Origin of the sequence: Micromonospora profundi (assembly GCF_011927785.1) — a bacterium.
Lineage (GTDB): Bacteria > Actinomycetota > Actinomycetes > Mycobacteriales > Micromonosporaceae > Micromonospora > Micromonospora profundi.
In genome coordinates this window covers 6,374,302-6,431,816 of the sequence record NZ_JAATJK010000001.1, presented here as the reverse complement: position 1 = coordinate 6,431,816, position 57,515 = coordinate 6,374,302, and the positions used below count along the sequence as shown (strand labels likewise).

Here is a 57,515-nt window from a genome sequence, read left to right as displayed (position 1 = left end):
CGGCGCCGGGCTGCTGCCCGCACTGCTGCTTGCCGGGTTCATCGCCTACTGCAACGCGACGAGTTCGGCCCGGCTGGCGGCCCGCTACCCGGAGTCCGGCGGCACCTACGTCTACGGCCGGGAACGCCTCGGGCCGCTCGCGGGCTTCGTGGCCGGCTGGGGGTTCGTGGTCGGCAAGACGGCGAGCTGCGCGGCGATGGCGTTGACAATCGGGGCGTACCTGTGGCCGGGGCAGGCCCGTCTCGTCGCCGTCGGCGCGGTGCTCGCGGTGACCGCCGTGAACCTGCGCGGCATCGGCAAGACGGCCACCGCCACGAAGGTGCTGGTCGCTGTGGTGCTCGCGGTGCTGGCACTGGTGGCTGTCGTCGGCGTCAGTGGAGGCGGTCTGGATCTGGACCGGCTCGGTGACTCCGGCGGGTCGAGTCGGGGCGTGCTCACCGCCGCCGGGCTGCTGTTCTTCGGGTTCGCCGGGTACGCACGGATCGCCACGCTCGGCGAGGAGGTCCGCGACCCGCGGCGGACCATTCCCCGCGCGGTGCCGCTGGCGCTCGGCGCGGTGCTCGCTATCTACCTTGTGCTGGCAGTGGTCACGCTCGGCGTGCTCGGCGCCGACCGGCTTGCCGACTCCGCAGCGCCCCTTGTCGACGTCGTGACGGCCGCCGGACTGCCCGGACTTGCCTGGGTGGTCCGCGCCGGGGCGACCATCGCGGTCGTCGGCGTGCTGCTGTCCCTGGTCGCCGGTGTCGGACGGACCACCCTCGCGATGGCCCGCCGCCGCGACCTGCCCGGGGCGCTTGCCGCCGTGCACCAGGTGCACCAGGTGCCGCACCGCGCCGAACTGGCAGTGGCCGCCGTGGTGATCGTGGTGGTGCTGCTCGGCGACGTACGCGACGCGATCGGCTTCTCCAGTTGCACGGTGCTGGTCTACTACGCGATCACCAACGCCGCGGCGCTGACCCTGGGCCGGGACGCGGACCGGCGACTGCCAGTCCGCGTCCTCGCCGGCCTGGGGCTTGTCGGCTGCCTGCTGCTCGCGGTCAACTTGCCGTTTGGCAGCGTCGTGGCGGGCTTCGGGGTGCTCGCCGCCGGTGTCGTCGGGTACCTGGCGCTTGGTGCCCGCCGCCGACCGGAGTAGGGCCCACTGTCAGCGGCTCAGCCGCCGGTAGCGGCGCACCGCCAGCGGCGCGAACACCGCGATCAGGACCACCGGCCACAGCACCGCCAGCATGATGGCGTTCTCCGCAGGCCAGGAATCGCCGCCCAGACCCGGATTGCCGAACAGGTGGCGGATCGCCGCCACCGTCGCCGACAGGGGGTTCCACTCCGCTACCGCACCGATCCACCGCGGCATCAACTCGGGCGCCACGAAGACGTTGGAGAGGGCGGTCAGCGGAAACGCCGCAGGGAAGACGATGACGCCTACCGTGTCCGGGTTGCGGACCAGCAGCGCGAGATAAATGCCGGCCCAGGTGATCGCGACACGCAGCAGCAGGAGCAGCCCGACCGCGAGCAGCGCCCGCCCCACGCCGTCGCGCCACTGCCAGCCGACGAGCAGGCCGCAGACCAACAGTGTGGACATCTCCAGCAGGGCACGGATGAGGTCGGCGGCGCTACGACCGGCCAGCAGGGCGGAACGCGCCATCGGCATCGACCGGAACCGGTCGACGACGCCCCGGTTGAGGTCCAGCGCCACACCGGTAGCGGTGGCGCCGAGGCCGTACAACATCGTCATCACGAAGACCCCCGGGAGCAGGAACTCGCGGTAGTTGCCGCCACCTGGCACCTGCATGCCGCTGCCGAACACGTACCCGAACACCAGCACGAACATGATCGGCAACGAGAAGTAGAGGATCAGCTCCTCCGGCGCGCGGACCACGTGGGTCATGTTCCGCCTGGTCATCGTCCAGCCGTCGGTCACCGCCGTCGTCATGCCACCGCCGCCTCTCGTGCGGCCGGCCCGCGCACCCCGTCGGGCCGGTGCCCGGTCAGGTACAGGAACGCCTCGTCAAGCGTCGCGCGGCGCAGACCGATGTCCTCGACAGCGATGCCTGCGTCGTCCAACGCCCGCACCACGTCGATCAGGCCGGCGACCCGGTCGGCGACAGGCGCGCTCACCCGGCGGATCTCCGTATCCCGCTCGGGCTGCACGCCGCACACCCGGGCCACGATCTGCTCCGCCCCGGCCAACTGCGCCGCGTCCCGCACCACCACCTCGATCCGGTCACCGCCGGTCATCGACTTGAGCTCGTCCGGCGAGCCCTCGGCGACCACCCGCCCGGCGTCGATCACCGAGATCCGGTTGGCGAGCTGATCGGCCTCCTCCAGGTACTGCGTGGTCAGCAGCACAGTGGTTCCCTCCGCCACCAGGGCGCGGACCAGGTCCCACACCTGGTTGCGGCTACGCGGATCCAGGCCCGTCGTCGGTTCGTCGAGGAAGAGCACACGCGGCGTACGGATCAGGCTGGCGGCAAGATCCAGCCGACGGCGCATCCCGCCCGAATACTCACCGGCGGACCGGCCCGCCGCCTCGTCGAGCCCGAACCGTTCCAGCAGTTCGGTGGCGCGCCTGCGGGCTGCCTTCGGGCCGAGCCGGAACAGTCGACCGAACAACTCCAGGTTCTGCCGGCCGGTGAGGATCTCGTCGACCGCCGCGTACTGCCCGGTCAGCCCGATCCGGGCACGCACCTCGTCGGGTCGACGCACCACGTCGAAGCCGGCCACTGTCGCCCGGCCGGTGTCGAACCGCAGCAGCGTGGCGAGGATACGTACCGCAGTCGTCTTCCCCGCGCCGTTCGGACCGAGCAGCCCGTGGACCGTACCGGTCGGCACGGCCAGGTCGAACGTGTCGAGCGCGAGGGTCGGGCCGTACCGCTTGCCCAGCCCCTCGGCGACCACTTCGAATGTCGTCATGCCACGACGGTGCCTGGCGGCGCTGACCGTTCACGCACCGTCCGCTGACGGCGGCTGGCCAGGCACTGTCGCGGCCGTCTGCTCTGCCTCGGCGATCTGCGCGAGCACCAGCATGATCTCCGTACGGGTGGCCTCCCCGACGTACCAGCCGGTGAGCCCGCCGACCAGCGCCGCCTCGCAGAGCCGCCGGGCCTCGGCGAGGTCCCCGCGCAGCTGTGCCACCCGGGCGAGGCCGAGCCGGGAGGCGGACACGAACTCCGGCGCGCCGCTGCGCTGGGCGAGGTGCAGCGCTTCCGCGAAGTCGTTGTGCGCCGCCACGAGGTCACCGGCGCGCAGCCGTATCTCGCCCCGCGTACGCATCATGTCGGCCCGGTCGACGACCGATCCCAGTTGCTCGGCCAGGTCCATTGCCTCGTCAAGCAGGTCGCTCGCCGTGTCCGGGTCGCCCTGCCAGGCGGCGACTTCGCCGAGCGCGCCGAGTGTGATCATGGCCCCCCACCGGTCTCCGGCGCTCCGGAAACCGTCGAGCGCGACGACGAGCGAGGCCCTGGCCTGCTCCCACTGGCCTGTCGACATCTGCGCCGAGCCGAGCCCCATCGTGCCGAGCGCGTTGATCCAGACGTCCGGCCCGGCCAGCCGCCGTAGGTGCCGCATGAGGTCGTCGACGTCCTCGACACCGCCGGCCGGCGGTCCGTTCGAGATCCCCGACAGATACAGCAGGAAGGGCTGTCGGGGCAGTCGGTCGAGGCCGTAGAGCAGCGGTTGCTCCGACCCGAGGGACGACAGCTGGCCGAACCCTCCGAGCGAGGCGTTGTAGACGCAGAGGGCGTACTCCTCGCCCAGCTCTTGCGGCTCCTCGGTGCCGAGCAGGTCGAGGACGGCGGCGGCCAGCCGGGCACCCTCCCCGCGCATGCCGCGCAGCCACCAGTAGAACGACAGGGCCGCGACCAGCCCGGCCGCCTCGGCCGTGTCACCGGCAGCTGTGGCACGACGCAGCGCCGTGTGCAGGTTGTCCCGTTCGGCGTCGAGCCGTCGCAGCCAGCGCACCTGGTCCGGCCCACGCAGGTGGTCACTGGCGGTCCAGGCGAACTCCAGGAAGTACGCGGTGTGCGCGCGCCGCAGCTGATCGGCCTCACCGGCCTCGGCGAGCCGTTCGGCGCAGAACGCGCGCACGGTTTCGAGCATCCGGTAGCGGCCGCCGGTCAGCTCCACGAAGGACTTGTCGGCAAGACCGGTCAGCGCGTCGACAAGCTCGGCGGTGGGCAGGCCGGAGACCCGCCCGGCCGCCTCCAGCGTGGCACCGCCGGCGAAGACAGCCAGCCGGCGGGCCAGCCTCCGTTCGTCGTCGTCGAGCAGGTCCCAGCTCCACTCGACAACCGCGCGCAGCGTCCGGTGTCGCGGCGGGGCGGCCCGGCTGCCCACCGACAGCAGCCGGAACCGGTCGTCGAGGCGGACGGCCACCTCGGCGACGGGCAGCGCCCGCAGCCGCGCGGCGGCCAGCTCGATGGCCAACGGCAGGCCGTCGAGGGTGCGGCAGATGCACAGCACCGCCTCGGCGTTTGCCGAGGTGACGGCGAAGCCGGGTACGACGTCGGCGGCCCGCTGGGCGAACAGCCGCACCGCCGCGTAGTCGTCGACGGCCAGCGCCGGGACGTCGGGCGGCGGCACTGTGAGCCCGGACAGCGGGCACAACGCCTCGCCGGCCAGCCCGAGCGGTTCACGGCTGGTGGCCAGGACGCGCAGCGACGGGCTGGCGCTCAGCATCCGTGCGGCAAGCCGGGCCACGTCGGCGACGACGTGCTCGCAGTTGTCGAGTACGAGCAGCAGCCGCCGCTGCGCCAGCGCCTCGACCAGCCGATCGGTCGGATGTCGGCCGTGCTCGGCCGGGGCGCGCAGGCCCGCGTCGCGCAGGCCGAGCGCACTCAACACCGCCTGCGGTACGTCCGACCCGTCGGTCAGCCCGGCCAGCTCGACGAAACGGACCTCCCCGCCGGCCCGGCCCGCCGCCTCGATCGCCAACCGCGTCTTGCCGGCTCCCCCGGGGCCGGTGAGGGTGACAAGTCTCCGCTCGCTGAGCAGGTCACCAACGCGCTTCAGCTCCTCTTCCCGCCCGACGAAGGTGGTGAGCTGGCTCGGGAGCGCCTGCTCGGTCGCCGGGCGTTCCTCACCGCGCAGCACCGCCAGATGGATCGCGGCAAGCTCCACCGAAGGATCGACGCCGAGCTGCTCGGCGAGCGTGCGCCGCGCGTCCTCGAACTCGGCGAGCGCCTCGGCCGGCCTGCCCAGCCCGGACAGGACGCGCATGAGCTGACCTCGCGCCCGTTCCCGCAGCGGATGCGCGACGACGAGCTCCCGCAGCTCCGCGACCAGCGCGCTGTGCCCGCCCAACGCCAGCTCCGCCTCGATCCGATCCTCGACGGCGGCCAGCCGCAGCTCGTCCAGCCGTGCCGCCTGCGCTGGCGCGTTCAGCACATCGGCCAGAGCAGGGCCGTGCCACAACTCCGACGCCTCGCGCAACACAGCCGCCGCGTGGGACCAGTCACCAGCGGCGAGCGCGCGGCGCCCCGACTCGGCGAGGCGCTCGAACCGGTACGCGTCGACGTCCTCGGGATCCACCGCCAGGCGGTAGCCGGCCTGGTGAAACTCAACCAGGGCGTCCTCTGCGGGCAGGGCCTGACGCAGCCGCGACACCTGGGATTGGAGCGCGTTGGCCGGTCCATGGGGTGGGTGCTCGCCGTACAGGCCGTCGATCAGCCGCTCGGCGGGAACGATGCGGCCCGCATTGAGCAGGAGGAGCGCCAGGAGCGCGCGCAACCGAGGACCGCCCACGGGAAGCTCTCGCCCGTCGGCAAGCAGCACCCTGGTCGGCCCGAGGACGCGGAAACGCATGCCATGGATTGTCGCTCAGTGTCGGCCGGTTCCTGCGGATCGGTCAGCCGCTCAGCGCCCGGCGGAGATCCTTCATCAGCAGCAGCAGGTGCATGGGGTCGGTGGGGCTGGCCTCGAACTTGGCCAGCCGCTGGTAGAAGTCGCGGGCAGCGTCTGTCTCACAGTGAATGAGCACGGCGCGTACGCCGATGACCTCGGCGGCGGAGGCGATACGCCGCAGGGCGTCGACCACAAGCGCTCGACCAAGACCGACGCCCTGGGCGCTGCGGTCGACTCCGAGCCGAGTCAGGATCACCACCGGTTGGTGGTAGCGGCCGGCCCCCTGCTGTAGGCGAGGCGAGGCATCGGCGGGAGCGACACTACCGGCAGCCAGCGCGTAGTAGCCGGCCACTCGCTGATCCGGGTGCTCGTTGTCACGCACCACGTACACCCGGGACAAGCCCGCTCGGTGGCTTTGTAGGGCATGCTCGACCAGCCACACCGACTGTGCGCGGGAGCCGCAGTCGAACCCGGTCACTGCGGACTCGGCCGACAGCGGCTCGACGGCCGAGAAGCGGGATCTCACCGCGACGCACCATCTGCCGGCGGGTCGAGCACCGTTGGACCGGTCAACAGCTCCCGCAGCCCGGCGACGTCCTGCGCCGGCTCCTGCAACGCCTCATCGAAGACGCGCCAGGCGTCCTCGTCCAGCACGAACACCCGCCGGTCGGCGAGCACATCCGCCGCGGCTTCGGTCGCCGCCTTCAACACGAACGTCGACACGCTGTCCCCGGACGCCTGACTCGCCGCCTCCAGCAACGCCTTCTGCTGCTGGTCGACCCGCAGGTGCAGTCGCTCTGCCTTAGCACTCACAGCCCGAGTGTACGCACAATGTACGCCATCGCAAGTCGAGTAGCTGGACAACGTCGGCCCGGGCTCACCGGGCGCCGTCAGTTCACCTCGCCGGTCCCGTCATGTCGACGGGCCACCTCGGGTTCGTCAGGTAGACCGCCGTTGGTCGTCGAGGGCAGATCTCCGGCCGGATGAACGGGGTGCGTCGTGTCGACCCCCGCACCTGCCTGGCCCGGCACCACGGGGGCCGTCGCCGCTGGGCTGTGCACTCCGCCATGGACCGACTCAGTCGGCCGGGAGACCGGGGCCGGCGGGGCGCACTGACCGGTCAGCCAGTCCAGGCCGCGTCGGCGGGCGACCACTGTGAGCCGGTCACCCGCGAAGATCACCTGTCGGGGGTCGAGGTCCTTCCACCAGATCGTCCTGCCCCCACCGGCCGGAGTCCGGGCGATGAGGCGGACCTGCCCGTCCCGGCTGACCGAGCTCAGGGGGCGGCCGTCCAACTCGGAGCCTGCGGCGACAGGCACCTCGGCGACCGGCAGCGCGTGCCGGTCGACAGGGATCGTGGTGATGACAGCGCGTTCGGTGAGGGCACCGATGAAGGCCGGCGCGGCCAGGTAGGAGACCGATCGGGACACGCCGAGGGCAAGGGTCTCCTCGACCCGCGCGGCGAAGTCGCCGTCGAGGAGGCGCAGCACCACCCGCAGGTCGTCGCGGAGGTCCCGGGCGGTCAGTGCCGCCTCCAGGTTCGCCACATCGTCTGTGGACGCCACCACAAGCGCCTGGCAGTCGGCCACCGACGCGGAGATGAGCGTCTCGGGCAGGGCGGCGTCGCCGACGATCAGCGGCACCTCCAGTTGCCGGGCGAGGGCACCGCCGCGCGGCTCCGGGTCCTTGTCGATGGCGACCACCTCGACGTCGTACTCGCGCAGGCGTGCCATCACCCGGGTACCGACGTTGCCCAGGCCGATCACCACCACGTGCCCCGCCCGGGCCGGCTGCTGCCGGCCGGTGTGCAGGGCCAGCCGTGCGTTGACGATGCCGTCGACCACCACGGCGGTGATCAGCGGGATCAGCGCCAGGCCGGCCAGGTTGAGCACCACCTGCATGATCTGCGCGTCGGGTGGCTTGCCGGTGTCCGGGTCGGCGCCGCTGAGCGTTGTGACAAGCGTCAGGTACAGCGCCTCCGCCGGGGAGACGCCCTCGGCGCGGGAGATCAGTGCCCCCAGTACCGCGATCACAGCGAGCACCAGCATCACGGCCACGCCGATCTTGCGGGTGGCGAAGCCGCGTACCGCACGCATCAGCACCGCCACCGGGCGACGCCGCCGCCGGGCGCGGACCAGCCGCCGGGCGGCGACCTCCGTGCCCGGCGGCTGACCGGTGGCCTCGGCCAACACCAGGTCCGCGCCGGCCTGCTCGGCAGGCAGCAGCTCGACACCCTGCTCCTCACTGACGTGGGCCAGCGCGCACACCACGTCCTGCGGGCGGACGTCGGCCCGCCGGGCCACCCGCAGCGTCTTGTCCCGATGCTGGAAGGAGCTGGGGTCGACCTCGCCGAGCGCGGCGGCCACGAAGGCCGGCGCGGCCATCTCGGCGTCGGAGAGCACCTCGACGGGCGCCTTGAGCAGTTTGCGTACGCCGTCGGCGAGGGTGCCGTTGAACATGCGCAGCACCTGGCGGACCCGCTGGTCGACGGCCTGTGCGCACAGCGCGGCATGCAGGTTGCCCACGTCGTCCTGGTGCAGCAGGGCCAGCCCGGTGGCACCGGCAAGCCCGGCGGTCTCGAAGGTGGCCACGTCCAGCCGGTCGGAACGGACCACCCGGACCCCGCGCAACGCTGCCACGTCAGCTGCGTTGCGGGGATAACGCTCCGGCACCACGACTGTCACCCGGGCTCCGCCGACGGGCAGCTCGGATTCGAGGATCGCGCGGGCGACGTAGTAGGCGAGCGCGTCCCGGCCGCAGATCACGTAGTGCGGGCGGGGATCCCCGGCGGCCCGTAGTCGCCAGTTCCACTCGACCGCCCGTCGCGCCCGGTCCCGCCACGGCTCAGCCATGCCCGGATCGTAGTCAGCACTACCACGCTGGGCGACCCCGTCCGGATCATCCCTGGCCAGGCATGCCAGCCCCCCGTGCCGGGTAGAGCCCTGCCATGCAGACCTTCCTCCCGTATCCGGACTTTCTGGCCAGCGCCCGCACGCTGGACCAGAGGCGGCTGGGCAAGCAGCGGGTGGAGGCCATCCAGGTGCTGCGCGGGCTGACCCGCCCCGGGTACGGCTGGCGCAACCACCCCGCTGTGAAGATGTGGGCCGGGTACGAGGAGGCGCTAACCCGCTACGGACTGGACATGTGCGCGGTCTGGACCGAGCCGGGCCGGGCCGACACGTGTGCCGCCACGCTGGCCGTGGACCTCGCCGCCGCCTGCGGCCCCGGGGTGATCCGTACCCAGGATGAGTTGACCCGGGCCGGTGAGCTGCCGCCCTGGCTGGGCCGCGACGACCTGCACCTCAGCCACCGCTCGTCGCTGCTGCGCAAGGACCCGGAGCACTACGGCCCGATCTTCGGCCCGGACGTGCCGACGGACCTGGAGTACGTCTGGCCGGCCTCCGACAGAGCGCGCCACTGCCTGCCTTAGGGGAGACTGGCGGGAGAGGGAGGTGCCCGTGGCACTGTCGCGAGTGGTGGGTCGGCTCATCGGCGTACGTCAGCACGTGGTGGACCCGGGCGGCGATGGCGCGGACCGCGTACCGCGACAGGTGTCGGCGGTGGTGGTGGGTGGCGGGATCGCCGGCATGTCGGCGGCGGTCGTGCTGGCCGAGCGGGGTGTGGCGGTGACGGTGCTGGAGGCCGCGCCGACAGTGGGTGGCCGGCTCGGCGCGTGGCCGGAGGCGCTCGCCGACGGCAGCCAGCAGAACGAGCACGGCTTCCACGCGTTCTTCCGGCAGTACTACAACTGGCGGTCCATCCTCCGCCGCATCGACACGGACCTGAGGTTTCTCAAGCCCATTCCGGGCTATCCGATCCTCAGTGCAGAGTGGCCGACGGAGGAGTTCGGCAAGCTGCCGCCGGCACCGCCGGCCAACCTTCTGGCGTTGCTGCTGCGCAGCCCAAGCCTGCGCCTGTCCGACCTGCGGTCGATGGACCGCGACGCCGCGCTGCCGCTGCTCAGCTACGACCCGGTACGCACCTACGCCGAACTGGACGACCGCACCGCCGACGAGTTGCTGGCGTCACTGCGGCTGCCGGACCGGGCGCGGGCCATGCTGTTCGAGGTCTTCTCGCACTCGTTCTTCAACCACGAGGCGGAGATGTCGGCAGCCGAGATGGTCGCCCAGTTCCACTTCTATCTGCTCGGCAACCCGGAAGGGCTGGCGTTCGACTGCCCCGACGAGGATTACGCCACGGCGATCTGGGAGCCGCTGACCCGGCACGTGGAGAAGCACGGCGGCCAGGTGCGCGTCAGCTCCGGCGCGACAGGTGTGCACCGTGACGCCGACGGCTGGCGGGTGAACACCACCGACGGCGGCAGTCACTCGGCCGCCCACGTGGTGCTCGCGGTGGACCCGCCGGCCCTGGCCGCGCTGGTGGCGGCCTCTCCCGACCTGGTCGAGCAGGCACCGGAGCTGGCGGAGCGGATGCCCGCGTTCGGCACGCCCGGCCCGCCGTACGCGGTGGCACGGTACTGGTGCGACGGGGACGTGTCCGACGAGCGGGCGGTCTTCAGCGGTGTGTCCCGTCAGCCCACACTGAACTCGGTGACGCTCTACCACCGGCTGGAGAACGAGTCGCGCCGCTGGGCGCGGCAGACCGGCGGGTCGGTCGTCGAGCTGCACGCGTACGCCTGCGAACCCGACGTACCTGCCGACGAGCTGGCCGAACGGATGCGCCGCGAGCTGGTGACGCTCTGGCCGGAGGCCGCCGATCTGCGGGTCCGCGAGCTGCGCGCCCGGGTGGAGGCGCAGGCGCCGGCATTCACGCCGGGCAGCCACGCATGGCGTCCAGGGGTACGCACCGAGGCCACAGGCGTCTACCTGGCCGGCGACGGCATCGCCACGGACTTCCCGAGCGCTCTCATGGAACGCTCCGCGGCCACCGGGATCATCGCGGCGAACCACATCCTGCGCGCCGAGGGCGCTGCTGCCGAGCCGGTGCGGTCGATCCGGCCCCGAGGGCTGCTCGCCGGGCGGCCCACTCCAAACCGACAAAAACCAATATAAGCGACAGAGTGCTGCCGTACGCTCGAATGATCATCCGTCGATCGGTCGGGCGGGAGGGCAGCGGCGATGTCACCACTGCACCGCGCCGGCGACCTCCCGCTGGCCGAGGACACCGGCCGGGACGACGCGTACCCGCTGCTCCGCGACGAGCGCGCCTGCGTCGTCACCGCCCTGCGGCTGGGCTGGTGGATGGCCGACGCGTACCACCACGGCCAGCACGCCGAGCCCTCCCCTGCCGTCGCCACCCACCCGCCGGCCAAGCTCTCCAACCTGACCGAGATGTCGACACCGCGCCGAATGCGGATGTACCTGGACGGGGTCGACGTCGCGCTGGCCCAGATCGCCGCGCTCACCCGGCACGCCGGGCAACTGCCCGACACGTCCGCCGCCCGCGCCCGGCTCCCCGAGCTGGACCGGCTGCCCGACCTGGACCAACCCGGACTTCTCGACCTCGAATCGCTACTGCTCGCCCTGGACGACCTCAACGTGGAGGTGCTGCGGTGGGCGATGGCCACCAACCTCCGGATCGGGCTGGCCTACCGTCTCGGCCGGTCGCTGGCCGACACCGTCCGGCCCGGCGACGCCACCCAGTTGCTGCGCCGCTTCAACGGCCGCCAGATCCAGCTCAGCCGCTGGCTGGACGAGCTGGCCAGCGTCCTGCCGCCGTACTCGGCCGCAGTGGTACGCCGTTCGCTGTCCGCGTGGGCGGTCGTGGTGGAGCGGGCCGGGCGGGGTGACCCGACCGAGCCCGACGCCGCCGAGCTGAGTCGCGAGCTGCGCAACCAGGGTGACCTGTGGCGCGGCGTACTCACCGGTGGCCTGCATCCCCGCGACCTGCTCGACGAGGAGGACTACGCGGTGGTCGCCCGCAACCTGATCATCCGCGACCGGCGGCTGGTGGCCCAGGCCGCCCGGGGCATCTTCTGGCCGGTGCTGGTGCCCCTGCTTGTGGTCCTCTTCGCCGTGGTCGGGGTGAGCGCCGCCGCGGCGGCCGGTTCGCCCACCACCAGGGCCGCCGTCGCCCTGCTCGGCCTCGGCGCCGGCCTGGCCGCGATCTGGCGTTCCGTCTCCGGCCCGGCCCTGGCTGTCGCCGCCGAGGTCAACCGGCCCCTGCTGGACAGCGAACTCACCGCGCGGATGGCACTCCGGCTGGACCGGCCGCTGGCCATCGCCCGCCGCTCGGTGGGAACCGCTCCCCGGACCCGTCGTCAGCGACGTCCCGAGTCGCCGGAGGGCCGATCGAAATACGTTGCCCCTCTGTCCCCCGCCGACCTACCGTGATCGCGCAAGGTCAACCACCACCGCGGGAGCAGATCATGACGATGTGGCACGTCACCACCGTGTCGTCGTCGGTGCTGCCCGTCGGCGGTTGCCGAGCGGAAGGTCCCCGGGCAGGCCGGCCCGACTGACGCGTACCCGAACGCGCTGAGCCGCCCCGTCCGACAGCAGGACCGGGCGGCTCTTCGCTGTCCGGATCAGTACGCCTCTGAAAGGAGATCCCGGTGGACGCCGTCCTCGTCATCAACGCCGACCTCGGCCCGCTGCACCGGGTCACCGTTCAACACGCCGTACGGATGCTCTGCCGCCGGGTGGCCGAGATCCACGAGGCCGAGCCGGACCAGGTCATCGGTGTCTTCCCGATGCCCCGGGTGGTGCGGCTGGTCCGCTACGTGGTCACCCGGTGGCGGTTCGGCGCCGGGCCAGCCTGGTCCCGCGCCGGGGTGCTGCGCCGCGACAACCGCTGCTGCGCGTACTGCGGCGGTCCCGCGTCGACCATCGACCACATCCTGCCCCGCTCGCGCGGCGGCCGGAACACCTGGCGCAACACGACCGCCGCCTGCTACGCCTGCAACCAGCGCAAGGGCGACCGGACTCCGGCGGAGGCGGCCATGCCGCTGCGCCGGGAGCCGGTGAACCCGGGCTGGTCGGCGCTGGCCGCGCGGTGACCGACCGGGCCGGCGGGAACGGGGGGCCGCATCGAGGTACGTCCTCGGCGCGGCACCCGCCGGCCCCTGGTCCAGGGGCGTGCCGTCGCTGCAAACGCCCGCGAGGGATGCGATCTCGTCTAGGAGGCGCGTTCCTTGACCGTCGGTTTCGGACGGCCGTTGGGGCAGCGCGCCCGGACTTCGCTGCGGTTCCCGGCGGACTCCAACTCGATCCGGACCTGCCTGGCCGGTCCCGGGTCGTACGTCTCCGCCCGGTAGCCGGATGCTGGCGTCACCGCGAGCACCTCGACCAGCTTTCCGACACAGCGAACGGTTACCGTCCCGCCACGCGCCTCCACCGGTACGCCAGAGGACGAGGTGGGCGGGGAGGCGGCCCCTGTCGGTGCGGGCCCTGGGATGGTGACGGACGGGCTCGGTGCGGCGGTCGGGCTCGGGGCGGCCGTCCGTCCCGGTCTGCTCGGAGGGCCGGGCCGGGGGACGGGCGAGGTGCTACTGGCCGACGGAACGGCGGACGGTCGTGGGTCTGTGGCAACGGCCGATTCGGCGGTGCCTGGAAACCCCACCGATGTGGTGCCCGGGCCGGCGCCTGTCGGCGGCGCGCCCCGCCCCTGTCGACGATTGTGCGAGTCGCCAAGGGACCCGGCCATCGCCACGGCCGCGATCAGCGCGCCGCCGACAGCCACGATGGCCCGCCGCCGACGCCACAGCCCCTGCCGCCCGCTCGCCCCGGCAAGCCCGCTCGGCTCGGCCTGCTCGGTCGGATCGGCTGCCGCAACTCGCTTCGGCTCGGCGGGCTCGCCGCCCTGGGCGACAGTGGCCGACGCCGGCTCGGCGGCGCTGACAGCCGTCCCGACCTCACCGCTGACGGCATCCGCCGCTCGGGAGGCGACAAGCAGGATGCGGGCCGCCTCGGCGGCCGGCGGCCGGTCGGTCGGGTCGTGGGCCAGGCACCAGCGGTACAGCCGCTGGACCTCGGCCGGCACCGCATCGATATCGGGCAGCGGGTCCGGCTCGACGTGCTCGGACGCGCGCAGCATCCCGACCTGCGCTTCGTCGGCCCAGGGCAGCCGACCGGTGAGCACCCGGTGCAGGAGCAGGCCGAGGGCGTACACGTCGGAGGCCGGCAGCACCTCGCCTGCGGCCAACCGCTCCGGGGCGAGGTAGGCCGGCGTACCGAGCAGCCGCCCTTCGAAGTCGATCTCCGGGTCGCCGACGGCGGCCGCGATGCCGAAATCGAGCATTTTCGCCCCGGCGGGGGTGAGCATCACGTTGCCCGGCTTGATGTCGCGGTGCACCAGCCCTTGGGCGTGCGCGGCCGCGAGCGCCGACGCCACCTCGGCGCAGACCCGCAATCCGGCGCGGGGCGGGAGCGGCCCGGCATCCAGCCGTTGTTCGAGGGTGTGGCCGTCGAGCAGCTCAAGCACCACGAACGGGACCAGGGCACCGTCGAGCGACGACTCCCCGTAGTCGTAGACGTTTGTGACGTGCGGATGCGACAGCCGGGCCGCCGCCTTGGCCTCGGCCCGGATCCGACGCCTGCCGTCGGTGCCCGAGACGACCAGTACCTTGACCGCCACGTCGCGTTCGAGCACCTCGTCGTACGCCCGGTGCACCGCGGACATGCCGCCACTGCCGAGACGCTCCAGGAGCCGGTAGCGGCCCGCAAGCAACCGATCACGCTGCACGACCGACAGCCTGCCGCACAGGCCCGAGCCGACACCACCCAGGATCGAGGTTTCGCAATACGTGAAATCGACGGCGGCCGTCGGGCGGTCAGGTCTGGCAGAACTCGCGGAAAGGCTCCGGCGGCCCGGCAGGTGCCCACTCCGTCCAGCACCCGCCGCCGCAGCCGAGACGCTCAGTTGTCGGTCGGGGCATGCCAGGCGAAGCGGGGCGTCCGGCGTTCGGCGACCGCCGCCACGCCCTCCCGGGCCTCGCCGGTGGTCACGACCTTCCGGTGCCACCAGGCGATCCGCGCCGGTCCGGCCCGGTCGTCGACGATCTCCTTGGCTGCTGCGACGCTCAGCGGCGAGCGCTGGGCGATCGTGGCCGTGAGTTCGTCCACCCGCGCGGCGAGCTGGCCGGCGGGCAGTACCTCGTCGACCAGGCCGATCCGCAGGGCACGTTCGGCGTCGACGAGGTCGGCGGTGAACAGGAGGTGCTTGGCGGCGGATGGGCCGACCAGCCGGGCCAGCCGGCGGGTGGTGGGGGCCGGATAGACCAGGCCGAGCCGGGCCGGCGGTACGCCGAACCGGGCGTCGTCCGCCGCTATCCGCAGGTCGCAGGCCACCGCGAGCTGGGCGCCACCTCCGACGCAGGCACCCCGGATGGCCGCCACCGTCGGCTTGGCGAAACTGGCCAGGCGTTCCTCGGCTGTCACCGCGATGCTAGCGTCGCCCGCGTCCAGCAGTTCGGCCAGGTCACCGAGGTCGGCGCCGGCGCAGAAGGCGTCGCCCGCGCCGGTGAGCACCAGCGTGCGTACGTCGGGGTCGGGCTCCAACCGGTCGAGCAGCTCGGGCAACTGCCGCCACATGGCCGCCGTCATCGCGTTACGGCGAGCCGGGTTGTGGATCACCACGGTCGCCACCGGACCGGTCACCTCGACTGTCAACTCCGCGTCCGACACGTCCACCCCTTCCGCGTCAGCCGTCCGGGGGCGTACGCCGCCGATCCGACCCGCCGGCACACGGCGGTGCGGCGACCATAACGGCGCGGACCCGGCGACCACCCGTGAGGGGTGGCCGCCGGGCCCTTGCGTGTCAGCTCAGGTCAGGAGACGTTGAGCGCCGTGTCGTCGACCACGAAGGACGTCTGCAGCGAGGAGTCCTCGATGCCGGTGAACTTCAGGCTGACGGTCTGGCCGGCGTACGCGGCCAGGGAGAAGGACTTCTGGCTGTAACTGGTGCCCTTGTTCAGGTTCGAGTAGGTCGCCAGGGTGGCCAGAACGGTTCCGCTCGAGTTGAGCACCTGCACGTTGAGCTTGTCGTAAGCCACGCTGGTGGTGGTCTCGGCGGAGCTGATGCGCAGCCAGAAGCTGAACGCGTACGACGAGCAACCGGCCGGCAGGCTCACCGACTGGGCGAGCGTCTCGGTGCGGGTGCTGCCGTACCCGTTCAGCCACGCCTTGTACGACCCGGTGCGGGCCGCCTGACTGCTGGAGTTGGTGATGACGCCGGAGCTGGCCGTCCAGCCGGTCGCGCCGGACTCGAAGCCCGGGTTGGCCAGCTTCTGGCCCGGCGCGGTGCAGCCGCCACCGGTGCCGTTCACTGTCAGCGAGTACGTGGCGCTGCGGGTGACAGCCCCGGCACCGTTGACGGTGATCGAGTAGGTGCCGGGTGAGGTGCTCGCCGAGGTGCTGATGGTGAGGGTGGACGAGGCGCCCGAGGTCACCGAGGCGGGGCTGAACGCGGCGGTCGCCCCGCTGGGCAGGCCCGACGCGGAGAACGTCACGGTCTGCGCCGTACCGCTGGTGGTGGCGGTCGCCACGGTGGTGGAGACCGAGCTGCCCGGGTTGACCGAGCCGGCGGTCGGCGAGAGCGACACCGAGAAGTCGTTTCCGGTCGAGCAGTTCGAGTCGCTGCCGGCCACGTTCACCGCGGTCCAGGCGGCCTGCACGGCCTTGTACTCGGTGGAGCAGCTGCCGTACAGGTCGGTGGCCGCCCGCAGGCTGTAGGCGCGGGCGGTGTTCGCCGGGTTGCTGGTGTTGACGTACGACGTGTTGGAGGTGAAGTAGACGTCCAGCGCCCGGTACCAGATCTTCTCGGCCTTGACCCGGCCGATGCCTGTCACCGCGGGAGCGGAGCCGCAGACGGGAGAGGTGCCGTACGACGTGGCGCCCGTGCCCTCTGCGAGGTTGAAGAAGAAGTGGTTGGCGACGCCGGAGGAGTAGTGCACGTCCTTGTTCTTCGTGCTGGTGGACCAGCAGCTGTCGGACGAGCCGTCCAGCGACGGGTTGTACATGTAGCGCAGCGGCGTACCGTTGCCATTGATGTTGATCTTCTCACCGACCTGGTAGTCGCCCGGGTCGCTCGGCGCGGCGGCGTAGAACTCCACCATGTTGCCGAAGATGTCGCTTGTGGCCTCGTTGAGGCCACCGGACTCGCCGGAGTAGACCAGGCCGGCCAGCGCCTCGGTGACGCCGTGGCTCATCTCGTGCCCGGCCACGTCCAGCGAGACGAGCGGCCGGGAGTTGCCCGAGCCGTCGCCGTAGGTCATCTGGGCGCCGTCCCAGAAGGCGTTGACGTAGTTGTTGCCGTAGTGCACCCGGCTCGGCACGCCGTTGCCGTTGCCGAAGATGCCGTTGCGGCCGTGCACGTTCTTGAAGTAGTCGAACGTCTTGGCTGCGCCGAAGTGCGCGTCAACAGCGGCAGACTGCCGGTTGGAGGCGGCACCGGTGCCCCACGCGTTGTCGGCGTCGGTAAGTGTGGTGCAGGAGGACGTGCCGTTGTTCATGTCGCAGGTACGGCCGTTGCCGTGCGACGGGTCGATCATCTGGTACGTGCTGCCGGAGAGCGTCGTGTCGATGCTGACCGAGCCGCTGTAGATGCCCTGGCCACTGCCGACCACCGACTCGATCTCGTCGTACGACCCCACTGCCGCGCCGGTGACGGCGTCGGTGATGACGTGCAGCCGGGACGGGGTCTGCCCGTCGGGCTGCCAGCCGCTGACCACAGTCTCCCAGGCGAGTCGACCCTTGCCGGAGCTGGCGTCGACGAACAGCTCGGGTGCGCCTACCGCTTCCGCCTTGCCGGTGAATTCGGCGCGGGCGGCCTTCTTTGCCGCGTCGGCGGTGACCTTGGCCGTGGTGGCGACGGTCAGCGGTGCGGCGAGTCCGACGGAACTGCCGGCGTAGGTGCCGTTGGGTGCGGTGTGGATGACGAAGTCACCGCCGTACACCCGAAGGCCCTGGTAGGTCCGGGTGTAACGGGTGTGCGCCGCGCCGGAGGCGTCCACCTTGGTGCTCTGCACCTGGTAGGACTCGGCGCTCGAACCCTGGACTGCGCCGGGGTTCGTTCGCAGGACGCTCGCCGCCTGGGCCGCGGCGGAGGCGCCCGGCGCGGGGGCGGTGGGTGGAGCCGCTTGTGCCGCGGTGGCGACACAGGTCAGCAGGCCGCTGGTGAGCAGCGCTGCGCTGACGGCGGCGACGGATCTTTTCACGTGCCCTCCTGGAAGGAGAAAGAGTGTGACGGGGGTAGTCACGCATGTAGATATAGCCATGTGTCGACGAAAAGAGAAGAGCTGAACCGTTCTCAGACATCGACACTGGCCGAACGGATGAGTGCCTTGACAAGGGAACCAACGACCCACCTCGCGCGTCCGACGGACATGAGACCCGCCTCGACAGCCGGTGCCACGATCGCGCTCCTGGCCGCTTTCCTGGTCGGCTGCACCAGCACCGACCAGGCCGACACCCCCCAGGCTCAGCCGTCGACCACCGCCGACGGCACCACGGCCACGGCCGTTCCGCCGTCCGCTGTCCCCGCCACCGCGGCACCCACACCGACCGCCTCCGGTGCCACCGACAGCTCGCCCGCGCGCGTGCTGCTGTTCCGCTCCGGCGGCTTCGCCGGTCGCGGCGACCAGGTGACAGTCGAGCCGGACGGCCGGTGGACGGCTGTGGACCGGGCCGGCAGCCGGCGTACCGGCCAACTCGCCCCCGCCGACCTCGGTCGCCTACGCGGGCTCGCCGCCGACCCCCGGCTCACCACCGAGGCCCGCCAGGGCACGAGCACGACAAGCTGCGCCGACGCCTTCAGCTACCGGTTGACCGTCGGCACCATCGAGACCGGGTACGTCGACTGCCCCGCCGACCCCGCACCACCGCCGGCAACCCGCGCGCTCGTCGAACTGCTGCTGCGCGCCACCGACACTCAGACCAGGTAGTCCGCCGGCAGGCCGGTGCCCCGCAACTCCAGAGGCAGGTGCGCCACGTCGTTGACGGCGACCAGGCTCGGCGGCCCCGCAGGGCCGTACCGGATCACTGTCAGACCCGCGTTGTGCAGGTTCAAACCCAGCCACCGGCGCTCCGGCGCGTCGAGGGCGTGCCGCACCAGCCAGGCGATCAGGAAGTTGTGCGTCACGACCAGCTCACGAACCGGCTCGTCCCCGGCGGCCTGCGCGCTGACCGGGCCGGCGAACCGCCGCACCGCCGCCGCCGTCACCCGCGGCCCGTCGGCCCTCTCGGCCGCCGAGAACCCGGCAAGGAATTCGGCGTACGCCTGCGGCAGGCCAGCCGGATCCGTGTCGTGCGGCAGGTGGTCACCGGCCAGCTCCGTGGCGTACACCGGGACCTCGGGCAGCGACTGCGCGACCAGCTCGGCGGTCTGGGCGGCCCGGAGCAGCGGCCCGTGGTGGACGGCGGCGAACGAGCGGCCCCGCAGCCGCTCGCCGAGCAACGCGGCCTGCCGCCGACCGCGCTCCGACAGGCCGGTGTCCGGCTCGCCCGGCCCGGTCAGATCCTGCTCGCCGTGTCGGGTCAGGTACAGCAGCCGTGTCCGCATACCCCACACCCCAACACAGCGGAGGGCGCGGGATCGCCCCGCGCCCTCCGCTGTGGCTCGCCCCTACGACCGGGGGAACATCTGGCCGATGCGGATCCGGTTGCCGAACGGATCCCGGATACCGAAGTCGATCCCGTACGGACGCTCGGTCGGCTCGTCGGTGATCTCGACACCCTTCGCCACGAGATCCTCGTGCGTCTTGCGGGCGTCGTCAGTGGTCATGAAGAGGTATCCGCCCAGGGCGCCCTTGGTGAGCAGCTCCCGGACCTGCTCGGCGGTGGCCGGGTCCAGTGCCGGCGGGCCCGGCTTCTCCAGCAGGATCTCCCGCTCGGGGTCGCCGGGCAGGTTGACGGTCAACCACCGCATGAACCCGAGGTCCTGGTCGGTGTTGACCTCCATGCCGAGCTTGTTCACGTAGAAGTCGAGTGCCTCGTCCTGGTCCAGGACGTAGATCTGGGAGCGGCTGATCGCGTTCATCGTCATGCCCATGACGTTAGAGGTCGCCCCTGAGCTGCTGCTTATCCAAAACTGACAGGTCTGGTCCACGCCTTGGTGAAGCAGGACGGCACATTGGTCGGTGTCGCCCGTTGACGGAAGCTCGTGGGTGACTCCCCGACGATCTGCCGGAACGTGCGGCTGAACGTGCCCAGGCTGCTGAAGCCGACCGCGTAACAGATGTCGGTGACGTCCCGGTCGGTCTCCACGAGCAGCGACATCGCCCGCTCCACCCGACGACGTTGCAGATAGCGGTGCGGCGTCTCGCCGAAGGTGGTCCGGAACGTACGGATGAAGTGGGCCTCGGAGACGTGCGCGATCCGGGCCAACGCCGGGATGTCCAACGGCTGGGCGTACGCCCGGTCCATCGCGTCCCGGGCACGCAGCATCGCCCGGTTCGACTGCTCCACCGCGCGACTCATCGGACCCCCGTCCCGCTCGGCTCGTTGCCCGACCCCAGGCTACCGGCAGGACTGCACAACTCGGTCAGCTGAACTGGGACTGCGGCGGTCGGCGCTGCTGCGCGTACGCGCCGGCGGCGACCCAGTCCGGTGAAGCCAGCGGCGATGACCATCAGAGCGACGACGCCTAGCAGGGCGCCGAGCAGCACCGTGTTGTGCACGCCGTGGCTCGGCAGCGCGAGGCCTGCGACCAGGGCGCCACCGGTGATGCCGACGTTCACAGCGGCAGAGACGGTGGCGGCCGCGAGGTCGGAGCGCCCGGGCGCCACCTGGAGGACGACGCCACCGAGCACAGCTGTGAACGCCGCGAACGCCAGTCCGGCCAGAGCGAGCAGGCCCACGGCAGCCGTTGGGCGGTGGCCGATCGCGTACAGCCCGAGCAGTGCCACCGACTGAAGCGCGACGGTCGCGACCAGGGCGAGCCACGGGCTGCGGTCCACCACCGCTCCGACAGCGAGGATCCCGAGCACGCTGGCGACACCGCGCGCCAGCAGGATGACCCCGACCGCCGAGGCGGGGAACCCGCTGACCTCGGTGACGAAGAGGGCGACATAGGTGTAGGCCGCGATGGCACCTGCGGTCGTCAGGATCGCCACAGCGACCAGCAGCCAGAAGCGGTGGACGTCGGGTGTAGCGCCCCGGGCGGCGTGCCCCTGATCGGGCGGCGCGGAGGGCAGGAGCGACGCCACCGCGACGAGCACGACCGCGCCGAGCCCGGCGACCGACAGGAACGACACCCGCCAGCCCGCGCGTTCACCAAGCCAGGTGCCCGCAGGCACCCCCATGACCAGAGCGACGCTGCCGCCGGCGAACACGATCGCCACCACCCGACCGCGTAGCCCGGGTCGGAACAACTCGGCCGCGGCCGGCACCACAACGGCCCAGAACAACGCATGCGTCGCCGCTGTTGCCATCCTGGCCGCCAGCAGCAGCGCGAACGTACTCGCGAACACAGTGATCGCGGTGCTGACGACGAAGCCGGCCAGGAGCGCCGACAGAAGTCGTCGACGCGGAATCCTCCTGGCCAGGGCCGTCAACGGAATCGAGGCGACAACCACCACCGCGCCGTACGCGGTGACGAGCATGCCCACTTGCGACGGTGCGACAGCGAGGTCCGCGGCCATCGGGAGCAGCAGGCCGATCGGCAGCGCCTCGGCGGTGGTGTAGAGGAACGTCCCGCCGGACAAGCCGATCAGCGCTCCGACTGCTCGCCAGTGGACCATCCACCCCTCCAACTGTTACCGGCTAAATTGCTTACGCGAGAAACAAGCTAGCGAGGCCTTCGATGAGGGTCAACTGGTAAAGTTGGTTTTGATGGAAACAGCCGAGGACGTGACGCGGATGCACCTGGTGGGCGGCAACCTCGCCCTGGACTTCGTCAACACCCGCACCGGCCCACCCGTCGGCCCCTCGGACGACGACGTACTCACGGGCTATCCGGAGCTGGTCGCCTGGGGCGTGCACGGGGGCACCCTCACCGAAACCGAGGCGACGGCGCTACGCCGACTGTCGCGAAACGACCCAGACGGTGCCCACGCCGCCTTTTCACGAGCGCTGAGCACCCGCGACTACCTCGACGAGATATTCCGGCCGCTGGCCGCCGGAGGCGCGCCGAGCACGGCCGCGCTGGCGCGGCTGCGAGACGACGAAGCGGACGCTCTCGGCCACGCGCAGCTCGAAGGCGGGAGCACGTTCGCGTGGGTATGGCGAGATGACCAGACGCTTGCCCGGCCCCTACGGCCAGTGGTGCACGCGGCGGTCCAACTCCTCACCGCGGGAGCACTGGACCGGATCAAGGGATGCGGAGGCTGTCGCTTCCTCTTCCACGATGAGAGCAAGAACCGCAGTCGCCGCTGGTGCAGCATGGACGACTGCGGCACTGCCGAGAAGATGCGCCGCTACGTCGCCGCGCGGCGACGTAGGTCGGAAAAAGCCTGATGGAATTGGAGCCCCGGCCGGGATCGAACCGGCGACATCTCGCTTACAAGTTCTGGGCGCTTTGTGCGGTTGGGTAGGCGTCCGTCTTCGAACGCGGGCGTCAGCAGCCGCGGACCCCTCGTCATCGCCGACGTCCGCGCGGATCGCGGCATGTCAGTGCGTTCAGCCGAGGGTGGGCCCGCCCTCGGCGATCTGTTCTTCCACCGGACGACCGGACCAGGACAGCCATGGGGCCGCGCCGGACTTGGGCACAACCGCAGGCCCGTTGCCGACCAGCGCGTCGGAGATGCGGCCTGACTCGATGAAGGCGCGGGACTGGTAGCTCACGGACCATGCGGTCTCGTGCTCCTCCGCGCCGCTGATCACCCACTCACCAGTGCGGAACTCTTCAATGCGGTCAGCGAGGAAGCCAGACGCGATCCCGCGAGCCTCTTCATCGGTCGTGCTCGCGACCCTAACGCCGGGACGACAGTTGGCGGCACACCCCGACAGTCCGGCCGCTGCCTTCGCTGCGGTGGCTGCGCGGTTGCGTCAACCCGGTTGCTGTCAGCGTTGCTGTCGATCACCGCGCTCCCGGTCCTGCGGTCCGGGAAGCGCCTGGTGGATATGGAGCCCCCGGCCGGGATCGAACCGGCGACATCTCGCTTACAAGGCGAGTGCTCTGGCCAGCTGAGCTACAGGGGCGCGTGCGTCGAGGTCAGCATAGCGACTGGCGTCCGGATATCCCGCTCGCGAGGGCTCCCGAGCACGGGAAACGTCAACAACCCGACGTCCGTACGTCTCCAGTGGGCCGATCGGACGTGTCGATTGATGTCCTACCGTGCCCGAGTGACCGGAATGCCTGATCGCTGACTCACTTCCGACGACCCCTCACCTTGGCAGCGGGATGAAACACGTTTACGGTGCAGTGACACGGATGACGATCAGCCGCCCTCGTGGCGACCCGACGTCCGCTGACCGGTACGGCTTCGTACCGGTCGCTCCTTCACTCGGATCGTCCGGCACGTTCCTGCCGGTGAAAGGAAGCGCTTCACCATGGCTACGGTCACCTATTCCAAGGCGTCCCGGATTTACCCGGGCACCGAGCGTCCCGCCGTCAACGAGCTGGACCTCGAAATCGGCGACGGCGAGTTCCTCGTCCTCGTCGGCCCGTCCGGTTGTGGCAAGTCCACCAGCCTGCGCATGCTCGCCGGTCTTGAGGACGTCGACGCCGGCTCGATCTACATCGACCAGCGCGACGTCACCCACCTCCCCCCGAAGGCCCGCGACATCGCGATGGTCTTCCAGAACTACGCTCTCTACCCGCACATGACGGTGTACGAGAACATGGCGTTCGCCCTGAAGCTGCGCAAGACCTCCAAGTCGGAGATCGACCGTCGGGTCAAGGAGGCCGCCGGGCTGCTCCAGCTGGAGGAGTACCTGAGCCGTAAGCCGAAGGCGCTCTCCGGTGGTCAGCGTCAGCGTGTCGCGATGGGCCGGGCGATCGTCCGCGAGCCGCAGGTCTTCCTCATGGACGAGCCGCTGTCGAACCTCGACGCCAAGCTGCGCGTGCAGACCCGTACCCAGATCGCGTCGTTGCAGGCCAAGCTGGGCGTCACCACCGTGTACGTGACGCACGACCAGGTCGAGGCCATGACCATGGGTCACCGGGTGGCGGTGCTGCTCGACGGTGTTCTCCAGCAGGTGGACACCCCTCGGGCGCTGTACGACACCCCGGCGAACGTGTTCGTCGCCGGCTTCATGGGCTCCCCCGCCATGAACATCAAGACCGTTCCGCTGAACGAGCAGGGCGCGGAGTTCGCTGAGCTGCACATCCCGCTGACCCGCGAGCAGGTCGCCGCGGCCCGCGCCGAGGGCGGCGATGGCAAGGTGACAGTGGGCTTCCGCCCGGAGGACTGCGACCTGGTCAGCCCGACCGAGGGCGGCATGCCGGTCGTGGTCGAGCTTGTCGAGGACCTCGGGTCGGACGCCAACGTCTACGGGCACGCCGCGCTGGGTGGCAGCTCGGAGCGCTTCGTCGTCCGCACCGACCGGCGCACCATGCCGAACATGGGTGACACCGTGTTCGTCAAGCCGCGCACCGGCCGCAGCCACGTCTTCCACGCCGCCACCGGCAGCCGGATCTGACGTAACGCCGTACCGATGGGGGCGGTCCGCTGCGGCGGGCCGCCCCTTTCGTCGTACCGACGCCTGAACCCACCGGAACCGAACATGCGACGAGGCTCCTCCCGGCGGACCGGGAGGAGCCTCGTCGGCGTTGTTACAGCTCGACCGAGCGGCGGCGGGCCACCTCGGCGAGGGTGACCGCGGCGGCCACGCTGGCGTTGAGCGACTCCACCTCGGAGATCATCGGGATGCTGACGGTCAGGTCGCAGGTCTCCCCGACGAGGCGGGACAACCCGCGCCCTTCGGAGCCGACCACGACCACCAGCGGGCCGACGGCGGCCTCCAGGTCGTACAGGTCGGTGTCGCCGTCGGCGTCCAGGCCGACCACCATGAAGCCGGCGTCCCGGCACGCCTTCAGCGACCGGGTCAGGTTGGTGACCTGGGCCACCGGCACCCGCGCGGCCGCGCCGGCGCTGGTTCGCCAGGCGGTCGCCGTGATCCCGGCTGCCCGCCGCTCGGGTACGAAGACACCCTGCGCGCCGAACGCGGCGGCCGAGCGGATCACCGCACCCAGGTTGCGCGGGTCGGTGACCCCGTCCAGCGCGACCAGCAGCGGCGCCGGCTGCTCCAGGGACGCGACGACCATGTCCTCGAAAGACTGGTACGCGAACGGCGGCACCTGCAACCCGACGCCCTGGTGCAGCACCCCGCCGGTCATCCGGTCCAGCTCGGCCCGGCTGATGTCCAGGATGGCGATGCCCCGGTCGGCGGCCGTCCGGAGGATCTCGTTGATCCGGTCGTCCGTGTCGATGCCCTGGGCCGTGTAGAGAGCCGTCGCCGGCACCTGTGCGCGCAGCGCCTCCAGCACCGGGTTGCGACCGACAAGCAGCTCCGGCGTGTCCTTGGATGGGTTGGACTTACGCCCCGGCGCGACCCGGGGGCCAGACCGACCGGGAGCGCCACCACGACCGGCAGCACCACCTCGGCCGGCGGCACCGCCCCGACCGCCCGGCACGCCACGACCGCCGCCCTTGCCCCAGGTGGTGTCCTTGCTGCCCGGCTGGCCGATCTTCGGGGCACGCCCCTCCTCGGCCGCCACCCGACGCTCCTTGTCCTGCTTCCAGGCGGTGCGCTGCGGCAGCTTCTCGGTGCCCGAATAGCCCTTGTGCCAGGGTCGCTCGTCGGCGGGCAGGGTGCGACCCCGCCCGGCCAGGGAATCCTTGTTCTTGCCGCCGGAGCCCTTGGGGGCACCCGCCTTCGGCGTCAGTCGCCGGCCACGGCGCTGCGAGTTGCCGGCCATCAGTCCTGCTCTCCAATAGTCCAACGGGGGCCCTGGGGGGTGTCCTCGACCGCCACGCCGGCCAGCTTGAGCTGGTCGCGTACCGCGTCGGCGGCGGCCCAGTCCTTGCGGCCCCGGGCCTGCGCGCGCTGCTCCAGGGCCAGCGCGATCAGGGAATCCACCACGGCGCGCAGATCGTTCGAGCTGCCGCCACCGGTCCACGCGGGGTCGAAGGGGTCGATGCCGAGGATATCCAGCATCGCCCGTACATCGGCCAGCGTGGTGCGGACGGTCACATCATCGCCGACGCTCAGCGCGGTGTTGCCGTCCCGGAGGTGCTGCTGCAACACCGCCAGCGCGGCGGAGGTGTTGAGGTCGTCGTCCATGGCCGCGACGAAGCCGGCCGGAAGTCCGCCGGGCTGCCCGGCGCCCACCCGCTCGGCGGCCCGCTGCACGAAACCCTCGATCCGCCGGTACGCGGTGGCAGCCTCGCGCAGCGAATCCTCCGAGTAGTCGATCACCGAGCGGTAGTGGGCGGCGGCGTAGTAGTACCGCAGCTCGACCGGCCGCACCCCGAGCGACTCCACGTACGCCAGGCCCAGCGCGTTGCCGGCGGACTTGCCCATCTTGGCTCCGCCGATGCTGAGCAGCCCGTGGTGCACCCAGTAACGGGCGAACGGCAGCCCGGCCGCCTTGGACTGGGCGATCTCGTTCTCGTGGTGCGGGAACGTCAGGTCCAGGCCACCGCCGTGGATGTCGAACTCCGGGCCGAGGTAGCGCCAGCACATCGCCGAGCACTCGATGTGCCAGCCCGGACGGCCCAGCCCCCACGGCGACGGCCAGTAGGCGTCCGCAGGCTCGTCCGGCTTGGCGCCCTTCCAGAGCGCGAAGTCACGCGGGTCCCGCTTACCTCGATCGGGGGCGTCACCGGCCGACTGCATCGCGTCCGGGGACTGACCCGACAGCGACCCGTACGTCGGCCAGGACGCCACGTCGAAGTAGACGTCGCCGGAGCCGTCGGTCGCCGGGTACGCGTGCCCGTCAGCGATCAACTTCATGATCAGCTCGTGCATCTCGGGGATGTGCCCCGTGGCGCGCGGCTCGTAGGTGGGCGCCAGCACGTTCAACGCGCGGTACGACTCGGCGAGGATCAGCTCGTTCGCGTACGCGATCGACCAGAACGGCCGACCCTGCTCCCCCGCCTTGACCAGGATCTTGTCGTCGATGTCGGTCACATTGCGGATGAACGTGACCTCGTAACCGGCCGACAGCAGCCAACGGCGCAGCACGTCGTAGTTGACGCCGGAGCGAAGGTGGCCGATGTGCGGCGGAGCCTGAAGAGTGAGACCACACAGGTAGACCCCCACCTTGCCGGCTTCCCGCGGGACGAAGTCCCGCACCGATCGGGTGGCGGTGTCATACAGGCGTAGCGTCACCGTACAAGGGTAGCCGTCCGTGTCTGTCCGGGTCCGCCGGTGCCGGGTCGTACGCTGCCTGCGTGGATCCGACCGCACACCCCGGTGAGCCACCCGCCACCTCCACCAGCCCTGGGCAGGCCGAGGCAGTCGCCGGGCGTGCCGGCGCGGTCGCGGGGCGGGGCGGGGAGACGGCGCAGACGCTGGACCGTGGGCTGCGGCTGCTGTACCTGGTCGCCGACGCGCCAGGCGGACTGACCGTTACCGAGGCGGCGACCCGGCTCGGCATCGGAAGGGCGGCCGTCTACCGGCTGGTGGCTCCGCTCATCGATCACGGAATGCTGCGGCGCGACAGCGACGGCAAGCTCCGGCTCGGTGTCGGCGTACTGCACCTTGCCCGCCGCGCTCAACCACTGCTCGCCGAGGGTGCGCTACCCGCCCTGCGCCGGCTTGCCGAGCAGGCTGGGGCAACCGCGCACCTGACAGTGGTCGAGGGCGGAGACGGAGTCGCCCTGGCCGTGGTCGAGCCGAGCTGGACGTCGTTCCACGTGGCGTACCGGACTGGGGCACGGCATCCACTGGACCGGGGTGCTGCGGGTCGGGCGATCCTCGCGGGCCGGGCAGGAATGAGTGAGCCGGTGAGCAGCAGTGGTGAGTTGCAGTCCGGGGCGTACGGGGTGGCGGCACCGGTACTCGGCGTACCAGGCCTGGAGGCGAGCGTCGGCGTGGTCGCGCTCGCCCCGCTGGACGTCGACACGGTCGGCCCTCAGGTGCTCGCCGCCGCCATCGCCGTCTCCACCGCCCTGCGCTGACGGCCGCCGGTTGATCGACGGCCATAACACGGCCGGCGCTCGACGTGGCGGCTGTCCACAGGGGTCGGCCGGGCGGCCTGGCGAGGTTATCCACAGGGGTATCCGCCGGCGTTGGGCGGTCGGCAGGCTGCTCGTCATGCCACCACGTCCACATCGACCCGAGGCCCTAGCTTGGCAGGTCTTCCGCGGCTCCGACGCTGTCCGGGACGGCCTGCTCACCGAACATCAACTGCGCAGCGCCGCCTGGGTGCGGGTGCGCCACGACGTGTACGCAGACGCACGACTGGACCGCGACCACGCCCTTGCCTGTCGCGCCGTTCTCCTCCGGCTACCTCCCGGGGTGATCGTTGGTGGCCCCTCGGCCGCCTACCTGCACGGTGTCGAACACGCCGCCGCCTTCACCGACGACGTCCACGTCCTCGTGCCCCGACCGCTGCGGGTCGGTGCCCAGCGCGGTCTCCGCGTGCACGTCGACGTCGGCGTTCCGTCCCCCGAAACCAGTGCCGATGAGCGATCCGGAACCACACCTGGCAGCGCGGCGCGGGTCAGCTCAGGCAACACGCGGGCAACCGGGCCGGGCGACGGGCGGATGAGCGTCGCCAGGTTGGAGCCCGTCCGCATGCCGGACACCTCGGTCGCCAGCTCCGCACCGGGGCGGGAGTTCCGGGAGCAGCGAGGTTCGATTCCCCGCTCCGACCCGGGGCGGGCCGCCTGGGAGACGGCAGTATGGCTCGATCCGATCCGGGCGGTGACCATCGTCGACACGATGCTCGGGCAGGGCCTGACCGACAGCGACACGCTGGCCGAGATGGCTGCCCGCAACGCGGACAGTTTCGGTGCACGTCGGGCGCGCTGGATCTTCGGCCTGGCCGACGGCGGCGCTCAATCCCCGCCAGAATCGCAACTTCGAGTCCGCCTGGTGCTGGGCGGGTTGCCGCGACCGGCCGTTCAACATCCGGTACGCCTGCCCAAGGGGATCGTCCTGCATCCCAACCTGGCCTGGCCGGAATACCGGGTAGCTGTCGAGTACGACGGGCAGTGGCATGCGGACGCGGAACAGTTGCACCGCGACCGCCGCCGGCTGAACCTGCTCGTCGGGGCGGGCTGGCTGGTACTGCACGTGACCAGCCGACGGTTGCACGTCGAGTTCCCCGCGGTGCTCCGTGAGGTACGCGCTGCGCTGGTCGCCCGCGGGTGGCGCCGGTGAGCCACCACCCCGGCCGCCCCCGACCGGCTCGACCGGCTCGACCGGCTCGACCGGCCAAGAGCATCTCGGGTTCCTGGAAACCGGGCTATCCCACTCGCCTCGACACCCCGATTTCCAGGAACCCGAGTCGATCAAGCCTTGGCCGCCGCGGACAACCGCGGCACGGGCTGGACAATCCCGGGCCACGGGCCGGACAACGCCGGACACACGCCGGGACAGAAGCCGGAACACGCCGGGACGCGGGTCGGGGCCCGGTGACAGGTGTCTCCGGGCCCCGACGTGGTGCGTTACGGGCGGGCGTTCGGCTTGAGCGGGGTCTTCACCGCCGCGTAGGCGTCGACGATCCCGTAGCCGTAGAAGCCGTTGAAGTTGACCCCACCGGCGCAGTACGCGTCGTAGGTCTCGTCCCGGCCCTCGTTGCGGTACTGCTGGAGGCGCGGCTCGGGGCAGGCGTGCTCCGCAGCCGTCCGGTAGAGGTGCTGCTCGACCAGGTTCGGCGACATGCCGAAGCCACCGCGACGCTCCGGCTTGCCGTGCCGGCTGACGATCAGCGCGGCGACGCCGGCGGCGTGCGGGGACGCCATCGAGGTGCCCTGGAGGTAGGTGTAGTAGCCGCACTCGCCGTTGGCCTTGCACTGCTTGAAGACCGACTCTTCGAAACCGGCGACGATGTTGCCGTCGGCGTCGACCGAGCCTTCCTCCTGGAGCACGTGCTTCGGGTACGTCGAGAGGATCATGTTGGCGTCGGTGCGGAACGTGTCGGTGCCGAAGCCGTCCCGGAACCAGCCACCCGGCGCCGCCACGGAGATCTGCTCGGTGCCGTAGTTGGAGAAGTCCGACTTCTTACCGGACGGGCCGACCGCCGACACCCCGATGACGTGCGGGCCTTCGACGGGCAGGTCCCAGCAACTGTTGTTGTCGATCGGCCGGGGGTACGGGGCGGTGCCACCGTAGTTCGGGCTGCTGGTGTCCGTGCGCGGCGCACCCAGGTCCATGTTGCTGTTGCCGAGCGCGCCGACAAGGGTGACGCCGTTGTTGTGGGCGAAGTTCAAGGCCCGCTTCATGGCCTTGATGGTGGCCCGCTGCGCCGCCTGGTTCTCCGGTGAGTCGGCCGGGTTTGCGGTGCAGTTGAAGAGCCACGGGTCGACGTAGAACGACATGTTGACCACGTCGATACCGGACCGGCCGGCGTGCACCAGAGCGTTGACAACCGGGTCCAGGAAGAAGTAGCCGGAGTCCTGGCCACCCTTGAGCTCGACCAGCGAGACCTTCGGCGCGACACCGGAGAGACCGAAGCCGTTCGCGGCGGCGCCGATGGTGCCGGCCACGTGGGTGCCGTGCCCGCCGTCGTCGGTGCCGACCGGGTCGAGGCAGCTCGCCACCTCACAGGGGCCGTCGATGTCGACCAGGTCCGGTGCGAAGTTGCGCGACAGCGCCCAGTTGAAGTTCGGCGCGATGTCCGGGTTGCTGGCGTCGACGCCGGTGTCCAGTACGCCGACGGTCACCCGACGGTCACCCGGCTCGATCTTGCGGGCCTTGTCGGCCCCGATCATCTTGAGGCCCCAGAGCTTATCGTCGAGCGGGTCCAGCTTGGCGCCCTTCTTGGCCGCCTTACCGGCGGCGGCCCTGGTGGCGCTGGTCAGGTGCTCCTGCTCGACGCGGTCCAGCTTCGGCTTGCGGCCGATCGCCTTCTGCTCGGCGGCGCCGATCAGCGCGGGGGCGGCGGTCGCCTTGGCCGCGAAGTCGGCCCGGTCGCTGGTCACCTGGAACATCCCGACCTCGTCGGACCGGGACACGACAGTGCCACCGGCTGCCTTGATGGCGGCGACGGCCGTCTCGGCCGCGACACCGTCCTCGGCGACGACGGTGAAGGTTCGGGAGCTGGTAGGCGCGGCACTGGCTGGTACACCCAGTCCCGCTGCCGTGAGCGCCAGCACTGCCGCGGTTGCGACAGCGCCGACGGTGAAGCGCTTGCTCACCACATCGGATCCTCTCGTTGAGGGACGTGGCGTCATCACACAACACCTAGCGGGATTCCGCCAGACGAGCGTCCATCATGACGGTGATTCTCTGCCGGATCCGGCCAGGTCGGCAGCCACCCCACCCGGATCGACCGGCACCGCTGGATGATCGGCGAGCGCCGCCGGCTGGCACCGACAGCGCAGGTCAACCAGCCGGCAGCGCAGGCAGACCACCCGACACCGCCGGCAGGTCGACTAGCACCGCAGGCAGGTCGGCCATCGTTGACACTTCGGCGGCGGGCGGGAATCCGTCTGGACGAGCCTGGCCGGTCCGGTTCAGCCACACCGAGCGGAGGCCGGCACTGCGGGGTGCGACGACGTCGTGCACCCACGAGTCACCGACGTACACGATCTGACTGGCCGGGACGCCGGCCGCCGCGACCACCGCCGCGTAGAACTCCGGGGCGGGTTTCTTGGGCAGGCCGTTGTCGTGCGCGTACACCTCGAAGGCGAACTCGCCGGCGAGCCCGCAGCGTTCGGCGCGGCTGTTGCCGTTTGTGGCGAAGCCCAGCGTGTACCGGGCGCGGAGCGTGGCCAGCGCCGGCAGTACGTCCGGGTAGGGACGGGTGAGGGCGAACCGGCGGGCGAAGAAGAGGTCGGCGATCTCGTCCAGGTGGTCGTCAAGCCCGGCGCGGGCCAGCGATCGGGTCAACGCCGCACGGCGGATCTCCGTCACCGGGGCGGCGCTGAGTTCGCCGAAGACCGCACCCCAGTCGGATTCCAACTCGGCGAGTGTCACGTCGGCGGCGGCCGGGGTCCGTCGCCGCATGTCGTCGAGGACGGCCATCAGCCCGCCGGTCACCGCCGGTCTCAGGTCCAGCAGTGTTTCGTCGGCGTCGAACACCACGGTGGTCAGCACGCTGCCCACTGTCTCACCGCCATCGGAGGCCAGGCGCGACAGGCGCGACCCACTGTCTCACCGCCCGTCGACGGCCAGCGCGGGCTTGGGCGGTACGGGCATGGCCGGCGTTGCGCGCATCTCGTCGAGGCGGACCAGCGCGACTCCGGCGATGATCAGCGTGCCGCCGAACAACTGCCAGGCGGTCGGCAGTTCGTTGAGGAACAGCCACGCGATCAGCACGGCGAAGAGCACCTCGGTCAGCCCGACAAATGAGGCCAGGCGGGCACCGAGGATGCGGGCGGCGGCGACTCCGGTGAGGTACGCGACGACGGCGGCGATCAGTGACAGCCCGGCGATGGGCAGCAGCCAACTGGTGCGCTGCCCGGCGAAGGTGACCTCGCCGAACGTGGCGTGCAGGGGCAGCAGGCCGGTCAGCCCGACAAGCAGCAGCGCGACGGCGCCGACGGCCATTCCGCCGCTGGCCAGGGCCACGGAGGGCAGCCGGGGGTCGGCGCGGCCGGCGAGTACGAAGTAGCCGGCCAGACCCACTGCGGCACCCAGCCCCCAGAGCACGCCCACGGGGTGGAAGCTGCCGGTGCCGGTGACGTCCAGCACGAATGCCAGGCCGCACAGGGCTGCCACCGAGCCGATCACTGTGAGCTGGCGGGGACGCTGCCCGTGCCGCAGCCACATCCACGCGACGACGAGGACGATGCCGAGGTACTCCAGCATGAGCGCGACGCCGACCGGCAGGTAGCGCACGGCGTTGAAGAAGCACACCTGGGCTACCGCGACCCCGAGCAGGCCGAACATCCCGACCGCCGTGAGGTTGCTGCGCAGCACGTGCCATTTGCCCCGCAGCGACAGCACCGCGGGGATCGCGAGCACGAGGGCGGCGATGCCGACCCGGCAGACCACTGCGGCCTCGGCCGACCAGCCGGCGTCGATGAGCGAACGTGCGAAGGTGCCCGAGGTGGCGAAGGTGACCGCGGAGAGCACCGCCAGCATGGCGCCTGCGGCGGGTCGTTGGTGCATTTCGCTCTCCTCGGGACGGCAAAGATGTCATGAGCAAACTACCCTTGCGCTGATGACGCTAGGTGGCACCTGTGACAGGAGTCAAGTTGCTATTCGCTCATGACACGGAACACTCGCTGATCTCCGCCGCGGCACTTGTCAACACCGCTGGGCGGGAGGGCGAACTCCTGCCCGACGTGGCCGCGCTCAACAACTACTTCGACCGGCACGCCTACACCGGGCGGCACGAGTGCGACGACGCCGAGTTGCAGGCCGTCCGGGACCTGCGTCCCCGGCTGCGCCGCATCTGGTACGCCGAGCCGCCCGAGGTCGTCGCCGTGGTCAACAGCCTGCTGCTGGAACACCGCGCGTTGCCGCAGCTCATCCAGCACGACGACCAGCCGTACCATCTGCACGCCGTGCCCCGCGACGCACCGCTGGCGACCCGGATGGCAGTGGAGGCGGCGATGGCGATCGCCGACCTGGTCCGGATGGGTGAGCTGAGCCGGCTGCGGATCTGTGAATACCCGGACTGCGACAACGTGGTCGTCGACCTGTCCCGCAACCGGTCGCGGCGGTTCTGCGACTCCGGCTGCGGCAACCGGGCGGCGGTGACCGCCTACCGTGCCCGTCGGGCCGCGGGCCGCCCCTGAGCCGCCGCCCACTCCTGCGCCCGCAACTCGTACTCCACCTCGCCGTGCTCGGTCCCCGGAATCGGGTCGTCCCACTGCACGTGGAAGGTCCGCACATGGCGCAGCCCCGCCTTCGCCAGCACCCGCCGCGACCGGTCGTTGACCGCCATCGTCTCGGCCCACACCCGACGCACCCCGACCACGTCGAAGGCGTGCCGCACCAGCGCCCGGGAGCCCTCGGTGGCCAGACCACGCCCCCACGTCGCGCGACGCAGCCGGTAGCCCAACTCCGCCTCGTCACCATCGGCCGACGGGTCGAGCGCGAACCACCCCACGAACTCGCCGGTCGCCCGATCGAGCCCCGCCCAGCGGCCCAGCCCTGGGTGCCGGTCGTACTGGCCCAACAGCCTCGGCAACTGCTCGTCGCGGACCGTGGCCAGCGGTGTGGCGGCGCCACCCGTCAGGAACCGCATCACCTCGGGATCGCTGTCCAACTCGACAAGCGCATCCACATCCGCCGCCGTGAACCGCCGCAACCGCAACCGCTCCGTCCCCGCAGGAACCACCAGGCCATCCCCATCCATGACCGGATCATCCCGCCGCCGCCCGACACCCGTCGAGCCGATTACCCGCGCGGGAAACTCGACCGCCGCCGCGCGGCAGGCGGTCGCGTCAGCGCGGGGTCGCCGCCACGAAGAGCCGCCAGGAGTACGCGTCGACGGCGAGCACGGGTCCGTCCGGGTCCTTGCTGTCGCGCACCCCGACCACGTCCCCCAGGTTCGTAGCCACCTCGACACACTGGTCGTTGGAACCGCTGCGGCTGCTCTTACGCCACTGGGCTCGGGTCAACTCCATGACTCCGCCACCTCCCTCAGCACCTCGATCGACTCCTGCGGTGGCAACGCCTGACCGAGGGTCGCCTCCCAGGTCCACTGTAGATGGAGTAGGTCGGCTGGGCGGTCGAGCTCCTGACCACCAATCTGGCCACCAAGGTAGGCAAGGTCGCTGTGGTCGGCAAGCGTGGCAAGTATGAACGGGCCGTTCAGGCCGGGGTACTCGTCGGCGGTGCGCGGCACGACGTGCAGCTGGACCCTCGGGTGTTCAGTCGCCAGCCGCGCTAGGTGCAGAGACTGCTCGCACATCACCTTCCGGCCTCCGACGCGCCGTCGGAGAACCGCTTCGTCGACCACAGCAACGAGGTGCGGCGGTCGGTCTTCGTAGAGGATCCGCTGACTGTCCATCCGGTCCGTCAGCCGACGCTCAACCTCGTCGGCGTCGAGCAGACGGTCGGATTCGAAGATGGCGCGGGCATAGTCCTCGGTTTGCAGCAGTCCAGGGACGTGGAGTGGGTCGAACCATCGCAGCGCACGCGCCTCCGCGAGGATCTTCCGCCAGCCACGCAGCCAGACCTGAGCCTTATCCAGGCTGACAAGCTCGGTGGACATGCGGTTGAAGAGGCCGCCCGTGTCCAAGGCGCGGTCGACGAGTTCCAGGTATTTGCCGGTGGGCGGTTGCTGGCCCAGCTCGACGGCGCTGACCATCGACGCCGAGTAGTTGACCGCCTTCGCCAGCTCGTCCTGACTCCAACCCCGTCGGGCTCGCGCCCGACGAAGCTCCGCGATCAGGAACGCCGCCGCCGTCATCTGCCCATCGGCCATGCCTGCCGCCCTCCACCCCGCCGACGATCAACTCCAGTCGGCCGCCAGTGGCGGTACCACCCGAAACAGGGCGACTACGACGACGCGACCAAACCCTTCCGACCGTAGTCGCCCGATCACCAGACTGTGAAGTGCGGCGCCGCTCCCCGTCCCCCGGGCCTGTCGGTGCCGCAGGGACCGCCCGCTCCCCCGGTCGGGCGGTCCCACCCGATTCGGCTCCAAGGAAGGCCGCACCATGACCCGGAGCGCACCGGACGACCGCTCGGCTACCCCGCGTCGACAGCACCTGCCGCTGCGCCCGCTCTGGCTCTGCCGGGTCTGCGCCGCACCCTGGCCGTGCCCGGTCGCGCGGCTCACCCTGCGCCAGGAGTACGCGCACGACCGGATCGCGTTGAGCATCTACCTGTGCGCGGTCCTGCACGACGCGGCCGCCGACCTGTACCGGCTCAACCCGCATGACGGCCCGGACCCCGCCGCGCTCTACGCCCGCTTTCTCGCCTGGGCGGCACCACGTGACGACCCGCAGGTCAGGGGTGGGTCATCCGGAGCAGGTCGAGGGCCTCGTCGAGCTGGGTCTCACTGAGCTTGCCGGAGTCGACGTGGCCTCGGGAGATCACCACCTCGCGGATTGAGGTCTGCTTGGCCAGCGCCTCCTTGGCAATCGAAGCTGCCTCGTCGTACCCCAGGTAGCGGTTGAGCGGGGTGACGATCGACGGCGACCCTTCGGCGTACGCCAGGCAGACCTCGGCGTCCGCGACCAGGCCGGCCACCAGGCGGTCGGCGAACAGCCGGCTCGCGGCTGCCAGCAGCCGGATCGACTCCAGCAGGTTGCGGCCCATCACGGGGAGCATCACGTTCAGCTCGAAGTCGCCCTGCGAGCCGGCGAAGCCGACAGTCGCGTCGTTGCCGATGACCTGGGCGCAGACCTGCCGCATGGCCTCGGCGACCACCGGGTTGACCTTGCCCGGCATGATCGACGAGCCGGGCTGGAGGTCGGGGATGCGCAGCTCCCGCAGGCCCGCCCGAGGACCGGAACCCATCCAGCGGATGTCGTTGGCGATCTTGTAGAGACCCACGGCGACAGTGCGCAACTGCCCCGACGTCTCCACAAGCGCGTCCCGGGCGCCCTGCGCCTCGAAGTGGTTGCGGGCCTCGCTCAGCGGCAGCCCTGTCGACTCGCGCAGCCTGTCGATCACGGCGGCGGCGAAGCCCAGCGGGGTGTTGATCCCGGTGCCCACTGCGGTGCCACCCAACGGCAGCTCGGCAAGCCGCGGCAGCGCCGATTCCAGCCGCTGCACGCCGTAGCGGACCTGTGCCGCGTACCCGCCGAACTCCTGCCCGAGCGTGACAGGCGTGGCGTCCATCAGGTGGGTACGGCCCGCCTTGACCACCGTCTCGAACTCGGCCGCCTTGCCCTCAAGCGTCTCGGCGAGGTGGGTCAGCGACGGCAGCAGGTCTTCCACGATGAACTGGGTGGCGGCCAGGTGGATCGAGGACGGGAACACGTCGTTGCTGGACTGCGAGGCGTTGACGTGGTCGTTCGGGTGCACCGGCGAGCCCAGCTCCCGGCTCGCCAGGGTGGCGATCACCTCGTTGGCGTTCATGTTGGACGACGTTCCGGAGCCCGTCTGGAACACGTCGATCGGGAACTGGTCGTCGTAGCCGCCGTCGGCCACGTGCGCGGCGGCGGCGGAGATCGCGGAGGCCACATTCGCGTCGATCACACCAAGCTCGCCGTTGGCCTCGGCAGCCGCGCCCTTGATCTGGGCGAGCGCCTTGATCTGCGCCGGCTCGATGCCCCGGCCGGAGATCGGGAAGTTCTGCACGGCGCGCTGGGTCTGCGCCCGCCACAGCGCCTCGGCGGGCACCTCCACCTCGCCCATCGAGTCGCGTTCGATTCGGTAGCCGGTCGCCTCTGGAGTCGTCACGCATACCATCCTGCCGCGCCACCCGCCGGTGTGCAGGGAAAGTGGCGCGGCCCTCAGCCCAGCTCGGCCAAGAGCCGCTCCACCTCGTGCCGGTCCGGCGACTCGACTTGCTGAAGCAGGGCCAGCGCCCGGAGCAGATGGGTGCGGGCCGCCGCCGGGTCGGTGCCGCGCACACAGCGGGCGATGCCCGCCAACGCCTGGGCCTGCTCGTAGCGGGCGCCCAGCCCGGTGGCGTCCGCGAGCACCCGCCGATACAGGTCGAGCGCGCTTGTCGCGTCGCCCTGTGCCAGGATCGCCCTGGCCAGCAGGTTGCGCGAGGTGCACTGCTCGATCCGGTCCCCCGCCTCGGTCATCGCGACCAGGGCCTTGCGGTGCAGGTCGGCGGCGCGCTCCGGACGGCCGGCCTCCCGTTCCATCATCGCGATCTCGTTGAGCACCTCACCCTCGCCGACCCGGGCGCCCTCCTGCCGCCTGAGGCGCAGCGCATGCCGCAGTAACCGACGCGCCGGCTCCACGTCCCCCATCCGGTGCCGGATCATGCCCAGGTGCCCCAGGGCCCTGCCGAACTGGCGCACGTCGCCGGTCTCCCGGGTCAGGAACAGGTGCCGCCGGCAGATGACCAGCGCCTCGTCCAACTGGCCGTGAAACAGCAGGGTGATCGACAGGTTGTTGAGCCCGCTCGTGAGCTCCCCCAACGCCTGTAGGCGTCGCGCCAGCGCCAAGGATTCGTCATAGCACTCACGGCTACGGCGGTAGTCACCGTTCAGGCCGTACACGGCGCCCAGATTGCCCAGGGCGTTGCACACCTCGCGACGCAGCCCGAGTCTGCGGTACACGCCGACCGCCTGCTCCATGAGGCGGATCGACTCCGACAGGCGGCCCATCCGGAAGTAGCCCGACGCGAGGTAGTTCAGCATCATTCTCGTGCCCGCGTCGTCGCCCAGTTCCTCGGCGGCGCTCAGGCCGAGGGTGTGCGTCTCGATCAACTCCTCCAGGTGGCCGCCATCGTACTGAGCGTGCCAGCAGGCCCGGGCAAGCTGCCAACAGTGGCTGCGGAAACCCTCGGCGTACGCCAGCCGGACCAGGGCGGTCAGATCGGCCACGTTCTCGTCGAACCAGGCTCGGCCCTGCTCGGCGGCCAAACCGACCAGGTCGGCACGGGTCGGCTCGGGCAGCAGCGTCAGGTTCCATCTGCTGGAGACTTCCCTCTTCCGGGCGATCACCGCGCCGACCTGCAGGTGATGGTCGAGCAGACGTTCGATGCCGTCCCGCCGCTCGACCGCGCGTTCCGGCGCGGCGACCAACGTCCGCGCGTACTCCCGCATCAGGTCGTGCAGTCGGTACCGGCCGGGCCCCCCCTCATCAACCAGATTCGCGTCGACGAGTTCGTCCAGCAGGCCCTGCGCATCGGATACCGACAGCTCCAGAAGAGCGGCGGCGACCACGCTGTCGAACCGCACGCCCGGGTGCACGCCCAGCAGCCGGAACGCGCGCTGCGCGGCGGACGACACCTGCGCGTACGACAGGGCGAAGGCGCGGCCGACGGACCGATCGCCCGCCTCGAACTCGGCCAACGGATCCGGCCGCGAGGTCAGTCGCTCGGCCAGGTCGGCGATCCGCCAACGAGGGCGGTGGGCCAGCCGGGCACCGGCCAGCCGGATGGCCAAGGGCAGGTGACCGCAGCGGCGGACCACCTCGATGGCGGCCTCCGGCTCTGCCGCGACCCGCTCCACGCCGACCACCCGCCCGAGCAGTTCGACCGCCTCGTCGGGGTCGAGCACCGGAAGCGACGACGGCCGCCCCTCGTCCACCCCGACGAGTCGACGGCGGCTGGTGATCAGCGTCAGGCACTGCGAGCTGTTGGGCAGCAGCGGTGTCACCTGATCGGCGGTGGCGGCGTTGTCCAACACCACGAGCGCACGCCGGTCAGCCAACTCGGTACGCCAGAGCGCCAACCGGTCCTCCGGGTTCCCCGGCACCCGATCCGCGGGCACACCGAGCTGCCGTAGGAGCGTGGCCACCGCCGCAGGCGGCGTCAACGGGGTGCGTTCGCTGTGCCCGTGCAGGTCGATGTAGAGCTGGGCGTCGGGATAGTCATCCGCGAGGGCGGTGGCGAGGTGCACCGCGAGGGTGGTCTTACCGCTGCCGGCCATCCCGTCGATGAGCTGGATCCGGGCGCCTTCCCGCACCTCCTTCACGAGGCGGGCCACCGTCTCCTGCCGGCCGGTGAAGTCGCCGATCGCCCGGGGCAACGAGCGGAGGGGGCCGACCAGCCGAGGGGACTGCCCGGCCAGGGCCAGGTCACCGGCGAGTACGCGCTGGTGCAGCGCCTGCAACTCGGCGCCCGGCTCGATGCCCAGCTCCTCGGCGCAGAACCGCCGCCCCTCCCGGTAGACCGCCAGCGCCTCGGCCTGCCGCCCCACCGAGGACAGGGCGAGCATCAGTTGGCCACGCAGTCGTTCCCGCAGCGGGTGCTGATCGGTGCTCTCGGTGAGTTCGTCGATCAGCTCCAGGGCCCGCCCGAGGCGCAGCTCGACGTCGACGCGCTCCTCCAGCGCGGTCAGGCGCTGCTCGTCGAGCGTCTGCGCGCGGCGGCGGACGCTGCGGCACGGGATTCCGGCGAGCGCCGGCCCTCGCCAGAGCGCCAGGGCCGCGCGGAACCGCTCGGCCGCTTCGCTCAACCGGCCGGCTGCGGCGGCGGCGCGGGCGGACTCGACGCCTCGGGCGAAGACCTCGGCGTCCAGGTCGTCCGGGGCAAGGCGGATGCGGTAGCCGTCTGGGTCGGTGGCGATGATTTCTGGCGCCAGCCCCAGCTCCGCGAAGCGCCCCCGCAGCCGCGACACGCAGGTCTGCAACTGGGCTCGGGCGGTGGCCGGCGGGTACTCCTCCCAGACCGCGTCGACCAACTCCTCGCCCGGCACCAGCCGACCGGGGCGCAGCAGCAACATGGCGAGCACGATCCGGTCGCGACCGGCGGTGACGGTGGTCGCGCCGCCACCGACGTGCAGCGGTCCCAGGATGCCGAACCGGATCTGCCCTCCCGCGTCCGGCGCCTGGTCGATGATCTGCGTGGGGGGCGAGATGGTGCGAGGTTCGCCGGGCGGGCCCGCCGGGAGATCCAGATCGGGGTCTTCGCGGATTATCGCCACCTCGAGGTCGCGCAGCTCGGGGGCGGGATCAAGGCCCAGATCCCGGGTGATCGACGTCCGGTGCTGACGGAATGCGGCCAGGGCGTCCTGTCGACGCCCGGACCGGTACAGCGCCAGCATGAGCAACTTGATCAGCTGCTCGTTGAGCGGCTGAGACTCGGTCACCTTTGTCAGTTCGACCACCACCTGTTCGTGGCGGCCCATCTGCAGGTCGGCCGCGACGCACAGTTCGAGAAGCTGCCGATGGATCTCGATCAACGGCCTGCCGACCCGGCGTCGCAGTTCGTCCGAGGCGACGTCCGCCAGCGGGTCGTCCCGCCACAGTGCCAGGGCTTCCCGCCCGTGCCTGGCACGCTCGGCCGGTTGCTGCTCGTGGCGGGCGCGGTCCGCCAGAGTCCGAAAACGCTGGGCGTCGATCTGCTCGGGCTGGGTCAGCAGTGCGTAGCTCTGCCCCTCCCGGACCAGCTGGGCTGCCGACCCGGCCGCTGCCAGGCAGCCGCGTAGCCGGGCGGCGGCGGTCTGCACGGTGCCCCTCGGGTTCGAAACCTGCCGGTCCGCCGTGAGGAGTTGGGCCAGCCGGTCCACCGGAATCGGCTGGCACGGTTCGAGGAGCAGGAGACCGAGCAGCAGTCGGACCTGTCGCCGCGGCAGGTCCACTTCCTGTCCGTCCACAAAGGCCCGCACCGGTCCCAGGACCAGAAATTGCACGTCCACAGGTCGTTCCCATCGCCATGAAGCCGGTCGATCAAGTCAGTACCAGGTCATTCGAGGTGCGACAACGGAAAGTCCGTCGCGTTCTGGCAACACCCGAGCGGGGCGGCGCGTCGATGACCTCGCCGAACCGACCCGTCCACGGCTGCGATAGTGACGTGAGAGCGAATCGAGGGCGGGCTGTCGGACGATCGTCGGGTCGATGTTGACGGGGACCGACGGGGGCGGTGCGCGGGTCCGACCCGAGCGGGCTGCGCGCACCGATGTCGGTGGGGCGCCGACGACGAAGGGGGCGCCGGGCCGTTGCCCGGCACCCCCTTTGCGCGTACGCGTCGTCAGCGGCGGCCGACGGTGAGCACCGGCTTGGTGACCTCGGCGAAGAAGTCGTTGCCCTTGTCGTCGACCACGATGAAGGCGGGGAAGTCCTCCACCTCGATCTTCCAGACCGCCTCCATGCCGAGCTCGGCGTATTCGAGCACCTCGACGTGCCGGATGCAGTCCTGAGCGAGGCGGGCCGCCGGCCCACCGATCGAGCCGAGATAGAAGCCACCGTGCTCCTGGCAGGAGCGGGTCACCTGACCCGACCGGTTGCCCTTGGCCAGCATCACCTGTGAACCGCCTGCGGCCTGGAACTTCTCCACGTAGGCGTCCATCCGGCCGGCGGTGGTCGGGCCGAACGAGCCGGACGCGTACCCCTCGGGGGTCTTCGCCGGGCCCGCGTAGTAGACCGCGTGGTCGCGCAGGTACTGCGGCATCGGCTCGCCCGCGTCCAGCCGCTCGGCGATCTTGGCGTGCGCGATGTCGCGGGCCACCACCAGCGGGCCCGACAGGGACAGCCGGGTCTTCACCGGGTACTTGGACAGCTCGGCGCGGATCTCGTCCATCGGCCGGTTCAGGTCGACCCGGACGACCGTCTCGGAGTCGAGCGTCTCCTCGGTGACGTCGGGCAGGAAACGCGCCGGGTCGGTCTCCAGGCGCTCCAGCCAGACACCCGACGGAGTGATCTTGGCGACAGCCTGGCGGTCCGCCGAGCAGGAGACGGCGATCGCCACCGGGCAGGAAGCACCGTGTCGGGGCAGCCGGACCACCCGTACGTCGTGGCAGAAGTACCGGCCGCCGAACTGCGCGCCGATGCCGAAGTTGCGTGTCAACTCCAGCACCTCCGCCTCCAGCTCCAGGTCGCGGAAGCCGTGCGCGCTCATCGACCCGGAGGTGGGCAGCGCGTCGAGGTACTTGGCGCTGGCGTACTTGGCGGTCTTCAGCGCGTACTCGGCGGAGGTGCCGCCGATGACGACGGCCAGGTGGTACGGCGGGCACGCCGCCGTGCCGATGAGCCGCAGCTTCTCCTCCAGGAACTGCATCATCCGCGTGGGGTTGAGCAGCGCCTTCGTCTCCTGGTAGAGGTACGACTTGTTGGCCGAGCCACCCCCCTTGGCCATGAACAGGAACTTGTACGCGTCGGCGTGTCCGTCCGGGTCCTCGGCGTACAGCTCGACCTGCGCGGGCAGGTTGCTGCCGGTGTTGCGCTCGTCCCACATGGTCAGCGGGGCCAACTGCGAATAGCGCAGATTCAGTCGGGTGTACGCCTGGTAGACGCCCCTGGAGATGGCCTCGGCGTCGGTCCCGTCGGTAAGCACGTGCCGGCCGCGCTTGCCCATCACGATGGCGGTGCCGGTGTCCTGGCACATCGGCAGGACGCCACCGGCGGCGATGTTGGCGTTGCGCAGCAGGTCCAGCGCGACGAACCGGTCGTTCGGCGACGCGGCCGGATCGTCGATGATGGCGCGGAGCTGCGCCAGGTGCGCCGGGCGTAGGAAGTGTGCGATGTCGTGCATCGCCTCGGCGGTCAGCGCGGTGAGCGCGGCCGGCTCCACGGTGAGGAACCGGCGGCCTCCCGGGCCGTGCACGACGTCCACGCCCTCGTCGGTGATCAGGCGGTAGTCCGTCTGGTCGGGGCCGGTCGGCAGGAGGGGGGCGTACGAGAATCCGGCGGCACTGCTCATGAGCGGCAAGCCTAGGGCAGACCGGTCGATCATTCCCACCCGCCGGGCTGCTGCTGGGACGGTGCTCTCATCCGCCGCGCCGGCCGGGCTCCGACGACGTCCGGTCATACCGCCCTTCACCACGCCTTAACGCCCGGTCGGCGGGCCTGGCTCAGCCGTCCTTGCTGCCTTCGGGGCAGAGTTCCCTCTTCGGACCGCAGGTGCTGTCGTCGCCCGGCCCCCCGGGACCGGTGCCACCTGGGCCGGTGCCACCCGGGCCGGGGACGCCGCCGTCGCCGGGGCGTGGATCGGGGGCGCCGCCGGTGGCGCCGAAGCGGACGTACCCGATCTCCCGACCCTCACCGATGACCATGCCTTGCGGGCCGACCGCGAGGGCGTTCGCGGAGGTACGCAGGACTGCCAACTCCCGACCGCTGCGGGGGTCCACCGCGACCAGGCGGGACGGCTTCTCGTCGCCGAGCACCGCCGCGTACGGGGTGAGCGCCGCGCCGGCCTTGGCGCTGGCCGAGCGGGTCCACAGCACCCGGTCGGTGCCCAGCTCACGGGACACCACCGAGCGCTTGTCGGCACTGCGGAACACCGCGTAGCGGTCGTCGACAGCGACCAGCTTCGTGGCAGAGTCGCCGACCCAGAGCAGCCGCCCGTCGTACCCGTCGATGACCGCCTCGCGGCCGTCCGCGCCGACCCCGATCAGTACGTTCCGGGCCCCCTGCGGGTCCTCGCGCTGCACGCAGCCGGCGGAGTCGGCGGTCCGCAGGTTGACCCCAGCCCGTTGCCACGCCTCCTGCCCGGTCGCCGGGTCGCGGGCGGAGATGGCGTAGTAGCAGGTGCCGTCCTGGGATCGGGCGGCGATCCGCAGCATCCGGCCGCCCACCACGGAGAGCCGCTCCTCCCGACCCGGCTCGACGTTCTGGAGCACCCGTCCGGTGGCGGTGTCCACGACGTGCACGCGGCCGTCGACAGGGAAGCCGAGCAGCGGTGGCACCGGCTCGGGACCGGCCACCCCGTCGTCGATGCGGGTGGCGGTCAGCCGGCGGGTGCCCCGCAGGCCCGGGTTGTCGGCGAGCAGACCGCTGTGCACCCCGGGCAGGAAAGCCGTCCACAGTGGCTTGGTGCCGCGCGGGTCCCAGGCGCTCAGGGTGCAGTCGGTGGCATCCGTGCAGCGGGCGTCAAGCAGCAGGTTGCGGTACGTCCACACGGCCACCGCGTCGTCGTCGCGCCGCCGGGTCGCGCCGGTGGTCGGGTCGAGCAGCTCGTACCCCTTGACCAGGAGCTTGCCCACGGCGACGACAGGGTCCCGGTCACCGCCGGCGACCGCCGACCAGTCCGCCTTGCGCTCCCAGAGCTGGGTGCCGGTGGCGAGGCTGCGGGCCTCGACCCGGGTACGCTGCTCGACCACGACGGCGTCGCCGGCGATTGTCACGCTGCGCGGGGTGCCACCGACCCGCTGCTGCCAGACGACGTCTGGCTCGGAGATGGGCTCGCTGCGGTCCACCCAGTCCCAGATGGCCGGAAACGGGTTCCACACGCCGGTGGCGGCGAGGGCGACGACCACGGCGAGGCCGACAAGCAGCCCACCGCGCACGCTCCCCTTCGCCACACCGCACACCGTAGCCACGATCACGGATCTTCCGTACGCCCGCGCCGCCGTGTCGCCGCGCTTTCTGGGCCCGGAGGTGTTACGCGGTGGATCGTCCCTCGGTGCGGACGGCGCTGCGTACCAGCGGAAGCGTGCGGTAGGGAATCTGCTCGGCCAGCGCGATGATCGTCGAGGCGCGGGTTATCCCGGCGGAGGACACGATCTGGTCGATGACCCGCTGGAGGTCCGTGTTGGAGCGGGCCACGATCCGGCACAGCAGGTCGCTGGAGCCGGTGATGGTGTGCGCCTCCAACACCTCGGGGATCGCCGCGAGGTGCGCGGTGACCGGGTCGTGGCCGTGCCGCTGGCTGATCTCCAGGGTGACGAAACTGGTCACCCCGAACCCGATCGCCGCCGGTGAGATCTCGGGACCGAAGCCGCCGATGACGGCCCGGTCGACGAGCTTGTCGAGCCGTGCCTGCACGGTGCCCCGGGCGACGCCGAGTCGGCGGGAGCACTCCAGCACGCCGATCCGCGGCTCCTCGGTGAGCAATTCGATCAACCGAACGTCGAGCACGTCGAGCTGTACATTCTGCTCACCATTCATGGGTCGACACCATACCGAATGCGCAACCTGACCAGCATTTATCGCAACGGTTGCCCAGCCATGGCCCACACCGCGATCCTCGCCACAAGACAGAGACCACGGCGGCCCACGAGGCCGGCCGGTACGCGAGGGAGGCCACCATGACCCAGGCGATCGACCGACCCCAGTCAACCGAGGACGTCGACATCGACCAGCTCGTCGGCGCTGTCGACCACGACATCAGCCACGACCCGTTCCCGGTGCGTGGTTTGGACCACGTGCACTTCCTGGTCGGCAACGCCAAGCAGGCCGCGCACTACTACTCCACGGCGTTCGGCATGACCTGCGTGGCGTACCGCGGCCCCGAGCAGGGCTACCGGGACCACGCCCAGTACGTGCTTACCAGCGGCTCGGCCCGGTTCGTGCTTACCGGCGCGGTGCGTCCCGACGCCGACGGCGCCGAGCACGTGGCCCGGCACAGCGACGGGGTCAGCGACATCGCGCTGGAGGTGCCGGACGTCGACGCCGCGTACGCGCACGCCGTCGCGCAGGGGGCCACCGGCCTCGTCGAGCCGCACGAGGTGAGCGACGAGCACGGCACCGTCCGGATGGCCTCCATCGGCGCGTACGGCGACACCCGGCACACGCTCGTCGACCGGTCCCGCTACACCGGCCCGTTCCTGCCCGGCTTCGTGGCCCGCGGCCCGATCGTGGACCGCCAGCCGATGATCGCCGCTGGCATCCAGCCGAAGCGCTTCTTCCAGGCCGTCGACCATGTGGTCGGCAACGTGGAGCTGGGCCGGATGGACGAGTGGGTGGAGTTCTACAAGCGGGTCATGGGCTTCTCCAACATGGCGGAGTTCATCGGCGACGACATCGCCACCGACTACTCGGCGCTGATGAGCAAGGTCGTGGCCAACGGCACCCGCAAGGTGAAGTTCCCGCTCAACGAGCCGGCCATCGCCCGCAAGAAGTCGCAGATCGACGAGTACCTGGAGTTCTACCAGGGCCCCGGCGCCCAGCACATCGCCGTCGCCACCAACGACATCCTGGCCAGCGTCGACGCGATGCGGGCCGCAGGTGTGGAGTTCCTGGACACCCCGGACTCGTACTACGAGGACCCGGAGCTGCGGGCCCGCATCGGCAACGTCCGGGTGCCGATCGAGGAGCTGAAGGCCCGCAAGATCCTGGTCGACCGCGACGAGGACGGCTATCTGCTGCAGATCTTCACCAAGCCGGTGCAGGACCGCCCGACTGTCTTCTTCGAGCTGATCGAGCGGCACGGCTCGCTCGGCTTCGGCAAGGGCAACTTCAAGGCGCTCTTCCAGGCAATCGAGCGGGAGCAGGAAGCGCGCGGCAACCTGTAACACTTGCGAGCGTGACGCAGCCTCCGACGTACCCGACGCCGCCGGCCGGTGGGCCCCCGCCCGCCGCCGGCGGCTTCGCGCCGCCGCCTGGACAGATCCCCCACAGGTACGCCGTGCCGCCGCAGTACGCCCCGCCCGGGTACCCGCAGCCGCAGTGGCCGGTCGCCCCTCCGGCGCTCAGCCCGGCCGGGCAGCCGCTGGCCAGCTTCGGCGACCGGCTGATCGCCTGGATCATCGACACGGCGCTGGTGAGTGTCGTGGCGATGGTGCTGTTCATGCCGGCCTTCCTGGCTCTCTGGTGGTGGATATTCGCCGAGATGACCCGGGTAAACCCGGACGGCACCTTCGTGGAGCCCACTCCTTTCACATTCCTCACCGACTTCCTCGTTCCGATCCTGCTGCTGCAGCTGGTGCTGCTCGTCCTGATGCTCGGGATCTACTGGCTCTACCACGTGGAGTACCTCAAGCGCGGCGGCGAGACGCTCGGCAAGAAGATCATGAAGCTGCGTGTGGTGCCGCTCGATCCGAACGGCACGCTCGACCGGCGGATGGCCGGCCGGCGGTGGCTCGTGCAGTACCTGGCGGCCACGATGATCCCGGGCGTGAGCTACGCCGACGGGTTCTGGCAGCTCTGGGACAAGCCCTGGCAGCAGTGCCTCCACGACAAGTTCGCCGGAACCGTCGTCGTTAAGGTTGCCTCGTGAGTAAGCACAGCGAGCGACCCATCAGGCTCAGTAGCGTGGCGCCTACCTCCGGCGCGCGACGAAGCGGAGCGGCGGCGTGAGCGTGCAGCCCGGCTGGTACGTCGACCCCGCCGACCCCGAAACCAGGCGGTACTGGGACGGCGAGGGTTGGCTCGGCGCGCCCATCCCCGTCGACGCCACCCCGCCGGACGGGCCGCCCCCGGTCGAGCCGCCTCCCGTGCCGGCCACCCAGGGCGCGCCCGCCGCGACCAACGAGGTGACCGGCGCGCAGGGCTGGCCGCCGCAGTCCGGCACGACATCACAGCCCGGCGCGACACCGCAGCCGGGCGCGACACCGCAGCCGGGGCACGACCCGCAGGCCGGCCAGGGCTCAAGCTGGACGCCACCGTCCGGCCCGCCCGGCTGGACGCCGCAGGCCGGCCCGTCGGGGTGGACACCCCAGGCCGGCCCTCCCGGCTGGACACCTCCGCAGGCTGGCCCCCCGGGCTGGACGCCGGCAGGCCCGCCGCCCGGTTGGACGCCGCAGGCCGGCCCTCCCGGTTGGGCGCCGACCGGTGCGCCGCCCGGCTGGAACGGCCGGCCACCCGAGCCGCGTCCGCACGGGCTGCCGCTGGCCGGCTACGGCCGCCGGTTCACCGCCCGGCTGATCGACTTCGGCATCGTCTTCGCCTTGAACGCGGTGGTCAACGGCTGGTTCGTCTGGCGGTGGCTCAGCGAGATGCTGCCGTACTGGCGGGAGGCGTTCCGGCGCGGCCTGGAAGGCAACACCTCCACCGAGGGGATGCCGCCGATCAGCGAGCAGACCGGGCTCCTCCAGTTGGTGATCGTCATGATCGCCGCGGCGCTCTGGCTGGCGTACGAGGTGCCATCGATGGCCGCCAACGGGCAGACCTTCGGCAAGCGCGTCATGCGGATCCGCGCGGTGCCGCTCGCCGCCGACCAACCGCTGGGCCTCGGTCGGGCGTTCAGCCGGTGGAGCACGATGGGCCTGCCCACCCTGCTCTGGTACTGCGCCGGCCTCGGCCTGGTGCTGCAACTGGTCGGCGCGCTCTCCCCGCTCTTCGACCATCCGCTCCGCCAGGCGCTGCACGACAAGCGCGCGCAGACGGTGGTCGTTCAAGTCCCCGACCCCACCGACTCCGCCACCCCTGACGACGACCCCCAGCCCTCGGGAGACACCCCATGACCGATCCCGGACGCCACGAGCCGGCGCTGCGCCTGACCCGCGCCGACCTGGACGCGCTGCCCAACTACGTTCCCGGGCGCAGCCCCGCCGACCTGGCTCGCGAACTGGGCCTGCCGGAGGCGATCAAGCTGGCCAGCAACGAGGTGCCATACGGGCCGCTGCCCGGCGTCGTCGAGGCGGTCACCGAGGCGATCACCGCTTCGCACCGCTACCCGGACATGGGCGTCGTGGCACTGCGCGACGCGCTCGCCGAGCGGTACGGGGTGGACGCCGACCGGATCGCCACCGGCTGCGGGTCGGTGGCGCTCGCCGAGCACCTCGTCCGGGCCACCTGCCTGCCCGGCGACGAGGTGCTCTACTCGTGGCGGTCGTTCGAGGCGTACCCGATCATCGCGGCGACCAGCGGCGCGACAAGCGTGCGGGTGCCCAACGACGCCGGGCACGGGCACGACCTGGCGGCCATGGCGGCGGCGGTGACCGACCGGACCCGGATGGTCCTGGTCTGCAACCCGAACAACCCCACGGGCACTGCGGTACGCCGGGCCGAGCTGGGCCGGTTCCTCGACGCGATGCCAGACGACGTGCTGGTGGTCATCGACGAGGCGTACCGGGAGTTCGTCACCGACCCCGAGGTGCCGGACGGCCTCGACTACCTGGACCGGCCGAATGTCGCGGTGCTGCGCACGCTGTCGAAGGCGTGGGGCCTGGCCGGGCTGCGGATCGGCTGGCTGGTCGCCCAGCCGGCGGTGGCATCGGCGATCCGCAAGGTGGCGACCCCCTTCTCCACAAGCACTGCCGCCCAGGCCGGGGCGCTCGCCGCGCTGACCCAGGTCAGCGAGATGGAGCGCCGCTGCGCGCTGGTCATCGCCGAACGGGACCGGGTCACCGAGGCGCTGCGCAAGTTCGTGCCGGACGTGCCGGCCAGCCAGGCCAACTTCGTCTGGCTGCCGCTGGGCGACCGGGCCGTGGCGTTCGGCAAGTCGTGCGAGGCGCGCGGCGTGATCGTCCGACCGTTCCCCGGCGACGGGGTCCGGGTCACCATCGGCACGCCGGCCGAGAACGATGCCTTCCTCGCGGTCGCGGAGACGGCACTGGCCTGACCAACTGACCGATATGCGACATAAGCGTTGTTTGCGAGGGTCTGCGTAGTTTCTGCCCTAACTTCCGAAGTAAGCCGGTCGTGCCGAGGACGCAGGCCGGCTCACTTCGAGAAACGGGGTAACGAACAGTGCGTACAGCCAAGACCTGTCTCGCCGCAGCGGCCGCCGCCGCGATGGTGGGCTTCCTCGCCGCGCCGGCCGCCGCCGCGCCCGACGACACCACGACGACCACCTTCGAGGTACTCGCCGGCACGCTCGACGTCGTTGCGCCCACCACCGCCGATCTGGGCTCCGGCGCCCCCGGTGGCACCATCACCAGCCAGCTCGGCGACGTGACGGTCACCGACTCCCGGGCCTCCGACGACGCCTCCTGGACCGCCTCGGTGACGGCCACGGTCTTCCAGGCCGGCGGCGGCTCCCCAGCCGAGACGGTCCTCCCCGAGGAGATCGACTACTGGTCTGGCGCCGCGACGGCGACGAGCGGCAACGGCACCTTCACACCTGGGCAGGCCACCGCCGGCGACGCAGCAGCGCTGTCCAGCGGCACCCAGCTCACCGCGTTCACCCACTCCGGCGGGACCGGCGGCAACAGCGCCACCTGGAACCCCACCCTCGTGGTCAACGTCCCGCTGGACAGCATCGCGGGCGTCTACACCGGCACGGTGACACATTCGGTGGCGTAGTCGCCGGGGGCGGTCGACCATCGCGGTCGCGCTCGCCCTGTTCTGCCTCGCCGGTCCGGGTCAGTGGACCCGGGCCGGCGCGGCCGAGCCGGCGTCGGACGAGGGCAGCATCGGGATCCGGTTACTGGAGGCCCCGACCGACCGTCGCACCGACCCCCGGGCGCTGCGCTACATCGTCGACCACCTACCGCCGGGAACGACAATCAAACGGCAACTGCTGATCGTCAACCGAACAGCCGGAACCCGCCACATCGACGTGTACCCGGCCGCGGCGACCCTGAACGATTCGGCCTTCCAGTTCGGCGGAGACCGCGAAGCCAACGAGCTGACCTCCTGGATCACCCTCGACCGCGCCGCGTTCACGCTGGAGCCCTGGGGTCAAGCTCGGGTCCGAGCGACAATCACTGTGCCGCCGGACGCCTCACCCGGCGAGCGGTACGGCGTGCTCTGGGCGGCCACCGCCTCCGCGCCCAGAGCCACCGCCTCCGCGTCCAGTGCCACCGGCGAGATCAAGCAGGTCCACCGGGTCGGCGTCCGGATGTATCTGGACATCGGCCCCGGCGGCGAACCGGCCTCCGACTTCACGATCGGCGACATACACCCGGCCCGTGGCCCGGAGGGCGAACCGTCGATCACCGCCCAGGTCACCAACACCGGCGGTCGCGCCGTCGACCTCACCGGCACGGTCACCCTGACCGACGGGCCGGCCGGCAGCCAGGCCGGACCGTTCCCGATCCAGCAGGGCGTCACGCTGGCGCCGGGGCACTCCGGGCAGGTCATCGCCCGGTTGCCGGTCGAGCTGCCGAACGGCCCGTGGAAGGCCGAGGTGAACCTGGAGAGCGGCCTGGTGAAGCGCAGCGTCACAGTGCAGGTCCAGTTCCCCGACCCCGGTCAGGTCGGCACACGCGCCAGCGTCGTGTCCCGGGTGGTGTCGGCCTGGAGCATCGGTGCGGGCATCGTGGTCGTACTGCTGAGCGCCGGTCTCGTGCTGGCGTTCCGCCTCCGCCGGCACCCTGCCGGGCAGCGCCGGGAACGCGTCGCGGCCGGGCGGTGAAAGCGCCGCGAGCAGGTCGATGCGTCTTTCTCGGACAGAGCGCGGGAAGGTTCGGTTATCAAGGGCGAGTGGCTGCCAGGATCACAGCCTCGGCCGTCAGGTAGTAGCGCTGGTCGTCGCCCTCCGGATCGACCGGCTTCCGGAGCCGCTCCACGGCGACGTAGCCGTCCTCGGCGAACACCGCACCGGGCGCCCAGCCCGTGCCATCGGAGCCGACGTTCATCGAAAAACGGGACAGCTGCCTGCCGGTCACCGGATCCAGTGTCACCAGGTCGTTCGCCTCGGTCAGCAGGTGCACCAGGCCGGGCTGCGCCGCGAGCACCCGCGCCGGTCCGAGCGCCGGCGACCGCCACAACTCGATGCCGTCGCGCGCCGAGCGACCCACCGCCACGCCGTCGTCGACAATTGTGACGGCCTGCTCGCCGACAAGCGTGGCACCAGCCGGGTCCAGCGCGGGAGCCGCAAGCGGCTCGCCAGCGCCCAGCAGCCAGCCCCGACCTCCCGCGTCCCCGGGCCCGGCAGTGCGCAGCCCCGAACAGTCCGAACGGCCGGTACGGCAACCGAGCGGAGTCGCCACCAACTCGTCCGAGCCGCCCGGCGGGCGCCAGCGCGTACCCACCGCGCCCGTCGCCGCGTCCCGGAACTCGACTGTGGCCGGGCCGGCGCAGCCGTCCAGACCGATCAACTGCCCGGACGCGGTGGTGCCGATGTCACGACGGCAACTGCCGGGCAGGTCGACCCGCCACAGTTCCCGTCCGCCGTTCACCTCCACGGCGCCGGCCTGGGTGTCGCCGGTGGCCACCAGCACCGTACGGCCGTCTGCGAGGTCGGTGAGGTAGAGCCCGCGCGGCTCCCAGACGGTGGCGGCTCCGGTCCGCCGCACCACCGCCGTGCTCTTGGCGGGCACCGGACCGTCGGCCCGCCACAGCACCCGCCCGGTGGGTGCGTCCAGCGCGACCAGTTGGCCGTCCGACCAGCGGCTGACCACCGTGCCGCCGCTGGCCACCACCCCGGTGAGTTCCGCGGGCCACCGCCGGTACGACCAGTAGGGGCTGGTGCGGTGCCGCCCGTCGACCGGCCGATCGGCATAGACCTGGCGGTGTGCGGCGTACACCCGCAGTCTTTCGTCCACGATCAGCGGGGCGACCGGCAGCCGACCGATCACGCCGACGGCCGGTTGGGTCGCGGCCGGATATTCACCCCTCGCCACAGTGCTCACCTCGGCCGGCGCGAGCACCCGGTGGACGATGACCGCGGTGGCCGCCGTGGCGAGCAACGCCACCACCGCCAACGCGAACCGTCGCCGACCTCTCGGGAACCCCATGCCGCACCTCCGCCCGGCACCCTACCCAGCGGAACCTGCCAAACCCCGGTCAGGTCGCACGGTCACGCCGATCACGGGCGGTGCCGGCTCTCGGCTGCCAGGCCGGCCTTCGGCTGCCGGAGACCGACCGCCGGCTGCCGGTCAGCGGTCAGGCGGCTTCGGCCGAGCCTGTCGCACGTGCCGCCACGGCCAGGTCGGCGAGGTCACGCCGGAGGGCCACCTCCACCGCCCGAGCGGCGAGCCCGCCGAGCAGCAGCGCCACCACCCGGCCGTACGGGTCGGTCGGCACCGCCTCCTGGGTGATGGTGACCGCGGTACGAGTCCGGCGGCGACGGCGGACCGGCCGCAGAGTCCAGGTGATGCGGTAGTCGGCACCGGCGCCGGAGGAGCAGAGCACCAGTCGCTGCGGGGCGAGCGCCTCCACCACCAGGAACTCCTCGATGAGCGTGCCGCCGCCCGGCTGGGCGCGCTCCTCACGCCAGGCGGTGCCCGGCCCGAACGGACCCGGGGTGAGCAGCTCGACCGGCCCGGCAACCGTCGGCCGCGCCGCCCGGCCGGGCAGGTCGGTCAGCAGGCGCCAGACATCGACAGCGTGCGCCTCGATGAGCCCGGAAACCGTCACCGTCGACATGCCACCCTCCCGTGTCGTCGACGGTACGCGCGGTGAGGGCCGGACGAGGCCCCCGGGACGGAATTTCCACCGCCCGGAGGCCGCGCTGTCCGTTTCGGCATTCACCGGGTACCGGTCGTCGACCGGTGCCGGCGCGCCGGTCAGCGGTCGAAGCGACCGTCTCGGATGCCGCCGATGAACGCTGTCCACCCCGGCGGGCTGACGGCCAGTGTGGGACCGGACTGGTCCTTGGAGTCGCGAACCCCGACTACGCCGAGGGCGTCGACCAGGTTGTCCGCCACCTCCACGCAGAGTCCCTGGTCATTTGAGCGGCTGCTGGTACGCCAGATCGCTCCCGCAAGATCGTGCATCGTCGTTACCTCCGTGTGCGATGGGTTGCCCCACCGCCGGCGAAAGGGCGGAGACCCGATGCGTACCGGTCGGCGGGGCGACATGATCCGCGTCAACCAACGGGGTAACGACGCTTGGTGATCGCACATCCGGTGCGATCACGAGTCGCATCGGTGAGACGGCCCGATGGGCGGGGGATCGGACCACCGCCAGGGCGGGAAGAAGGCCCTACTCACCCACCTTTGCTCTGCTTCAACGGACGCGACAGAAAGGGGCCGCAAGCGTTGCGTGGAGTGCAGCAGAGCAAAGGAGCCGAGGCAGGTTGATGGGGGAGCTTGGCGGACAGGCCCGAGCCACACGCCCAGCGCGCCAGACAGCAGCGCGCCAGCCATCAGGGCAACGGGCCGAGGCGGCAGGGCGGCGGGGCCGAGGGCGCGGAGCCGAGGCGGCGGAACGGCGGGGCCGAGGGCGCGAAGGCGCGGCTGCCGGGGCCGCTCAGCGGGCCGGGTGGATCGTTCCGGTGACCTCGCCGAGAGCGATCGTGGTGCCGTCCGGGCCGGGTGCCGTGGCCGTGATGGTCACCGTGTCGCCGTCGGCGAGGAAGGTGCGGCTCTCGGCGCCGACCTTCGCCGGTTCCGCCCCACCCCAGGTCAGCTCCAGGAACGAGCCGACCTGCGTACGGTCGGGGCCGGAGACGGTGCCCGAGGCGTACAGGTCGCCGGTGCGCACTGACGCGCCGTTGACGGTGAGGTGCGCCAACTGCTGTGCCGGCGTCCAGTACATGCCTGCGAACGGCGGCTCGCTTACCCGTTCCCCATTCCACTCGACGGCCAGGCGAAGGTCCAGGCCCAGGTGCGGTACGTCGCGCAGGTAGGCGGCCACCGGCGGGTCCTGGTCGGGGGCCGGCACGAAAGCTTCGGACAGCGCGTCCAGCGGCGTCACCCAGGCCGAGACGGAGGTGGCGAACGACTTGCCGAGGAACGGGCCGAGAGGCTGGTACTCCCACGCCTGGATGTCCCGGGCCGACCAGTCGTTGACAAGCACCACACCGAACACGTGGTCGGCGAAGTCGTCGACGGAGACCCGCGCGCCCAGGTCGCTGGGTACGCCGACCACGAAGCCGACCTCGGCCTCGATGTCGAGGCGTACCGACGGGCCGGTGATCGGGCCCTCGGCGGACGCGCGCTGACCTGTCGGACGGGTCACCGGCGTGCCGGAGACGACGACGGTGCCGGCGCGCCCGTGGTAGCCGATCGGCAGGTGCTTCCAGTTGGGCAGCAGCGGTGGCTGGCCGGGACGGAAGATCTGCCCGACGTTCGAGGCGTGGTGCTCGGAGGAGTAGAAGTCGACGTAGTCGGCGACCTCGAACGGGAGCAGCATCTCCACGTCGTCCAGGGGCACCAGCAGCGGCTCCACGGCGGCGCGGTGCTCCGGGTCGGTCAGCAGCTCGGTGATCCGCTGCCGCACCGATGTCCACTGGGGACGACCGAGCGCCATGAAGTCGTTGAGTGTGGGTCGACCTAGCGCTCCGGCGGCCAGCACCAGCTCGGCGGCTTCCGCTGCGGCCAGGTCGAACACCCACGACCCGATCCGTACGCCGATGCGCGCCTGCCCCCCGTCGGTTCGGAACACCCCGTACGGCAGGTTCGTCACCCCGTACGGCGAACCGTCAACGCCTGTCACCCAGGTCATGCGTCGTAGCCCCCGTTCACCAGCCCCAGCCGGATCAGATCGGTAAGTGGTTCAAGGATGCTGCACGAGCCGAAGCCGACCCAGAGCGGACGCGGCGCGTCCAGCCCCACGGTGGCACGCTCCAGCAGCGGGCGCGGGTCGAGCACTGTCAGCAGCTCGGCGACCGTACCGACGCTCTCCCCGGCGGCGGCCGCCAGCGTCGCGGCCAGCACGTTGGCGTAGCCGTGGTGGGTGAAGCCGGTCTGCGGGTCGAGGTGCCGGACGGCCTGGTGCAGCCCCGCGGTGAGCTTGAACGGTAGCTCCCGGTCCCGGCAGGCGCAGATCACGGCGGCCAGCTCGGCGGGGGTGGGGAAGAGCTCGGCTGCCAGGCCGCCGGTGCGGAACTTGGCGGCGATGGGCACCCCGTCGGCGCGGGCGGCGGCCAGTGCGTCGAGCGCGCCCATCAGTCCGAAGGTCAGCGGCAGTTCGGCGTAGACGGCCTCCACGCCCGGCAGATCGTCGGTCAGCCGCAGCAACTCGGCGACGCCGGGCAGCGGATCCTCACCGCGCTTGGCGACCGCCACCTCGACCTGACGGGCCGTGACACCGTCCGGTGCCAGGAACGAGAGCGCGAACGGCAGGGCCCCGATCCCGGTGTCACCGATCAGGCCGATCACCAGCCCCTCGCCCGGGTCGACGAGACCGCTCAGCTCACCGGCCGCGACTGTCGAGGCGGGGACGAGCAGTGGGCCGACCATGTCCGCGTACCAGGCGGCGCGGTGCCGGCGGTGGGCGGTCAGCGCGTCGTGAAGCTCGGCGCTGCCCGGTGGGAAGACGGCAGCGTCGTCCACCAGGCCGTCGAGGAGTGCGGGCACCTGCGTTGACACGGAACAAGAATGTACGGGACGCTACAAGGAACGGACAACAGCGTCCGATTATCGGACGCCTTCGGCCGATGGACGGGGCATATCGGGAGGCGAAGATGCCGTACTACCGCAGCGTCGGCGAAGTGCCGCGTAAGCGCCACACCCAGTTCCGCCAGCCCGACGGCAGCCTCTACGCCGAGGAGCTGATGGGTCAGGAGGGCTTCTCCTCCGACTCGTCCCTGCTCTACCACCGGTACGCGCCCACAGCGATCCTGGCCGCCGACGAGTTCACCCCGCCCGCATTCACCCGGGCGCCCAACCTGCCACTCAAGCCCCGCCACCTGCGCACCCACAAGCTCGACGCCGGCAGCACCGACCCGGTCCTCGGCCGGCAGTACCTGCTCGCCAACGACGACGTCCGCATCGGGTACGTCCTCGCCGACCGCCCGTCGCCGCTGTTCCGCGATGCCACAGGCGACCACTGCCTCTACGTCGAGGCGGGCACGCTGCGGGTCGAGTCCCCGTTCGGGGTGCTGGAGGCGGTGGCCGGCGACTACGTCGTCATCCCCACGTCGACCATCCACCGGCTGGTGCCCACCGGCGAGCAGCCCGTTCGACTGCTCGCCGTCGAGGCGTCCGGTCACATCGGCCCGCCCAAGCGCTACCTCTCCGTTCGCGGGCAGTTCCTGGAGCACTCGCCGTACTGCGAGCGTGACGTCCGCGGCCCGGACACGCCCTTGCTCGTCGACGGCGAGGAGGTCGAGGTGCTTGTCCGCCACCGGCGCGGTTGGACCCGCTACGTCTACGCCAACCACCCCTTCGACGTGGTCGGCTGGGACGGGCACCTCTACCCGTGGGCGTTCTCCATCCACGACTTCGAGCCGATCACCGGGCGCATCCATCAGCCGCCACCCGTGCACCAGACCTTCCAGGGCCCCAACTTCGTCATCTGCTCGTTCGTGCCCCGCAAGGTCGACTACCACCCCGACTCGATCCCGGTGCCCTACAACCACCACAACGTCGACTCCGACGAGATGCTCTTCTACACCGGTGGCAACTACGAGGCGCGGCGCGGCTCCGGCATCGAGCAGGGCTCGATCTCGCTGCACCCGTCCGGGTTCACCCACGGCCCCCAGCCGGGTGCGGCCGAGCGGTCCATCGGCGCGGACTACTTCGACGAGTTGGCCGTCATGGTCGACACGTTCCGCCCGCTGGACCTCTGCGATGCGGCCCGCAACTGCGAGGACGACGGCTACGCCTGGACCTGGGCGCGTCGCGGCTAGTCACCGGATCGCGGTGCGGGTGAACACTGCGAACTCGGCGATCGTGGTGACGGCGATGGCCAGCACCAGCGGCCACGGCGAGCCGACCATCGCGTACACCAGCAGCAGCACCGGCGCGGCGGCCACCGCGTAGACCGCCAGGGCGAGCGTCCGGTCCGAATGCAGCAGGGTGGGCAGGATGGTCC

Annotated in this window: 52 protein-coding genes, 1 tRNA gene and 1 pseudogene (2 of these 54 only partly in view); 19 read left to right on the top strand and 35 right to left on the bottom strand. The window is 71.3% G+C overall.

The window, feature by feature from the left end:
• Positions 1-1,135: the 3' portion of an APC family permease gene (locus tag F4558_RS28785; RefSeq protein WP_053654392.1), read on the top strand. Its footprint begins 113 nt before the window's first position; only the last 1,135 of its 1,248 coding nucleotides appear in the window; its start codon lies beyond the left edge, outside the window; the stop codon is at positions 1,133-1,135.
• A gap of 9 nt (positions 1,136-1,144) precedes the next feature.
• Here F4558_RS28785 and F4558_RS28780 read toward each other — a convergent pair whose 3' ends face one another.
• From F4558_RS28780 to F4558_RS28755, 6 genes are all read right to left on the bottom strand, one after another.
• Positions 1,145-1,930 carry an ABC transporter permease gene (locus F4558_RS28780; RefSeq protein ID WP_053654394.1) on the bottom strand — a complete coding sequence of 262 codons (786 nt, stop codon included), beginning with the start codon at positions 1,928-1,930 and terminating at the stop codon, positions 1,145-1,147.
• Positions 1,927-2,910: an ATP-binding cassette domain-containing protein gene (locus F4558_RS28775; RefSeq protein ID WP_053654396.1), complete on the bottom strand. Its 984-nt coding sequence runs from the start codon at positions 2,908-2,910 to the stop codon at positions 1,927-1,929. Before F4558_RS28775 ends, F4558_RS28780 begins: the two co-directional genes overlap by 4 nt.
• A 30-nt stretch (positions 2,911-2,940) precedes the next feature.
• The gene (locus tag F4558_RS28770; RefSeq protein ID WP_053654397.1) at positions 2,941-5,799 is read right to left on the bottom strand and encodes an AfsR/SARP family transcriptional regulator; all 2,859 of its coding nucleotides are present in this window, start codon (positions 5,797-5,799) and stop codon (positions 2,941-2,943) included.
• A gap of 43 nt (positions 5,800-5,842) precedes the next feature.
• Complete coding sequence (locus tag F4558_RS28765; protein ID WP_053654399.1) at positions 5,843-6,364, bottom strand: GNAT family N-acetyltransferase; 522 nt, start codon at positions 6,362-6,364, stop codon at positions 5,843-5,845.
• Positions 6,361-6,651, bottom strand: coding sequence for a type II toxin-antitoxin system TacA family antitoxin (locus F4558_RS28760; RefSeq protein WP_053654401.1), 291 nt, complete (start codon positions 6,649-6,651; stop codon positions 6,361-6,363). Before F4558_RS28760 ends, F4558_RS28765 begins: the two co-directional genes overlap by 4 nt.
• A 77-nt stretch (positions 6,652-6,728) precedes the next feature.
• Positions 6,729-8,690 carry a potassium channel family protein gene (locus F4558_RS28755; RefSeq protein WP_053654403.1) on the bottom strand — a complete coding sequence of 654 codons (1,962 nt, stop codon included), beginning with the start codon at positions 8,688-8,690 and terminating at the stop codon, positions 6,729-6,731.
• A gap of 95 nt (positions 8,691-8,785) precedes the next feature.
• On the opposite strand from F4558_RS28755, the gene F4558_RS28750 reads away from it, so the two are divergent.
• From F4558_RS28750 to F4558_RS28735, 4 genes are all read left to right on the top strand, one after another.
• On the top strand, positions 8,786-9,268 hold the full coding sequence (locus tag F4558_RS28750; RefSeq protein WP_167946795.1) for an MSMEG_6728 family protein: 483 nt from the start codon (positions 8,786-8,788) through the stop codon (positions 9,266-9,268).
• Between the two features lie 28 nt (positions 9,269-9,296).
• Positions 9,297-10,850, top strand: coding sequence for an FAD-dependent oxidoreductase (locus F4558_RS28745; RefSeq protein WP_167946793.1), 1,554 nt, complete (start codon positions 9,297-9,299; stop codon positions 10,848-10,850).
• Between the two features lie 66 nt (positions 10,851-10,916).
• Complete coding sequence (locus tag F4558_RS28740; protein ID WP_167946791.1) at positions 10,917-12,131, top strand: hypothetical protein; 1,215 nt, start codon at positions 10,917-10,919, stop codon at positions 12,129-12,131.
• Between the two features lie 221 nt (positions 12,132-12,352).
• Positions 12,353-12,796, top strand: coding sequence for an HNH endonuclease (locus F4558_RS28735; protein WP_053654411.1), 444 nt, complete (start codon positions 12,353-12,355; stop codon positions 12,794-12,796).
• Between the two features lie 119 nt (positions 12,797-12,915).
• On the opposite strand, the gene F4558_RS31330 is transcribed toward F4558_RS28735, so the two are convergent.
• The 3 genes from F4558_RS31330 to F4558_RS28720 form a co-directional block, all read right to left on the bottom strand.
• The gene (locus F4558_RS31330; protein WP_312877408.1) at positions 12,916-14,481 is read right to left on the bottom strand and encodes a serine/threonine-protein kinase; all 1,566 of its coding nucleotides are present in this window, start codon (positions 14,479-14,481) and stop codon (positions 12,916-12,918) included.
• Between the two features lie 173 nt (positions 14,482-14,654).
• Positions 14,655-15,428: an enoyl-CoA hydratase/isomerase family protein gene (locus F4558_RS28725; protein WP_167947721.1), complete on the bottom strand. Its 774-nt coding sequence runs from the start codon at positions 15,426-15,428 to the stop codon at positions 14,655-14,657.
• Between the two features lie 137 nt (positions 15,429-15,565).
• Positions 15,566-17,953: a M4 family metallopeptidase gene (locus tag F4558_RS28720; protein WP_167946789.1), complete on the bottom strand. Its 2,388-nt coding sequence runs from the start codon at positions 17,951-17,953 to the stop codon at positions 15,566-15,568.
• 168 nt (positions 17,954-18,121) lie between these two features.
• Between F4558_RS28720 and F4558_RS28715 the strand changes: the two genes are divergently transcribed.
• Positions 18,122-18,679, top strand: a complete 558-nt coding sequence (locus F4558_RS28715) for a protealysin inhibitor emfourin (protein ID WP_053654420.1) — start codon at positions 18,122-18,124, stop codon at positions 18,677-18,679.
• Here the strand turns inward: F4558_RS28715 and F4558_RS28710 are convergent.
• The 4 genes from F4558_RS28710 to F4558_RS28695 all read right to left on the bottom strand — a co-directional run bounded on the left by F4558_RS28710 (position 18,667) and on the right by F4558_RS28695 (position 21,475).
• Positions 18,667-19,296 (bottom strand): histidine phosphatase family protein, encoded by a 630-nt coding sequence (locus F4558_RS28710; protein ID WP_053654421.1) that lies wholly within the window; start codon positions 19,294-19,296, stop codon positions 18,667-18,669. The two genes, F4558_RS28715 and F4558_RS28710, sit on opposite strands and share 13 nt — an antisense overlap.
• Positions 19,297-19,359: 63 nt before the next feature.
• The gene (locus F4558_RS28705; protein ID WP_053655034.1) at positions 19,360-19,779 is read right to left on the bottom strand and encodes a VOC family protein; all 420 of its coding nucleotides are present in this window, start codon (positions 19,777-19,779) and stop codon (positions 19,360-19,362) included.
• A 35-nt stretch (positions 19,780-19,814) separates the two neighbouring features.
• Positions 19,815-20,213, bottom strand: a complete 399-nt coding sequence (locus tag F4558_RS28700; RefSeq protein WP_053654423.1) for a helix-turn-helix domain-containing protein — start codon at positions 20,211-20,213, stop codon at positions 19,815-19,817.
• On the bottom strand, positions 20,210-21,475 hold the full coding sequence (locus F4558_RS28695; RefSeq protein WP_053654425.1) for an MFS transporter: 1,266 nt from the start codon (positions 21,473-21,475) through the stop codon (positions 20,210-20,212). The genes F4558_RS28700 and F4558_RS28695 overlap by 4 nt, the downstream gene beginning before the upstream one ends.
• A 91-nt stretch (positions 21,476-21,566) precedes the next feature.
• Here F4558_RS28695 and F4558_RS28690 point away from each other — a divergent pair, with 91 nt between their 5' ends.
• Positions 21,567-22,190 (top strand): CGNR zinc finger domain-containing protein, encoded by a 624-nt coding sequence (locus tag F4558_RS28690; protein ID WP_053654426.1) that lies wholly within the window; start codon positions 21,567-21,569, stop codon positions 22,188-22,190.
• Positions 22,191-22,352: 162 nt separating this feature from the next.
• On the opposite strand, the gene F4558_RS28685 is transcribed toward F4558_RS28690, so the two are convergent.
• Both F4558_RS28685 and F4558_RS28680 read right to left on the bottom strand, forming a co-directional pair.
• Positions 22,353-22,556: a YrhB domain-containing protein gene (locus tag F4558_RS28685; RefSeq protein ID WP_376767587.1), complete on the bottom strand. Its 204-nt coding sequence runs from the start codon at positions 22,554-22,556 to the stop codon at positions 22,353-22,355.
• Positions 22,557-22,797: 241 nt separating this feature from the next.
• Positions 22,798-22,874: transfer RNA gene (locus F4558_RS28680), tRNA-Thr, on the bottom strand.
• 351 nt (positions 22,875-23,225) lie between these two features.
• Between F4558_RS28680 and F4558_RS28675 the strand changes: the two genes are divergently transcribed.
• Positions 23,226-24,317, top strand: coding sequence for an ABC transporter ATP-binding protein (locus F4558_RS28675; RefSeq protein WP_053654429.1), 1,092 nt, complete (start codon positions 23,226-23,228; stop codon positions 24,315-24,317).
• Positions 24,318-24,450: 133 nt separating this feature from the next.
• On the opposite strand, the gene rlmB is transcribed toward F4558_RS28675, so the two are convergent.
• Positions 24,451-25,596 (bottom strand): 23S rRNA (guanosine(2251)-2'-O)-methyltransferase RlmB, encoded by a 1,146-nt coding sequence (gene rlmB / locus F4558_RS28670; RefSeq protein WP_167946787.1) that lies wholly within the window; start codon positions 25,594-25,596, stop codon positions 24,451-24,453.
• Positions 25,596-27,011: a cysteine--tRNA ligase gene (gene cysS, locus F4558_RS28665; protein ID WP_053654432.1), complete on the bottom strand. Its 1,416-nt coding sequence runs from the start codon at positions 27,009-27,011 to the stop codon at positions 25,596-25,598. The genes rlmB and cysS overlap by 1 nt, the downstream gene beginning before the upstream one ends.
• 182 nt (positions 27,012-27,193) lie before the next feature.
• Here cysS and F4558_RS28660 point away from each other — a divergent pair, with 182 nt between their 5' ends.
• Positions 27,194-27,802, top strand: a complete 609-nt coding sequence (locus tag F4558_RS28660; RefSeq protein WP_209274816.1) for an IclR family transcriptional regulator — start codon at positions 27,194-27,196, stop codon at positions 27,800-27,802.
• A 136-nt stretch (positions 27,803-27,938) separates the two neighbouring features.
• Positions 27,939-29,009: a hypothetical protein gene (locus tag F4558_RS28655; RefSeq protein WP_167946783.1), complete on the top strand. Its 1,071-nt coding sequence runs from the start codon at positions 27,939-27,941 to the stop codon at positions 29,007-29,009.
• Positions 29,010-29,296: 287 nt separating this feature from the next.
• Here the strand turns inward: F4558_RS28655 and F4558_RS28650 are convergent, their stop codons facing one another.
• The 3 genes from F4558_RS28650 to F4558_RS28640 form a co-directional block, all read right to left on the bottom strand.
• Positions 29,297-30,988, bottom strand: coding sequence for a S8 family serine peptidase (locus F4558_RS28650; protein ID WP_053655036.1), 1,692 nt, complete (start codon positions 30,986-30,988; stop codon positions 29,297-29,299).
• 187 nt (positions 30,989-31,175) lie between these two features.
• On the bottom strand, positions 31,176-31,889 hold the full coding sequence (locus F4558_RS28645; protein WP_053655038.1) for an HAD family hydrolase: 714 nt from the start codon (positions 31,887-31,889) through the stop codon (positions 31,176-31,178).
• 57 nt (positions 31,890-31,946) lie between these two features.
• A complete protein-coding gene (locus F4558_RS28640; protein ID WP_167946781.1) occupies positions 31,947-32,906 on the bottom strand; it encodes an EamA family transporter in 960 nt (319 codons plus the stop codon).
• 86 nt (positions 32,907-32,992) lie between these two features.
• Between F4558_RS28640 and F4558_RS28635 the strand changes: the two genes are divergently transcribed.
• Entirely contained in the window at positions 32,993-33,538 is a 546-nt protein-coding gene (locus F4558_RS28635; RefSeq protein WP_053655040.1) for a CGNR zinc finger domain-containing protein, read from the top strand.
• Here F4558_RS28635 and F4558_RS28630 read toward each other — a convergent pair.
• The 3 genes from F4558_RS28630 to F4558_RS28620 form a co-directional block, all read right to left on the bottom strand.
• A complete protein-coding gene (locus F4558_RS28630; RefSeq protein ID WP_053654441.1) occupies positions 33,505-34,101 on the bottom strand; it encodes a GNAT family N-acetyltransferase in 597 nt (198 codons plus the stop codon). The genes F4558_RS28635 and F4558_RS28630 overlap by 34 nt on opposite strands.
• Before the next feature lie 88 nt (positions 34,102-34,189).
• Positions 34,190-34,372, bottom strand: a complete 183-nt coding sequence (locus tag F4558_RS28625; RefSeq protein ID WP_167946779.1) for a DUF397 domain-containing protein — start codon at positions 34,370-34,372, stop codon at positions 34,190-34,192.
• On the bottom strand, positions 34,363-35,175 hold the full coding sequence (locus tag F4558_RS28620; protein WP_167946777.1) for a helix-turn-helix domain-containing protein: 813 nt from the start codon (positions 35,173-35,175) through the stop codon (positions 34,363-34,365). Before F4558_RS28620 ends, F4558_RS28625 begins: the two co-directional genes overlap by 10 nt.
• 235 nt (positions 35,176-35,410) lie before the next feature.
• Here F4558_RS28620 and F4558_RS28615 point away from each other — a divergent pair, with 235 nt between their 5' ends.
• The gene (locus F4558_RS28615) at positions 35,411-35,758 is read left to right on the top strand and encodes a hypothetical protein (protein ID WP_167946775.1); all 348 of its coding nucleotides are present in this window, start codon (positions 35,411-35,413) and stop codon (positions 35,756-35,758) included.
• Here the strand turns inward: F4558_RS28615 and F4558_RS28610 are convergent.
• The 6 genes and pseudogenes from F4558_RS28610 to F4558_RS28590 all read right to left on the bottom strand — a co-directional run bounded on the left by F4558_RS28610 (position 35,703) and on the right by F4558_RS28590 (position 45,152).
• Entirely contained in the window at positions 35,703-37,112 is a 1,410-nt protein-coding gene (locus F4558_RS28610) for a class II fumarate hydratase (protein WP_209273430.1), read from the bottom strand. The genes F4558_RS28615 and F4558_RS28610 overlap by 56 nt on opposite strands.
• 44 nt (positions 37,113-37,156) lie before the next feature.
• Positions 37,157-40,135: an AfsR/SARP family transcriptional regulator gene (locus F4558_RS28605; protein WP_312877453.1), complete on the bottom strand. Its 2,979-nt coding sequence runs from the start codon at positions 40,133-40,135 to the stop codon at positions 37,157-37,159.
• A 120-nt stretch (positions 40,136-40,255) separates the two neighbouring features.
• Positions 40,256-40,777 (bottom strand): annotated as a pseudogene (locus F4558_RS31830) (AfsR/SARP family transcriptional regulator); the annotation flags it as partial.
• Between the two features lie 521 nt (positions 40,778-41,298).
• Complete coding sequence (locus F4558_RS28600) at positions 41,299-42,966, bottom strand: fumarate hydratase (RefSeq protein ID WP_167946769.1); 1,668 nt, start codon at positions 42,964-42,966, stop codon at positions 41,299-41,301.
• Between the two features lie 151 nt (positions 42,967-43,117).
• Positions 43,118-44,575, bottom strand: coding sequence for an outer membrane protein assembly factor BamB family protein (locus F4558_RS28595; protein WP_082377430.1), 1,458 nt, complete (start codon positions 44,573-44,575; stop codon positions 43,118-43,120).
• 70 nt (positions 44,576-44,645) lie between these two features.
• Entirely contained in the window at positions 44,646-45,152 is a 507-nt protein-coding gene (locus F4558_RS28590; RefSeq protein WP_053654450.1) for an Lrp/AsnC family transcriptional regulator, read from the bottom strand.
• A gap of 140 nt (positions 45,153-45,292) precedes the next feature.
• On the opposite strand from F4558_RS28590, the gene hppD reads away from it, so the two are divergent.
• The 6 genes from hppD to F4558_RS28560 all read left to right on the top strand — a co-directional run bounded on the left by hppD (position 45,293) and on the right by F4558_RS28560 (position 51,225).
• Positions 45,293-46,498: a 4-hydroxyphenylpyruvate dioxygenase gene (gene hppD, locus F4558_RS28585; protein ID WP_167946767.1), complete on the top strand. Its 1,206-nt coding sequence runs from the start codon at positions 45,293-45,295 to the stop codon at positions 46,496-46,498.
• A gap of 11 nt (positions 46,499-46,509) precedes the next feature.
• Positions 46,510-47,202: an RDD family protein gene (locus F4558_RS28580; RefSeq protein ID WP_053654455.1), complete on the top strand. Its 693-nt coding sequence runs from the start codon at positions 46,510-46,512 to the stop codon at positions 47,200-47,202.
• Between the two features lie 76 nt (positions 47,203-47,278).
• The gene (locus F4558_RS28575; RefSeq protein WP_167946765.1) at positions 47,279-48,388 is read left to right on the top strand and encodes an RDD family protein; all 1,110 of its coding nucleotides are present in this window, start codon (positions 47,279-47,281) and stop codon (positions 48,386-48,388) included.
• Complete coding sequence (gene hisC / locus F4558_RS28570; RefSeq protein ID WP_167946764.1) at positions 48,385-49,488, top strand: histidinol-phosphate transaminase; 1,104 nt, start codon at positions 48,385-48,387, stop codon at positions 49,486-49,488. Before F4558_RS28575 ends, hisC begins: the two co-directional genes overlap by 4 nt.
• Positions 49,489-49,616: 128 nt before the next feature.
• Positions 49,617-50,171, top strand: a complete 555-nt coding sequence (locus F4558_RS28565) for a hypothetical protein (protein ID WP_082377408.1) — start codon at positions 49,617-49,619, stop codon at positions 50,169-50,171.
• A 256-nt stretch (positions 50,172-50,427) separates the two neighbouring features.
• On the top strand, positions 50,428-51,225 hold the full coding sequence (locus F4558_RS28560) for a hypothetical protein (RefSeq protein WP_053654698.1): 798 nt from the start codon (positions 50,428-50,430) through the stop codon (positions 51,223-51,225).
• A 58-nt stretch (positions 51,226-51,283) separates the two neighbouring features.
• On the opposite strand, the gene F4558_RS28555 is transcribed toward F4558_RS28560, so the two are convergent.
• From F4558_RS28555 to F4558_RS28535, 5 genes are all read right to left on the bottom strand, one after another.
• Entirely contained in the window at positions 51,284-52,549 is a 1,266-nt protein-coding gene (locus F4558_RS28555; protein WP_167946763.1) for an outer membrane protein assembly factor BamB family protein, read from the bottom strand.
• A 148-nt stretch (positions 52,550-52,697) separates the two neighbouring features.
• Complete coding sequence (locus tag F4558_RS28550; RefSeq protein WP_053654702.1) at positions 52,698-53,180, bottom strand: SRPBCC family protein; 483 nt, start codon at positions 53,178-53,180, stop codon at positions 52,698-52,700.
• A gap of 140 nt (positions 53,181-53,320) precedes the next feature.
• Positions 53,321-53,530: a DUF397 domain-containing protein gene (locus tag F4558_RS28545; RefSeq protein WP_053654704.1), complete on the bottom strand. Its 210-nt coding sequence runs from the start codon at positions 53,528-53,530 to the stop codon at positions 53,321-53,323.
• A gap of 475 nt (positions 53,531-54,005) precedes the next feature.
• Positions 54,006-55,202 carry a fumarylacetoacetase gene (gene fahA, locus F4558_RS28540; RefSeq protein WP_167946761.1) on the bottom strand — a complete coding sequence of 399 codons (1,197 nt, stop codon included), beginning with the start codon at positions 55,200-55,202 and terminating at the stop codon, positions 54,006-54,008.
• Positions 55,199-56,068 carry a hypothetical protein gene (locus tag F4558_RS28535; protein WP_053654707.1) on the bottom strand — a complete coding sequence of 290 codons (870 nt, stop codon included), beginning with the start codon at positions 56,066-56,068 and terminating at the stop codon, positions 55,199-55,201. Before F4558_RS28535 ends, fahA begins: the two co-directional genes overlap by 4 nt.
• Positions 56,069-56,163: 95 nt before the next feature.
• Here F4558_RS28535 and F4558_RS28530 point away from each other — a divergent pair, with 95 nt between their 5' ends.
• Positions 56,164-57,330, top strand: a complete 1,167-nt coding sequence (locus tag F4558_RS28530; protein ID WP_053655048.1) for a homogentisate 1,2-dioxygenase — start codon at positions 56,164-56,166, stop codon at positions 57,328-57,330.
• Here the strand turns inward: F4558_RS28530 and F4558_RS28525 are convergent, their stop codons facing one another.
• On the bottom strand, positions 57,331-57,515 hold the end of the coding sequence (locus F4558_RS28525; protein WP_167946760.1) for a tetratricopeptide repeat protein. The gene runs 844 nt beyond the window's last position; 185 of the gene's 1,029 nt are visible here — the last part of the coding sequence; its start codon lies beyond the right edge, outside the window — the gene reads right to left on this strand; the stop codon is at positions 57,331-57,333.

Bases quoted from the DNA above. Each gene is read 5' to 3' on its own strand.
- F4558_RS28780 (WP_053654394.1), bottom strand. From the start codon at position 1,930: ATGACGACGGCGGTGACCGACGGCTGGACGATGACCAGGCGGAACATG.
- F4558_RS28775 (WP_053654396.1), bottom strand. From the start codon at position 2,910: ATGACGACATTCGAAGTGGTCGCCGAGGGGCTGGGCAAGCGGTACGGC.
- F4558_RS28770 (WP_053654397.1), bottom strand. From the start codon at position 5,799: ATGCGTTTCCGCGTCCTCGGGCCGACCAGGGTGCTGCTTGCCGACGGG.
- F4558_RS28755 (WP_053654403.1), bottom strand. From the start codon at position 8,690: ATGGCTGAGCCGTGGCGGGACCGGGCGCGACGGGCGGTCGAGTGGAAC.
- F4558_RS28750 (WP_167946795.1), top strand. From the start codon at position 8,786: ATGCAGACCTTCCTCCCGTATCCGGACTTTCTGGCCAGCGCCCGCACG.
- F4558_RS28740 (WP_167946791.1), top strand. From the start codon at position 10,917: ATGTCACCACTGCACCGCGCCGGCGACCTCCCGCTGGCCGAGGACACC.
- F4558_RS28715 (WP_053654420.1), top strand. From the start codon at position 18,122: ATGAGACCCGCCTCGACAGCCGGTGCCACGATCGCGCTCCTGGCCGCT.
- F4558_RS28710 (WP_053654421.1), bottom strand. From the start codon at position 19,296: ATGCGGACACGGCTGCTGTACCTGACCCGACACGGCGAGCAGGATCTG.
- F4558_RS28705 (WP_053655034.1), bottom strand. From the start codon at position 19,779: ATGACGATGAACGCGATCAGCCGCTCCCAGATCTACGTCCTGGACCAG.
- F4558_RS28700 (WP_053654423.1), bottom strand. From the start codon at position 20,213: ATGAGTCGCGCGGTGGAGCAGTCGAACCGGGCGATGCTGCGTGCCCGG.
- F4558_RS28695 (WP_053654425.1), bottom strand. From the start codon at position 21,475: ATGGTCCACTGGCGAGCAGTCGGAGCGCTGATCGGCTTGTCCGGCGGG.
- F4558_RS28690 (WP_053654426.1), top strand. From the start codon at position 21,567: ATGGAAACAGCCGAGGACGTGACGCGGATGCACCTGGTGGGCGGCAAC.
- F4558_RS28675 (WP_053654429.1), top strand. From the start codon at position 23,226: ATGGCTACGGTCACCTATTCCAAGGCGTCCCGGATTTACCCGGGCACC.
- rlmB (WP_167946787.1), bottom strand. From the start codon at position 25,596: ATGGCCGGCAACTCGCAGCGCCGTGGCCGGCGACTGACGCCGAAGGCG.
- F4558_RS28655 (WP_167946783.1), top strand. From the start codon at position 27,939: ATGCCACCACGTCCACATCGACCCGAGGCCCTAGCTTGGCAGGTCTTC.
- F4558_RS28640 (WP_167946781.1), bottom strand. From the start codon at position 32,906: ATGCACCAACGACCCGCCGCAGGCGCCATGCTGGCGGTGCTCTCCGCG.
- F4558_RS28630 (WP_053654441.1), bottom strand. From the start codon at position 34,101: ATGGATGGGGATGGCCTGGTGGTTCCTGCGGGGACGGAGCGGTTGCGG.
- F4558_RS28625 (WP_167946779.1), bottom strand. From the start codon at position 34,372: ATGGAGTTGACCCGAGCCCAGTGGCGTAAGAGCAGCCGCAGCGGTTCC.
- F4558_RS28620 (WP_167946777.1), bottom strand. From the start codon at position 35,175: ATGGCCGATGGGCAGATGACGGCGGCGGCGTTCCTGATCGCGGAGCTT.
- F4558_RS28615 (WP_167946775.1), top strand. From the start codon at position 35,411: ATGACCCGGAGCGCACCGGACGACCGCTCGGCTACCCCGCGTCGACAG.
- F4558_RS28610 (WP_209273430.1), bottom strand. From the start codon at position 37,112: ATGGTATGCGTGACGACTCCAGAGGCGACCGGCTACCGAATCGAACGC.
- F4558_RS28600 (WP_167946769.1), bottom strand. From the start codon at position 42,966: ATGAGCAGTGCCGCCGGATTCTCGTACGCCCCCCTCCTGCCGACCGGC.
- F4558_RS28590 (WP_053654450.1), bottom strand. From the start codon at position 45,152: ATGAATGGTGAGCAGAATGTACAGCTCGACGTGCTCGACGTTCGGTTG.
- hppD (WP_167946767.1), top strand. From the start codon at position 45,293: ATGACCCAGGCGATCGACCGACCCCAGTCAACCGAGGACGTCGACATC.
- hisC (WP_167946764.1), top strand. From the start codon at position 48,385: ATGACCGATCCCGGACGCCACGAGCCGGCGCTGCGCCTGACCCGCGCC.
- F4558_RS28555 (WP_167946763.1), bottom strand. From the start codon at position 52,549: ATGGGGTTCCCGAGAGGTCGGCGACGGTTCGCGTTGGCGGTGGTGGCG.
- F4558_RS28550 (WP_053654702.1), bottom strand. From the start codon at position 53,180: ATGTCGACGGTGACGGTTTCCGGGCTCATCGAGGCGCACGCTGTCGAT.
- F4558_RS28545 (WP_053654704.1), bottom strand. From the start codon at position 53,530: ATGCACGATCTTGCGGGAGCGATCTGGCGTACCAGCAGCCGCTCAAAT.
- fahA (WP_167946761.1), bottom strand. From the start codon at position 55,202: ATGACCTGGGTGACAGGCGTTGACGGTTCGCCGTACGGGGTGACGAAC.
- F4558_RS28530 (WP_053655048.1), top strand. From the start codon at position 56,164: ATGCCGTACTACCGCAGCGTCGGCGAAGTGCCGCGTAAGCGCCACACC.